Below are 57,671 nucleotides of genomic sequence, written 5' to 3' on the forward strand. Positions count from 1 at the left end.
AGTTCAGATGCAAGTTTTACACGCTGAGCTTCTCCTCCACTCAAAGTAAGCGCATTTTGTCCAAGCTGAATATAACCAAGCCCAACGCTTTTTAAAGTTTCAAGTTTTCTTGCAATATGCGGAATTCCAGAAAAGAAATCAGCGGCTTCTTCAATAGTCATGTCAAGAACATCGCTTATGGATTTTCCCTTGTAAAGAATATCCAAAGTTTCCTGATTGAATCTTTTTCCGTGGCAGACATCGCATGGAATAAAAACGTCAGGAAGAAAATTCATTTCAATTGTCAAAGTTCCAGCTCCCTGGCAAGCCTCGCATCTTCCGCCTTTTACATTGAAAGAAAAACGTCCGCTCTTGTAGCCCTTTGCCTTTGCTTCTGGAATACTTGCGTAAAGCTCGCGGATTTTATCGAACACGCCAATGTAAGTTACAGGATTGCTCCGCGGAGTTCTTCCAATTGGGCTTTGGTCTATGCTTATTACTTTGTCAATACTTTCCAAGCCTGAAATTTTCTTATAAGCTCCAACAGGAAGCTCGCTCTTCATAATTTTATTGCTGATTGCAGGAAACAAAACATCATTCAGCAAAGTTGACTTTCCGCTGCCAGAAACTCCCGTTATGCAAGTAAAAGTTCCAAGCGGAATTTCAACGCTTACATTTTTCAAGTTGTGCTCTGTAACATTTTGAATTTTTATAAAGTTTCCGTTTCCAGTTCTTCTTTGCTTTGGAATTTCCATTCTGATTTTTCCTGCAAGATACTGGCCAGTAAGGCTTTCTGGAATTTTCATAACTTCCTGCGGAGTTCCTGCCGCCATGATTTTTCCGCCGTGGACACCAGCTCCAGGACCAATGTCAACAAGATAATCCGCGGTAAGCAAAGTCTGCTCGTCATGCTCAACAACAATCACCGTGTTGCCAAGATTTCTAAGATACAAAAGAGAATCAATAAGCCGCTGATTATCCCGCTGATGCAGACCAATCGAAGGCTCGTCCAGAATATACATAACCCCGGTAAGACCTGAGCCAATCTGAGTTGAGAGCCTTATGCGCTGCGCCTCGCCTCCGCTTAAAGTTGCAGCCGAACGCTGAAGCGTAAGATATTCAAGACCAACATTTTTCAAGAACGAAAGGCGTGATTTTATTTCCTTTAAAATTTGCGCGGAAATCTTTTTTTCTGTTTCAGAAAGCTCTAATTTTTCAAAGAAGTCTATGGTTTCTGTAACAGAAAACTCGGTCAAGTCCCAGATATTTTTTCCGCCGACAGTAACGCCAAGAGATTCCGGGCGAAGACGTTTTCCATGGCAAGACGCACACTCTTTATGCGACATAAATTTTTCAAGAGATTCCCTTGCATTTTCTCCCCAAGCTTCATTGTAGCGGCGGCGCAAATCACCGAAAATTCCAAGCCAAGGACGATTGTAAGAACTTGTTCCCTCACCGCTTTGCTTTTTGTAAACCCACTTTATGTTTTTCTGCGCGTTTCCGTTCCACAAAAAATCAGTCTGCTTCTTTGTAAGATCCTTCAGCGGAGTTTCAAGAGTAAAGCCTGCTTCATTTGCAACAGCCTCGAACATCGCATGGTTCCAGGAACTTTCAGGATTGTAAGCCTGAATTCCGTACTCATTAAATGAAAGTGAAGAATCCGGCGCAATCAAATTTTTGTCGTATTCCATTTTTTCGCCAAGACCAGTACAGTCGGGGCAGGCTCCAAACGGATTGTTAAAAGAGAACATCCTAGGCTGAAGCTCTGGAATAGAAATTCCGCAGTCAGGACAGGCATTCTTCTGTGAAAAGAAAACTTCCTCTTCTATAAAATCCGCGGCAGAATCAACAGACTTTCCTTTTGCAGAAATCTCATGCACAACATTTTCATAAGCCTCATCAGTCTTATTTACGCGGCGCAAAACAATTATAACACCGTTTGAACTTTGAAGCGCAGTTTCAACTGAATCGGCAAGACGTTTTCTAATTTCAGGCTTTAAAACTATGCGGTCAACAACGATTTCAATTGTGTGCTTTTTCTGCTTGTCCAGTTTTATGGAATCTTCAAGCTCAACCATAAGCCCATCAATTCTAGCGCGCGCAAAGCCAGATTTTTTTGCGTCGTCAATAACTTTTTGATGCTCACCTTTTTTTCCGCGGATAACAGGAGAAAGAATTGTAAGTTTAGTTCCCTGCGACCAAGAAAGAATTGTTTCTATAATCTGGTCAACCGACTGTTCCTTGATTTCCCGACCGCAATTCGGACAGTGGGGTTTTCCAATTCTTGCATACAGAAGGCGGTAATAGTCATAGATTTCTGTTACAGTTCCAACCGTTGAACGCGGATTTTTATGGGTTGTCTTTTGCTCAATTGAAATCGCAGGAGAAAGCCCCGTAATCAAATCCACATCAGGCTTGTCCATTCTTCCAAGGAACTGCCTTGCATAGGAAGAAAGACTTTCCATATATCTGCGCTGGCCTTCAGCAAAAAGAGTATCAAATGCAAGTGATGATTTTCCGCTGCCAGAAAGTCCGCTTATGGCAACAAGTTTATTGCGCGGAATTTCAACACTGATATTCTTTAAGTTATGCTCGCGCGCACCTTGAATTACAATTTTCTCATCGTTGAATGCGTTCATAGCCCTTTATTATAGAAGAAAAGCAGACAAATGAAAATGCCTGCATAAGTTCAAGTCAAAGCTAATATTCAGTTCTAGTTATGTTTCTAAGCCACTTTTTGCTCTTATAGAACGAGAACACCCAGGGCCACTTTACAAATTCGTCTAGGCACATAAAAAAGTAAACCCATACAACAGGAAGCTTGAATACAAAAGCTGTAAGAATTCCAGCTGTAATTCCATAGCCCCACATATCGATTGTGTCGCATATTAGACCGAATTTTGTGCATCCGCCCGCGCGGAAGATACCGGCAATAAGAGTTGTGTTAACAGCAGTTCCCATAACATAGTAGACATTTATAAAAAGCATCTGCTTTAAATAATGCATTGCCAAAGTTGAAAGCGAAGCGTATTTTAGAACAAACGGAATTGAAATAAATATCAAAAGTCCGCCAAACGCCCCTGTAATAACTGTAACTTTAAGAAATTCCTTTGCACCTTTTTCAGCCTCGTCAATCTTATCCGCGCCAATCAAGTTTCCTACAATAATGCCGCCGACCGCAGCAACAGCATAGCAGAACACAGTGGCAAAGTTGCGCACAACACATACAATCGAATTCGCAGCCACAACATCAGAGCCAAGCCGCCCCATGATTGCAACGTAAGCAGAAAAAGCCGCGCCCCAGGAAACATCATTCAGCAAGGCAGGCAAAGACATCTTAAAAAAATCCTTGGCAAGAGAGCTGCTTTTTATAAACATATAGGAAAACTTAAGTTTTATGTCCTTACTCCGGGCCGAAACAATAAAGCACCCTGCAACACAAACAGCCTGAGAAATGCAAGTAGCAAGAGCAACTCCGCGGATTCCCATTTTTTCAATTCCAAAAAATCCAAAGATAAAAACCGCGTTAAGAATGATGTTCAGGAAAAATCCCACACCGTTAAAGAATGTTGCCACCGAAACATGATTCGCGCTTCTAAGCATAGAAAAGTAAGTATTTGAAACCGCCCACAAAAGATAGAACACCCAGATTATGCGAAGATATTCCGCGCCTTCTGAAATCAAAACCGGATCAGCCGTATAAACGCGCATAAGTTTTTCCGGGAACAACGATGCGCCAACAGAAAAGGCAACCGCAACAGCAAGCGAGCATTTAAGCGCAATCCCTTCAATTGCCTCAAGAGCCTTAAAATCTTTTTTACCAAAATACTGAGCCGCAAGAAGAATAGAGCCCGAGCTTATTCCCGAATAAAACATAAAGACAAGACCAGAGTACTGAGTTGCAAGAGAGCCTGCCGCAATAGCGTCCTGACCTACACTGTTAAGCATTATAACATCCACAGAGCCCATCATGGCGGCGAATATATTCTGCAGAATAATAGGAAAAAACATTTTAAGCGAATCTTTGTAAAATTGTTTGTTCATAATTTTCTCCTCTTTACGTTATTATCGGACTTGATTCGATAATCAGAAGCATATATATAACACTTGTTTTAATATAATGCAAGACACATAAATCAAACTGAGCAACAAAGCGCAAAATTGAGGAAAGGATTATCCAGTCAAACTGGATAATGACAAAAAGCTGGATAGTGGCGGAGAAAGTCAGATAATCGAAATGACAAGTAAAAAGTGGATAATGACAGAAAAACTAGATAATTGAAATGACAAAAAAATCTATTAGGGGATTGCCGTATCAAGCACGGAAATGACAAAAAAAAACAAGGGATGTCCTAAAAGAACCTTCTATGTCATTATCGGGCTTGACCCTGCGATGTTTCTGAAAGAAACTCGATTGATAATCTAGGATTGCCGTATCAAGTACGGCAATGACAAACTGCATATCACGACAACGACACTTAGACTTTATTAGACATCCCTGTTATGGTAAAATTTTTAGATTAGTCGGCAAACAATGGTGTTGAAAGATAGCGGTCTCCAGAATCTGGAAGAAGAGCCACAATAACTTTTCCTTTGTTTTCAGGGCGCTGGGCAAGAATCTTTGCAGCCTTTAGAGCAGCTCCGCTTGAAATTCCAACAAGAATTCCTTCTGACCGCGCAAAAGCTTTTCCTTCCGCAAAAGCGTCATCATTTTCTATGGCAATAATCTCGTCATAAATCTTTGTGTCAAGCGTTTCAGGAACAAATCCTGCGCCGATTCCCTGAATTTTATGAGAGCCGGCAGTTCCTTTTGAAAGAACAGGGCTTGAAGCAGGCTCAACAGCAACAACTTTTACAGCAGGATTCTTCGACTTTAGGAATTCACCTACGCCGGAAACAGTTCCACCAGTGCCTACGCCCGCAACGAAAATATCAACTTTTCCATCTGTCTGGCTCCAAATTTCAGGACCTGTAGTTTCACGGTGCGCTTTAGGATTTGCCGGATTTACAAACTGCCCGAGAATAACAGAGCCTGGAATTGACTCTTTAAGCTCTTCTGCCTTTGCAATAGCGCCTTTCATTCCTTTAGAACCTTCGGTAAGAACAAGCTCAGCCCCGTAAGCCTTTAAAAGATTGCGGCGTTCAACACTCATTGTTTCAGGCAAAGTCAAAATAGCCTTGTATCCTTTTGCGGCGGCAACAGCGGCAAGTCCGATTCCTGTGTTTCCAGAAGTAGGTTCAATTATAGAAGCTCCAGGCTTTAGAATGCCTTTTTTTTCTGCGTCTTCAATCATTGCAAGGGCTATTCTGTCTTTTACGCTTCCGGCCGGATTCAGATATTCCAGCTTTGCAAGCAGAGTTGCGTTTTCAATACCGCTAGCCTTTGAATAATTGTTGAGCTTTAGAATCGGTGTGTTTCCAATCAGTTCTACTACGCTTTCCTTAATGTCTGCCATATCCGGCCTCCTGCTAGTTTATATTCCTACTTAAAATATAGGTTTTATGCAATAATACTAACCTTTATTTCCTATCAAGTCAATAGGGTTTTATAATTTATTATTATTTTTTGCCACACGGATTGAATGAAGAGTCATTCCTGTGCCTCGACACAGGAATCTGTTGAATATAGAAGCTAATAAGATATTTATATTACCCAGTCGCTTACACTTTCAGGCTTTAAAAGGTCGGAAATTTTTACGCTGTATAGATAGTTGGAAATTATAGTGTCCAGTTTTTCCCACATGGGGAGCGTCTTGCATTCTGCGGAACGTGGACAGGTTTCAGCGTTTTCTTCAAGGCAAGTAACAGGGGCTAAAGTTCCTTCCGTAAGTTTTAGGATTTCTCCAACGGAATATTCGTCAGCATCTTTTGTAAGCCTGTAGCCGCCTTTTTTTCCGCGCAAGCCTTCTACAAGACCAGCCTTAACCAAAAGAGCCACAATGCTTTCAAGATATTTTAGCGACACATCCTGATTCTCAGCAATGACATTCAATGGAACAAACTCGTCCTTTCCGTGCGAACAAAGCTCTATTATAACACGAAGTGCATAACGCCCTCTTGTTGAAATCAGCATAAACCGTAACCTCTTTTTTATTTTCCTATCTTATCACAAGGATTTTTAATTTTCAATGCGATTTTTTTAAGGAAAGACATTCTTCCACCTCTTAAATTGCCCTTTAAATACTGCACTAAATGCCTCCTTATTAGTGCGCTCATCAACACCCATTTAGTGCAGTAATTGCCTCATTATTAGCGTACTAATCAACACCTTATTACTGTAGTAATTGCACTGATAGTATTAGGCAAAATTTGACAGCAAGACTGTCATTGCCGTGCTTGACACTGCAATCTTGCTAAAAAAACACAAGGAATTATCGGATCAAGCCTGACAATGACTAGAAATTTCAAGAAATCCTAAAATTCGACATTCGACCTAAAAAATGAAACTTAACGGCGTGAAATGTGTCTAACAAGGCATGGAAAACGGAATTAACACAGTCTCTGTATATGGAGATTCAATTTTAAAGGGCGCAGTTACAGGAACAGGAAGCGGGCACCTCTTTGACATAACAAAGAATGACAGCCTTTCACTTGCAGCTGCAAAACTAGGATTTAAGCTGAACAACCAAAGCGTATTCGGAAACATAATCACCAAAAGCTACAAGAGGTTTTTGCGTGATGCTGAGCGGAATGCGCTTGGCGACCTTGCAATAATAGAATCCGGCGGAAACGACTGCGACTATGACTGGGCGCAAGTATGCTCCGGGGAAAACACAAATCCACGTGTAGGCATAGACGAATTTATAAGCACGATAGACAAAATGGCAAAAACCTGCCGACAAAACGGAACAACGCCGCTCATTATGACAATGCCGCCTCTTGTTCCAGACCGATGGCTTTTGCACATTTGCCGAGGATATGACGAACAAAAAGTAAAGGCGTTTGTGAACTCGGACATTATGACGCTGTACCAAAACCACGAAACATACAATGCGCATCTTGTTAAATACAGTTTTCAAAACAACGTGCAGATTGTGGATATGAGGCTTGCATTTCTTGAGTCCAAAAAAGACAAAGAGCTTATGTGCCAGGACGGAATCCACCCAAACGAAGCCGGCTACAGATTCATGGCGGAAATCTGGGAAAAAGAGCTTCCAAAAATCAAAAACGAGTTTCCAAAATAGTGAAATTTAAGTTTTTTGTTAATTTAAGCTAATCACTGTTCATTTTCTTGACTTTTTGAAATTGTTGCTTTATCATTTATAAAACTAAAAGGAGAAACAAAAACTTTATGGCTTTGTTTTTCTGAAAAAACATTGGAGGCTCTTATGTTTAAGGGTAAATTGGCTGCTGCAGTAGCTGTTGTATCATTGGCACTTGCTTCTAGCGCATTTGCTACAAAGGTTGGACCTGGTCTTGGTTATGTTGTTTTCGGAGATCAGAACGGACCTGTTTATGACTTGCTTGCCGCAACAACAAACGGCACATTCTGTTCACAGGGATTCGCTATTACATTCGGAACTTCTGGATATAGCGGAGGACTTATCGGAATGGAAGAAACAGACAAGTTCATCGCAGACAACATGGATGCACTTGCAACAGACATCGCTATGGGCGAAGGCGAATATGTTGACACACTTTCAACAATGCTCAACGTTTCTGACAGTGTAGCTTTCAAAGCTGCTCTTCAGGCGAACTTTGACAACATCTTCTCTTCTTCAGACGTATCTGCAACTGAAGTAAGCGGAAAGATCTACTCACTTGTTGGCTAAGTTGGACTTTTCGTCTAAAAGAACAGGGTACGGCCGCAAAGTCGTACCCTGTTTGTTTTTACTCGCAGCTTCGTTTTTCCTGCCAGTATTTGCAGATGAAAACAGCCCCGCAAAAGGAACTGCGGACGCCGTTAACTTTTCAGGAAAACTAGAAGCAATTTCAAAGCTAGCCCCTACAGAGCCAGCTCCCGGCTACGAAAAAAAAGCACAGGAAGCTGTGGACAAAGCATTTTCCATGGAGCTTTATAACGCGCCATATTGGAAAACACTTCTTCATTACAAGCCTTCTCCATTCCACAAAAACAAAAGCCTTGTGGACGACCCGATGTTTTTCTGTGCAAAAAAAGGCAAGACAAATCCAAAGGCAGAGCTAGAAGGTACTATAAAAGCATTCTTTTCTCCTGCGCCCGGCAAAGATGAACGGCACGCAATTGAGCGTTTTCCTGGCAGATTTAAATGGATTTGCGACCAGCTGAATCTTTCAAAAGAGGATTTTCCTTATGATGGAGACGCATATTATCAGTCGATTGTGCGGAAAGTAAATCCCGGGGACGTTTACCTTATATTCCCGGCAGGCTTTCTAAAAAATCCGGCTTCAGTTTTCGGACATACATTTTTGCTCATGGAATCCAAAGAACAGTCGCGTCTTCTTGCAAGCTCTATAAACTATGGAGCTGTTACAAATATAACAGGCGGCGCGATGTACGCAATTCTAGGTCTTGTTGGAGGATTCCGGGGATATTTTGGATTCGTGCCTTACTATGAAAAAATCAAGCAGTACGCCAATATGGATATGCGCGATATATGGGAATACCGCTTAAACTTTTCAGAAGAAGAAAAAGACAGAATGCTGCGCCATGTTTTTGACCTTTCAGGTATTTACTCGCGTTACTTTTTTATAAGCGAAAACTGCTCATACAACCTTTTATTTCTTATAGAAGCCGCAAAGCCAGAAACAGACATAACGAATATTTTAAGCGGCGTTGTAGAGCCAATAGAAACTGTAAAGACCATCTGCGAAACAGGACTTGCAGATAAAACTGACTACAGACCTTCCGTGTACTCAAAACTGGAATTTCAAAAGACACAGCTTACACGGAAGCAAAACAAATATGTAAAAGACGTTTGTTACGGGAAAAAGACAGCACAGGACTTCCCATTCGGCGACTTGCCAAAAGAAAAACAGGCTGAAATTTGGGAACAGGCATCCGACTATCTTACTTCCCTCTTGAACAGCCGGAAAATTTCATCAGATGAATACAGACCGCGGTTTGTTTCAGTTCTTTCGGAGCGTAGAAAGCTAGGCAAGATAGAATCCAGCACAAAAATAACAGAGCCTCCGCATCCGGAAAAAGCACATGGCTCCAAAAAGATTTCCATTCACGGCGGAAAAGACATAGAAGGCGCATACACAGGCTTGGAATTTCGTCTTACAGCGCACGAACAGCTTGAAAATCCTGCAGGATACGCTTCAAATTCAGAACTTGTGTTCGGTGAAATTGACCTTAGAGTGCATCCGCAGGAAACAGACTTCTACTTAAAGAAAGCCTTGATTGCCTCGGTAATCTCGCTGCCGGTTTCAGACTTGTACTTTTTTAACAGTGCAATGAATATTGTTGTCGGACTTGACTCCAACCCGAATGAATATAAAGAAGAAGCTCTTGCATTCAGGCTAAAAGCAATGTTCGGAACAAGCATAAAGCCAGCTTATTGGATTCAGCCTTACTTTCTTGCAGGATTTGACGCTTATGCTTCTCCAAAGTATGAAAGGAAGCATTTTTATGCAGATCCGCTTATTGGCGCAGAAGTCGGCTTTATAACAACGGCAGGAATCTGGAAAAACAAGATTGCGGCAAGCGCGCTTCAGTCGCCGTTCGACAAAAAACATTTAAGAATTCAGGCTAGCGTAAACGAAGGCTTTAATATTGCCCAAAACATTTCGCTTAAAGGCGGCTACTCTTTCAATATGGACTGGGACGAGAGATGGCATGAGTTCACGGTTTCGTTCAACGCATATTTTTAAAGATTGTCAACCAAGTTTCTTTAGAAACATCGCAGTATTAAGCATGATAATGATATTGTGCTTATACTCGCAGGAGATTATCCGGTCAAGCCGGATAATGACATGACAATACGTCTGGTCAAGCTGGATAATGGCATGGCATAAATTCCTGCTTGCTTTTGGTCATTTCTGCGATTGCTTTTATATCTATTCCTCTGTTTGCTTTTGTTTGTGCTATTTATGTGCTTGCTTTTGGGTCATTCCCGTGCTTGACACGGGAATCTCATAATTCTAATGCCATACAGATTCCTGTGTCGTAGCACAGGAATGACATAACAATAATATTACCTGAGCAAATCAAGGAATGACATGACATAAGCTTTCCTGACAAATCAGAGGGAACGGCAAGAAGACTATTCTTCGTACTTTAGGATGTCTCCGGGCTGGCAGTGGAGTATGCGGCACAAGGCTTCAAGCGTGGAAAAGCGCACTGCCGTTACCCTGTTGTTTTTTATCTTGGAAAGGTTCACGTTGGTAATTCCCACTTTTTCCGCAAGGTCATTCAATGAAATCTTACGCTCAACCATTACGCGGTCAAGATGCAATACAATATTTCCCATAATACTCCGTCCTTAGATAAGCCCTTCGACTTCTTCTTCAAGCTTTATTCCGTAAGCAAAAATGCGCGAAAAGCAAATCATTGCAATTCCCATGGCGATTCCTACAATCTGAACGCTGGTTTCGCAAAAATCCGCGCCTATCGTAAGACGGGCAACAAGGCTAAGAACAAGTCCAGTCATAGGAATCATTATGCTGAAAATGCCTATTTCACGAACCATTCTAACAACGTCCTTTTGGAACGGAGTTTTTCCCTTGCTGAACCAAGTGCGCCCTTCGCAAGTTTTGATTATCAGATAAATGTTTCTAAAAATCATTGTCATGCAAAGCATTGTAAAGATTCCGGCGAAAGTAAAGATTCTGACTGCGCCAACAATAGGCTCTCCGTTTGGCGCTACAATCATAATCTGGAATCCATTTGTGGCGATTGTGCCGTTGTCAATGTTGGCAAGAAGGAATGCTCCAAGCATCTGGGGACGCGCAAAAGAAAGAATTGCGGCAACAACCATTAGAATGGAACACACAAAGAAAACAATTTCAAAAAACTTTGAAACGACCTTTGCAAGAATATTAAAATTTTTACTGGACATAAAAAAGCTCCTGTAGAATACTCTACAAGAGCTTTACTTGTTTGTCAACAATTTTTTATCGTATTATAACAACAATAAATTGTTTGTCGATAAATTTTTATTAAACTCTAAAGCGGTCAATCTGGTCTGCAATATTCGAAATAGAGCCTTTTACCTTTGAAGAAATCTCGCTTAAGGCGGCACCAGTTTCGTTTATTTTCTTTGCGCCAACCGCCATTTCATCCATGCTTTCCTTCATAACCATTGTGGCATCCTGAAGCCGTTTTACTTCCTCAAGAATCGCCTGATTTCCGGCTGACATTTCAGAAGAGGCGTTGCGAACTTCGGAAGAACTGTCGTTCATGGAATGAAGAGCCTCGTTTATCTGCTTAGAGCCTTCGGTCTGTTCTTCCATTGCCGACTTAATCTGAACAACAAGCTGGTCTGTATCCTTGATTTTCTTGGAAACATTTTCAAAAGCCGAACTTGATTCCGCGGAAGAAGCAACAACTTCATCGATAGATTCACGGATATTGTTAAGCTGGTCGCCGATTGTCTTTGACTGCGAAGTGGAAGTTTCTGAAAGCTTGCGGATTTCGTCTGCTACAACACTGAATCCTTTTCCGGCTTCGCCTGCGTGGGCTGCTTCGATTGCGGCGTTCATGGCAAGAAGGTTTGTCTGGCTTGCAATTGAAGAAATGGCGGCGTTTGCCTCCTGAAGCATTGCGGACTGCTTTTCAATTTTTTCTATCTGCTCGTTTACGACTTGCTGCTTAGAAAATCCGTTCTGCGCGTCAGACTGAAGCTCGCTGAATGAAGAAGCCATTTTGTCAACGGACTGATTTACAGAAGAAATGTTTCCAATCATCTGCTCAACGGCAGCGGAAGCCTGGCTTACACCTGCGGTCTGGTTTTCAATCATTCTTTCAAGCGAAGAAATATTTGAAGCGATTTCATTTACAGCCCCGGCGGTTTCTTCAACACTTGAGCTTTGGCTTACAATCTGGTTTCTTACACTGTCAATGTTTGCAAGAATCTGCGTGATTGCACTGGAAGTATTTTGAGTGCTTTCTTCAAGAACTTCTCCTGCACTAGAAAGCTCATTCTTAGAATTTTTTACATCGGAAATAATTTCCTGCAATTTGCCAACAAATTTATTGAATCCTTTTACAACAACGCCGATTTCGTTGTTGGAATTTATTTCAATTCTTTGTGTAAGGTCGGCGTTGCCTGAAGCGATTTTTGTTATTGCGTAGTCAAGTTTATTCAATGGCTTTATTGCGCGGTACATAAGGAAGCCTGCTATGCTTACAAGAAGAATCGCGCTTATAATAGAAAGCCAAGTCATCTGCCCCATCATTGAAGTAATTGAAGAATAGATTTCACTCTGAAGAACAAAAATTCCAATAGACCAATGTGTGCCTTGAATAGGCGTAAAACTTACAAATTCAAGAGCCTCAGAGAATCCTTTTATCCAGGCAGTTCCTGTTTTACCTGCAACCATTTGCTTTGCAAGCTCGCCCATGTCTTCATGGCCTTTTGAATATCCGGTAAGAAAGTTGCGTTTCATGACCCAATCTTTGTTTGGATGGGAAAGAACTGTTCCATCATCTGAAAGAATAACTGCATATCCAGTTTTTCCAACTTTTATTGAAGTTGCAACATCATCAAGGTGTTTTACATCAACTATACCTGCAAAAAGACCTATAGTTTTTCCATTATGAACAATGGCATGAGCAATATGAATAATAGTTTTTCCTGTTGTTTTGGAAACTAAAGGATCTGCAACAAATTTTGTTTTTCCTTCTTGCATAATAGCTTTGAAGTATGAACGGTCAGAAATATCTGCAGTGGGTCCTGTGTCAGTTGTGCAAATGCCATCTGGTCCCACAACCAGTACATAGTCAAAGAGTTCTGAACGCTCGCCTTCATGAGCAAGAAGCCATTTTTTTATTGCGTCAATGTTTCCTGTAGAAACGACATCCGCTCTTAGGTAATAATCTAATTCTGAAAAATAAACATTCATTTTTTCCTGAAATAGTTGCGAATAGGCAGATGCAATAACTGCATAATCTTCGGCAGTATCAGAAAGCACAGACTTTTTTGTGATTTTTCCTGTTACAATAATTTGCAGGAAGTTAAAAAATATAATTGAAAGTCCTACAAAAAGAACAAGCCTGAACACAAGGCTCTTGCGTTTTTCGGTATTTGATGAAGCATTTTCTCCCATAATAATAAATTCCTCCTTAAAAATAAAAACCAGAGAATGTTTCAAAAGCATCTTTTATGTCATTTTCGGGCTCGACCCGAAAATCTAAAAAAAATATATATTACAATCATTTAGAGATTGTCGTATCAAGTACGACAATGACATTTTAAACTTATTGAGTATTCTCCAATTCTTAACAATACACTTGGTTTAAATTATATAACAAAATCTTCATCTGTCAACTTTTTTTACAAGTACCCCCCCCCCGTCTAATATTTTTTAAGATTCCCGTGTCAAGCACGAGTATGACATATTTGCAAGTTTATTTTCCGTGATCAAGGACGCGGCGGTTCCAGTCTTTTGGAGGGTCTTCAATTATGCTCCAGTCAAAGTCAAGAATTCCATGCGGAGGAAAAAGAGGCTGTGGTGGCGGATGATTTTTTTTCAGATTTTCAGCAAGAATTTCTTCAAGAGATTTTCCATTTTCAAGCGTCAAATAAGGCTCGCCGAATGCGCAGATTGTTGAGTAAACAGACTCCTGAGGAACTTGAATTCCATTTAAATCATTTGAAGATTTTATTTTTAAAACTGAATTAAAAGTACAGTCAGCAGGAAAAGAAGAAATTTTTTTCACACTGCGGATTTTGGTTCTGCGCCCTGTAACGCAAGTAAAAATTTGCCCGGCTACAACAAGATGCTTTGGAACAGAATATTCACTTCCTGCGTCGGAAAAAAAAGCCTGGGCGGAACTGTCGTATTCCATGTCGGTTTTCCAGTAGCGAATCTGGTAAACTGCTGAATCCGTGGCAAAATAAGACAAAAGCTCCTTGCTTGAAACTGGCGGACTTATTAAAATTCCAGAAGCGTTTCCTGAATCTTTCCAAAATCCAGCGCGCCCTGCTTCCCCGCTCTGCCTTATGACAAATTTCAGAAAAAGCTTGTCGCCAATTACAGCAACTGGAACATTGTAAATTTCTTTTCTATTCGGATATTTTATTTCAAGATTCCAGGCGCCAGAAGGAATTCCGTTCGCATAAAGAATTCCGCCGTCATTCTGCAAAACGCCGTTTCCATCTGCCTGCGAAAAAAGCTCATCGGCAAGCGGAACATATTTTATGCTGATTTCCTGTGCAGGGCTTTTTGAAGTTGTGTTGTTTACGTCCCGCGGATTTTTTTCTGAATAAAGGCTGCTTTCTGCCGCGCGGTCATCGTACCAAGTGTAAAAAGTTCTAAGCACAGCTTGGGGAATTGCGCCGCCGTCATCAGAAACGTAGCCTGAATCAAAGACAAAGTAGCGGCTGGAATTTTTCCATACGCCTTTTAAAAGCTGAGGAACTTCTTCCTGTGAAAAAATTTTAACTGAGAAAAGTAAAAAAACAAATGCTAGAAGTTTTCTTTTAAAGACCATTTTTCCCCGATAACGTCTCTTATTGAGTATCGGAAAATTTGACGCTCATCAAAAGATTTTTGAATAAGAGAATCAATTTCCATGGAATCGTAAATTTTCTTTGCTTCTTCTATAGTGGCTCTCAAAACAGGATGCTTTGGGCTGAACAAAACGCAGCAGTCTTCATACGGAAGAATTGAAGTTTCGTAAGTTCCTATGAAATTCGCTGTGTCCATGATTTCCTCTTTGTCCAAGCCAATCAGCGGACGAACCAAAGGCTTTTCTGCAAAGCTTTCTGTAACCGCAAGATTTTCAATTGTCTGGCTTGCAACCTGCCCCAAACTTTCGCCTGTTATTATGCAGTCGCAGTTAATCCGCTCGGCAAGCATATTGGCGGCTTTCATCATGCAAAGACGGAGCATCAATGTTGAATAGGCTTCCGGCGCTTTTTGCTTTATTTTCATCTGAACTTCTGTAAATGAAATTACATTAAGGTGAGTGTCGTTTCCGTACTGCGCGATAATCTTTGCAAGGTCCTGAACTTTTTGCTGGGCTTCTTCCGAAGTGTATGGATAAGAATGAAAATAAACACATTCAACTTTCATTCCGCGTCGCATCATTCTGTAGCCTGCAACTGGACTGTCAATTCCGCCTGAAAGAAGCAAAAGACCTTTTCCGCTCACGCCAACTGGAAGACCACGGCAAGTTTTTTTCTGGGAACAGTAAACATAGCATTTTTCGCGCACTTCAATATTAATGGAAACGTCCGGCTTGTGAACATCAACATCAAGAGTTCCGTCATCAAAAAGAACTCCGGCAACTTCCGTGGCAATCTCGTAGGAATTAAGCGGAAAATCTTTGTCTTCACGGCGCGCTTCAATTTTAAAAGTTTTTGCTCCGTTTGATTTTGCAACTTTTCCTTCTTTTCTGACTGCAATTTTTATAGCTTCAAGATTTTTTTCAACAGCCTGAACTTTTGCCCAGCCGGTAATTCCAATCAAATGGTCAAGCGCATACTCAACTGCGCCGCAAGAATTTTTTGTGCAGTAAATGTAAAGCCGCCCGGAAAGAAGTTTTACTTTTGCCTCGACAGTCTCCAAAGCAAGCCGGATATTGCACAAAAGCTGTTTTTCAAAAATACGGATATTTCCGCCTTTAAGTGTAAGCTCGCCAAGCTTTCCAAGATAAGTTTCTGTATAAAAAGTTGTGTCGATTTCAGTTTTCATTTTTTAAGCCGTTAAAATCTTATTGTTACGCCAAAGTTAAAGAAAAGATTAAGTTTGTTTGTAAGTTGAGAAATCCAGGCATCTTTAAATCCGTCCACAATTGCTTTTGCCTCAGCTGAATCCAAATCGTATTTTTCTCCGTTCTTTGATTTGCGGAATCCAATGATGTCGCCAGTTCCGCCGCCGTTTCCGTCATCATCTTTTTCGTAAACTGGAATTATGTCTTCATTTCCACCTGGAAACATCTGGTTTGAAACTCCATAATTGTGAATGTATTCAAATGTGCAGCCGGCATTCAAGGAAACGCGCGTTCCTTTTTTTGTAGGCTTAAAATCGTACTTTACATTCAACGAAGACTGAAGCGTAAACTGAACGTGCTTTTGGTTCAGCCAGTTCATGGAATCCCAAGCGGAAGAAACGTGGTTGCCGGAATTTGAATTATTTGCGGCAAACATCGAATGAGTGTAAACCGAGCCGTCTGTTGAATAAACATTTTTGTCTGCGCAAAGATAAATCATGGCTTCTTCTGTGTCCAAAGTTTCGCAGACATTTCCGTGGCGTGAATAAGTTGTTCCCATTGACAAAGTGAGCTGCTTAAAAGGCTTTATGTCAACGGAAAATTTTACAGCGTCTGAGTTCGGTTCATACTGCGAGCCAATCAAAACACCGGCATTTGTACAGTTCTGATAGTTTATTGTTGAAGATGAAATTGAAGCCAAACTGTCGCTGTCATACTGCCAGTGGCTGTAAGTATACGGAAGCACAAAAGTGTAGTTAAAATCCAGCCGGTCAAGGAATGAATTTGCCGGAGTGTAGATAAGCCCGGTTTTTGCAGCAAGCCTGTACTTTGAATCGAAATTCAATTTAAAGAAATCTTCCGCCGGAAAATCATCGCACATAACGTCAGTTTCCCACAAAACCCCAGGAGCAGGCCTTATGTCGATTAAAAGTCCCATCGCAAGATTGTCGCTCGCACCTCCAACACCCTGAGCAACCATATAAGGAACCGGCAAAATGTAAGAAAGATCAAGGCGGTTTCCGTAGACTGCACTTTCATAGAATGAAACTTTCAAAAAATCAAAAGGCTCATATCCAATTGCATGGAACGCCATTATTTTATCTGGAGCCAAAGTTGAAAGGTCGCCGTCATAAGATGAAGTTGCGCCAATCATTGAAAGTTCCTGAACATAAGAAAGTTTGTCGTGCAAATATGTGAGCGAAAGGTTTCCTGAATGATAGCTTGTGTCGTTAAGCGAAAGTCCTTCATTTATAAATGCTGAATATCCGCTTCTGTAAATTCCGCCCTGAACAAAAAGATTTTTGTAGCCAAGCGCAATGATACTATTCACGTCAAGGTACATTTCAATCGGGCCGACTTCAGTGGCATCAAAAATAGAATCGTGGAATGAATTTGAATACTGCGGCATAAAGTCTATATCAGTCGCATTCGAAACCGCAAAGCCCGCTCCGTATCCAAGCGAAACAAAATCATCTTTAAACCCCAAGTCGCCTTTTATTGCAGGATAAAGCGCAAGCATTTTTGAAGTGCTAAAGGACTGCTTTTCGTTCTTTTCGTCCTTTTCTTCCATTTCATGCTTAATGAAAAAATCAGTTTCAAAAGTTATGTGGTAAGGCTTGCCGGTTACGCGCTCATAAATTTCAGTTGCAATTTCCTTGTCTTTTTCGCAGCCGGTTTCAATTACTTCCTGAAGAATCGACTTTACATTTGCAAGCGGATAAGGACGGATTGGAGGCACATTTGAAACAAGCCCGCGGTTTTCCCAAATTAATGCGTACTTATAAAATTCGTCTGACGGGTCAACAGAAACTTGAGAAAAACAAAAAGCTCCAGCAAAAGCAAAAACAGCGGCAAAAAAAAGTTTTCTTAACTTCATTAATATTTCCTTCAATTAATTACAAAATTTTTATATTCGCGGCAAAAGCAACTTCAAATCCATTTTCATTTCTGCCGCTTTCATTATTGTAATTTATAATAAACGTATATGACGGCTGAAACACAAAAGTTATATTTTCCTTAGGGCTGAAAGTTCCGCGCAAAGAAACAACATTCACATATTCGTTAGTTCCAGACGGCGTAGAAGCTTTCTGTCTTTTTTTTGCCTCATCGCTTCCTTGAGAATCAGAATCCGGGAAAATCCAGTTCTCGCGGTTTTTCTTGCCATCATCGCTGTCGTCAATTACGTATTCATTTCCTTCGTGCCAACCAAGATTCTTGAAAATTTTTGTGCCGGAATTTTTTCCGCAAGCCTTTAAAAGATAAGACGCGCCCAAAGACCATTTTGCAGGCTTTTCATATTCAATGCTCAGCTTGCCGGAAACAGTATCCGGACCAAAGGGAGTCCCAATCCATTCATAGAAAACATATTTTGTGTCGCCAAGATTTTCGCGGTAGTTGCGCACCATGCTCCAGTCAGGGCTTTCCTTTATGTACATATATGCGTCTGTGTAAGTTCCTTCAAGCCAAAAGTGAAAATATCCGTCATTGCAAGGAACAAAGGATTCGATTCCGCCTTGAAAAGCAAGTCCGTTCGGCGTTGTGTCGTCTTTAAAGTTTGAAGTTTCATATACAGTCTGAAACTGCGTCATTGCAAATTCGCCGTACAGCCTCAAAAATTTTACAGGCGTGTATGCAAGCTTTAAAGCAAGATAATCGCAAGTATTGCTTTCGTTGCTTCCGTAGTCGCGCCAAGCCGCAAATCCGTGGTAAATTGTCCAAGGATTCAAATAGCGAAGCTCCATCGGCGCAAAAACAAGCAAAGATTCCCTTGCGGTAAACTGAAGTTTCTTAAAAAAGCGGAAATTGATTTCGTGCGAGTAAAGATATTTGTCCACATTGAACTGATTTACATTCATGGAATACCTGAAATTCGGCGTGTAAAAGCCAAGTTCCAAATAGCTAGAGCCTGTAAAATATCTGCTTTGCACAATGCTTCCAGTCAGCGAGCGGGTAAAATCAGAGGCTCCTCTTCCAATCTGAAAAGTCAAAGCCGCGTTTTCTGTAAAATTATGGCTTGTGCTGAAATATCCTGTGTCCGGGAAATTTATGTCGATTTCATCAGCCGCAAGTGGAACGCTCAAAAAATTATCATTATCTTCTTTTGTGTTTTTATTCAGCGCGAGTTTTCCTTCAAACATCATTGTAAAATAATCCGCGCCTTCAATTTTTACAGGAATATAAAGGAAGTCGCCTTTATCATAGCGTCCGTAGTTCCACTCCAAATCATCGTTCTGCTTGTAATAGCCTTCCGCATTGAGTTCAACTTCAAAGCCAAGCTTTATAAAATCCGGCCCGAACTCAAAAGATTCCTGCGAACAATAATTTTTTATTCTGTCATACTGAAGTTTTCCGGCGGAACTCAAAGAGCTGTATTCGGCTTCATCAAGGAAAAAAAGAATTTCTCCAACACTCAAAGGCGATCGGTCTGTAAAATCAAGCCTGCCCTCTTCCATTGAAACAGCGGCAAGGGCGTCATAAATCCAGTGTCCGTTTTTTACAAGTTCATTTTTTCCGCGTGCAAAAGAAAAGAACGGCACGTAAAGCAAAACAATCCAAAGAAATTTTTTAAATGAACTTAAAATTTTCATAGAAACCAATTTTACTTGATTCTTGCAGAAAGTACAAGTATAGAGTAAAATCGATAGAATATGAAAATCGCGATGTTTACAGACGCATACTTTCCGCGCATAAACGGAGTTACAGTTTCAGTCCAGTCTTTTGCGGAAGGACTTTGCAAGCTTGGACACGAAGTCTGTGTTGTCTGCCTTGAATATACAGAAGAACAGCAAAAAAGTTCTTTTTTTGACGAAAAAACAAATGACGAGAAGTCGCCGTTTAAAATTTTAAGAGTTCCGTCTGCTTGGATTGCATTTTCAAAAGAAGACAGAATGATGCGGCTGGACAAATGGCATCTAGTAAAAAAATCCATGGACGAATTTCAGCCTGACGTAATCCATATTAATTCAGAATGGACAATCGGATATTTTGGAGCAATTTACTGCCGCCATCGCCATGTTCCTTTTGTATTCACATTCCACACGCTTTGGGAAGATTATCTTGCAAACTACATAAACTTTGTTCCTGCCCGCGGACTAAAAAAAATCGGAATGGAAGTCGTTCGCTTTTATTTAAAGAGAGCCGACGTGATTATCGCTCCGACAAAGCGGATTGCAGAAGTCGTGGAAAGATACGGAATAAAACGCCAAGTGAACATTCTTCCAACAGGAATTCCAGACAGCAAGCTTGAGTACGATGAAAAAAAATCAAATGAAGTTTACGCAACGCTTTTCAAAAAGTTTCCAGAATTAAAGGAAAGAAAAATCCTTCTTTTTGTAGGACGCATTGTAAAGGAAAAAAACCTTCCGTTTCTTTTTGATGTCTTGGAAAAAGTTCAGGAATCTCGGCCGGACACTGCGCTTTTGTTTGTGGGCGGCGGACCGTTTTTGAGCGAGCTGAAGGAATGCGTAAAATCGCGCGGACTTGAAAAATCAGTTTTCTTTACAGGATATATCAACGGAAACGATTTGATTTACTTTTACAAGATGGCTTCGGTCTTTACTTTTCCGAGCAAAACAGAAACACAGGGGCTTGTAACAGTTGAAGCTATGCTTTCCGGGCTGCCGGTTGTAGCAATCGGGGAAATGGGAACAGTGGACGTTATGCAGGGAGACAACGGCGGCTTTATGGTAAAAGATGACGTGGAGGAATTTTCCAAAAAGACGCTGGAACTTCTGCAGAATGAATCCCTTCACAAGGAAAAATCAAAGCAGGCCTTGGAATGGGGAAGCAAATGGAAAATTTCTTCTCTTACGCCCAAGCTGACCGAATGCTACCGAAAAGCAATCGACATCTGCAAAGAAAGGGAAAGCAAGTGACGGCGGAAGAAAAAAGCAAAGTCTACGATTTTCTAAAAACAGCCTCTTCTTGGAGCTACGGTTATCCGTCGCCGGATTTTAAGGAAACTCCCGTATTTGAAGACGACATAGAAATTCCAAAAGAGCAAGAAGAAATAAAAGCGCAAGAACCAGTTCAAGCCCAGCCGCAAATTTCACAAACTCCTCCAGAACAAGCTTCAACTGAAAAAGTTCCAGTTCAAGGCGTAACACTCGAATCAATTGCGGAAAAAATCGCTTCGTGCAAAAACTGCGTTCTATGCAAGGCAAGGACAAACACTGTTCCGGGCGAAGGAGTTGAAAATCCTTATGTAATGGTAATAGGCGAAGGTCCAGGCGAAGACGAAGACAAAACAGGACGACCTTTTGTTGGAAAAGCCGGTCAGCTTCTTGACAAAATGCTTGCGGCAATTTCTCTTGGACGCACAGCAAACTGCTACATTGCAAACATTGTAAAATGCCGCCCGCCAATGAACAGAACACCAATGCCAGACGAAGCCCACGCCTGCTCAGGGTATCTTCAGGCGCAGATTCACATTTTAAAGCCAAAGTACATTCTTGCAATGGGACGCACGGCAGTTCAGAATCTTTTGGACACACAGCAGGGAATAAATTCTCTCCGCGGAAAATGGCTTGAATACAGCCTTGGCGAAACAAAAATACCGCTGCTTGCAACTTACCATCCAAGCGCGCTTTTACGAAACGAAAGCCTCAAGCGTCCTGCCTGGGAAGATTTAAAAGTTTTCAAATCCCGCATCTTAAAAGAAATCCCGAACTACGCGGAAAAATTCTATGCAGAATGATTCTCCCGCCATGAATTCAGCGTACATCGACGTAATTCTGAACGTTCCGCTGAACCAGACTTTCACCTACAAAATACCGGAAGGCACACAGAACATTGAAAATCCGTTCGGGCTGCGTGTTGAAGTAAAATTCGGAAACAGAAAAACTTCAGGCTTTGTAGCCGCCGTCCACAAGACTCTGCCGCCAAACTGCGCTGTTTCAGAAGAAAAAATCCGCACAGCAATTCGCTACATAGACCAAATTCCGCTTTTGACAAAAGAGCTTTTGGAGCTTGCGGAATTTATGAGCGGCTACTATATTGCGTCAATCGGAGAATGCGTGTTTGCGATGATTCCTTCAGGCAAGCGCGAAACTGAAATTCCAGGACTTTCTTTTTCGGAAGATGAATCTGGATTTAAAAGAAAAGACCTGAGCGAAGAACAAAAAAACGCAGTGAACGGAATTCTTTCTTCAACTGAAAAATTCCACTACCTTTACGGAACAACAGGAAGCGGCAAAACAGAAGTATTTTTAAGCGCGGCGGAAAAAATCATGGAATCAGGCAAAGGCGTAATTTATCTTGTGCCGGAAATCGGACTTACGCCGCAAGTTGTAAAAGCTGTACAAAAAAGATTCGGAAGCACAGTCGCAGTTCTTCATTCCGCGCTCACGCCAAGCCAGCGTCTCGGAGAATGGAAGCGAATTCTAAGCCGGGAAGCACGCATTGTCGTAGGAGCAAGAAGCGCAGTTTTTGCCCCGGTCCCCCAGCTCGGACTTATAATAATTGACGAGGAGCACGACTCTTCATATAAATCAGGCTCTTCCCCGCGCTACCATGCACGGCAGATTGCAATGCTTAGGTGCAAAAAAAATTCCATTCCGCTTGTAATGGGAAGCGCGACACCTTCTGTTGAATCCTGGCATTCAATGCAAAACGGAACAATAATCAAGCACACACTCACAAAAAGACTTGCCGGAGGCGAAAAGCCGCAAATCAGCTGCGTAAACCTAAGCCTTGAAGCCGACAAGGAAAGCTGCATTTCAAAGCCGCTTCAAAATGAAATTCAGTCAGCCCTTTCAGAAAAAAAACAGACGATTCTATTTTTGAACCGAAGAGGATTCACGCATTTTTTTAGATGCTCAAGCTGCGGATATGAATTAAAGTGCAAAAACTGCTCTGTTTCCATGACATACCACAAAAGCGAAAACCGCCTAAGATGCCACTACTGCGGATATTCACTTCCGCCGCCACAGCAATGCCCGAAATGCGGCTCGCTTGACATAGGATATTCAGGATTCGGAACAGAATACATAGAAGCAGAAGTAAAGGCAAAGTTTCCAAATGCAAAAGTCGTGCGCATAGACACAGACTCGCTGCATCACAAAGGAGAATTGCAAGAAAAGCTTGATTCATTCAGAAAAGGCGAATACGACATTCTCCTTGGAACGCAGATGGTTGCAAAAGGCCTGAATTTTCCGAACCTAAAGCTTGCAGGAGTTGTTCTTGCAGATACCGCTCTCCATTTGCCGGATTTTCGTGCGCAGGAAAAGACATTCGCTCTTATAACTCAAGTTGCAGGAAGAGCCGGAAGATTTTTCCCCGGAGGAAAAGTTATCGTGCAAAGCTACAGCCCAGACCGCGACGCAATAAACTACGCTGTAAAAGGACTTACAGAAGAATTCTACAAGAATGAGCTTGAAGCGCGCCAAATTCTTAACTTTCCGCCCTTTTCACGGCTTTTGCGACTTGTGTTCCGCTCGCAGAAACCAGACGCAGCCCAGAATGCAGCCCAAAGCGCGTACAACATCCTTTGCAAGTGCCGTCCGCAGGGAGTTGATATTCTTGGACCTGCAGAATGCCCGCTTGAAATGGTAAACGGAAGCCACCGCCATCAGATTCTTCTGCGCGCAAAGCAAATCCGCCCGCTTCAGGAAATGGCGAAGAAACTTGTGTGGGGATTCAAGCCTCCAAAGGATGTCTATATAGAAACAGACACAGATCCTGTAAGTCTTCTATAAAGAAGACATTTGGAAGCCTGCCGAAGTCTCCCGGAACAATCAAAAGCCGCCAGATTAGCATTTTTCGCTAAAATGACGGCAGTTTTAGAAGTTCTTTGTACGATTTAGAATTCCTGCTTAACCTTGTCCACGTCTACACCGGCATCCTTTTCGCGGATTTCCACACGGCGGATTTTTCCGCTGATTGTCTTTGGAAGCTCGTGCACAAACTCAATTATTCTAGGACACTTGAAAAGCGCAGTCTCGTGCTTTACAAAGTCAAAAAGCTCATGCTCAAGCTCTTCGGAAGCCTCGTATCCCGGAGAAAGAACGATTGTAGCCTTTACAGCCTGTCCTCTTTTTTCATCAGGAACGCCTGTAACAGCGCATTCCATTACAGCCGGATGCTGCTGAAGAACAGACTCAACTTCAAACGGACTGATTCTGAATCCAGAAGACTTAATGATGTCGTCTTTTCTTCCAACGAACCAAACGTATCCATCCTCATCCATATAGACAGTGTCTCCCGTATGGTAAACACCTCCGTCAAAAGCATTCGCGGTAAGGGCAACATCGCGGTAGTATCCAGAAAGAAGTCCGAACGGATGTCCTTTGTCCAAGTGAATTACAAGCTCACCTACTTCACCTGCAGGAACTGGCTTTCCGCTGGCATTTACAACAGAAACGTCATAAACAGGAGACGGACGACCCATTGAGCCAGGACGAACAACAGCGTCAAGGAAGTTTCCGCAGATAATCGTGGATTCAGTCTGACCGTAGCCTTCATAGATTTTCTTTCCTGTCTGCTCTATAAACTTGTTGTAGACTTCGCCGTTGAGAGCTTCTCCCGCAGTTGCAAAGCGCACTACGCTGCTGATGTCGTACTTTGAAAGGTCTTGCCTGATAAGGTAGCGGTAAACAGTTGGAGGCGCGCAGAAAGTTGTAATTCCGTACTTTGCGATTTTCTGGAGCATCTTGTCCGGCTTAAAACTGTGCATATCGTAGACGAATACCGCGCTTCCGCAGATCCACTGGCCGTAGAGCTTGCCCCAGACAGCTTTTCCCCAGCCTGTTTCAGAAACAGCAAGGTGAAGTCCGTTGTCCTGAACGCCGTGCCAGTATTTTGCAGTTATAAGGTGTCCGATTGGATAAAGGAAGTTGTGCAGAACCATTTTTGGATAGCCTGAAGTTCCTGACGTAAAGTAAAGAAGCATCGGATCTTCGCTGTGGACGGCGGCATCTCCTACCGGGCGCGGAAATTCCGGGACGCACTTGTCAACTTCAGCATGGAAGTCAATCCAGCCCTCGCGTGAAGGTCCTACAGTTACAAGTTTTTTTACAGTCGGGGAATTCGGAAGAGCCTTTTCAATTTCAGACTGAACAGCCGGATTGTCATAGGAAATAATCATCTTGATTTCAGCGGCGTTTGTGCGGTACTCGATGTCTTTTTGAAGCAGCTGGTCTGTAGCCGGAACTGCAATCGCCCCGATTCTATGAAGTGCCATCATCACCCACCACCATTCGTAGCGGCGGCGCAAAATCATCATAACGGCATCGCCTTTTTTTATTCCCTGGGAAGCAAGAAAATATGCAGTCCGTTTTGAATCAGCTGAAATCTGCTCAAATGTCCAAGTATGTTCTTCACCGTCGTCATCGCACCACACAAGGGCTCTTTTTCCCGGCTCTGTAACAGTGTAGCGGTCTACAATGTCATAGGCAAAATTGAAATTTTCCGGAGCCTTCAAGCGGCAATGCGCCTTCAAGTCCTCGTAGGAAGTAAACTCTCTGTCTTCAACTAAAAAATCATGATAAAGTGCCATATATTCCTCTTAAAAACAGTGTGGTTAAAAGTTTTTCTGACATTTTAATACAAAATGTCATTCATTTCAAGCGAAATACTTCCACCTAAAATGAACTTCAAATCACTATAGACTTAGACACCCGGATTTTCAGAAAGTTGCAAATATATAGAAAATTTTATATATTTACTGCATTATGTTTGACAAATTATTAACAATTATTTTCGGTTCGGCAAATGACCGCGCTGTAAAAGCACTTAAGCCTGTTGTTGCGCAGATTGAAGCTAGAGAAAGCTGGGCACAGGCATTTTCTGACGAGCAGTTTCCTGAACAGACAAAAATCCTAAAAGAGCGTCTTGCAAAGGGCGAGACTCTCGATGATATTCTTGTGGACGCATTCGCATTGGCAAGAGAAGCGGCAAAAAGGGTTCTTGGAGAGCGCGCTTATCCATGCCAGCTCATGGGTTCTCTTGTGCTTCATTCAGGCAGAATAACAGAAATGAAGACTGGTGAAGGTAAAACTCTCATGTGCGTTTGCGCCGCCTACTTGAATTCTCTTAGCGGAAAAGGCGTTCACATCGTTACTGTAAACGATTACCTTGCAGAGCGCGACAGCCAGTGGATGGGACGCATTTACAGATTCCTAGGCCAGACTGTAGGCTGCATTTTAAGCAATATGGACAACGACGCAAGAAAAGCCGCTTACAACTGCGACTTGACTTACGGAACAAACAACGAATTCGGATTCGACTATTTGCGCGACAACATGCAGATTGATGCTTCCCGCAAAGTTCAGCGCGGATTCAACTTCTGTATTGTGGACGAAATCGACTCCATTCTTATCGATGAAGCAAGAACTCCGCTCATTATTTCAGGACAAGGCGAAGACGACACTTTCAAATTCCACGAAGTTGACAAATACATTGGAATGTTCACGGAAGTCAAAAAAGATCCAAAGACAAACGACTATCCGGACGAAGTTGAAATGACTCCAGAACAGAGAGCAGCTCTCGAAGGCGACTACAAGCTGGACGAAAAAAGCAAGCGCGTTTCATTTACAGACAAGGGAATGAACAAAATCAACGACATTCTTCTTTCCCACAATCTTATTGAGCCGGGAACAACTGTTTTTGACGAGCAGAATTTTGAATTCGTTCATTATTTTACACAGGCATTGAGGGCTCACACGCTTTATCACCCTGATGTTGACTACGTTGTAAAAGACGGACAAGTTCAGATTGTTGATGAATTCACAGGACGCATTCTTGAAGGAAGACGATACGGAGACGGACTTCATCAGGCAATAGAAGCAAAAGAGCATTTAAAGATTGCCCAGCGCAACAGAACTCTTGCGACAATCACGTTCCAAAATTTCTTCAGAATGTACGACAAGCTTTCTGGAATGACAGGAACCGCCGCAACAGAAGCCGTGGAATTCGACAAAATCTACAATCTTGATGTTGTTGTAATTCCAACAAACAAGCCAGTTGCCCGCATTGATGAAGATGATGAAGTTTACTTGAACGAAAGCGACAAATGGATTGCAATTTCAAAAGAAGTTGAAGAAGCGCACAAAAAAGGACAGCCAGTTTTAATCGGAACTGTTTCCGTAGAAAAATCAGAGCATCTTTCGGCAATTCTCACAAGAAAAGGAATCCGCCACGAAGTTCTTAACGCAAAAAACCATGCGCGTGAAGCTTTGATTATAGCCGAAGCTGGAGCAAAAGGAGCTGTAACAGTCGCAACAAACATGGCAGGACGCGGTACAGACATCAAGCTCGGCGGAAGTCCTGAAACCAGAGCAAGAAAAAAGGTCGGAACAGAAGCTTCTCAGGAGCAGTTTGACGAAGCTCTCAAAATTGAAAAAGAGCAATGGAAAAAAGACTACGAGGAAGTGAAAAATCTTGGCGGACTTTACGTAATCGGTTCTGAACGCCATGAAAGCCGCCGTATTGACAATCAGCTTCGCGGACGTTCTGGACGTCAGGGAGATCCAGGAAGAAGCAAATTCTACATTTCAATGGACGATGATCTTATGAGACTGTTTGGCGGCGAAAAGATGAAAGCCATTATGAGCAGAATCGGAATGCAGCCAGGCGAGCCAATAAATCACCCGATGCTTAACCGCTCAATTGAAAAAGCCCAGAAAAAAGTAGAAGAAAGAAACTTTGAAATAAGAAAAAATCTTCTTGACTACGACGATGTTTTGAATCAGCAGAGAAAATTTATTTACGACCAGCGTGACGAAATTCTTGTAGACGAAGACTTGAGCGGCAGAGTTATGAATAATGCAAAAGAAACTGTCTCTGAGATTTTCGAAGAATTCAAGCATGAAAGAAATCCATCGCAAAGCGCGCTTGCAGACAAAATCTACAACACATTCGGCCAGCAGCTTTCTTACGATCAGCTTACAGAAGAAGGTGTTGATGCTGCTCTTCAAAATGACTTGACACAAAAGGAAATGCTTGCCGGAAAACAAAGCCTGAATATGTTTATCCGCTATCAGTATATTCAGATGATTGACAAAAAATGGCTTGATCAGCTTGAATTCCTTGACGGATTAAGAGAAGCCGTTCACTTGCGTTCTTACGGAAGCAAAAATCCGCTCACAGAATATAAAATTGACGGATTCAATCAGTTTGATGAAATGCTTGACAGCATAAGAGATTCTGTAACAAGCAGAGTTTTCAAAGTAAAAGTTCAAGTCGGCTCACAGCCTCAACGCCAGCAGCAGCCTCGCCAAATGAATGCCCAGCATCAGGAAGCGCAGTCAATGGCAAGAAGCGCGCAGCAGGCAGCCCAGAATTCAGCAATGAAAAGCGGAAGACAAGGACAGAGTGTAACAGTAACTAGATCAGTTCCAAAAGTAGGCAGAAATGATCCATGCCCTTGCGGAAGCGGGAAAAAATACAAAAACTGCTGTGGAAGAAATTCCTAAGTAATATTCAAACTAAAAAAATGAAGGACTTGGTTCTGCAAAACAGTTCCAAGTCCTTTTTTGTTTGCTTTAGAATAAAAAAGCTAGAGTATGTAACGCTCCAGATTCTGGTTTTGAATTACGCCGTTCAGTTTTTCATCAACATATTTGCTGTCAATTGTTATTGTTTCTCCTGCATGGCGGTCAGCATCAAAGCTCAATTCTTCAAGAACAGTTTCCATTATAGTGTGAAGACGGCGCGCGCCTATATTTTCACTGTGAGAATTTACATCTTCTGCAATAAAACTCATGCGGTCAATAGCTTCGTCTGCAAACTTTAAAGTTACGCCTTCAGTGGCAAGAAGCGCTTCATACTGCTTTACAAGGGCATTTTTTGGCTCGGTAAGAATGCGTTTAAAATCTTCTTTTTTGAGCGGCTCCAGTTCAACGCGAAGAGGAAATCTGCCTTGAAGTTCTGGAATAAGATCGCTAGGGGCAGACACGCTGAACGCTCCAGCTCCAATAAACAAAATATGCGTTGTGTTTACCACGCCCCATTTTGTATTCACGTCGCTTCCTTCAACAATAGGAAGAATATCACGCTGAACACCTTCCCTGCTGACTGCCTGACGATCGCCTTCGCCGCCATGAGTCGCAATCTTGTCTATTTCATCTATAAAAATAATTCCGCTTTGCTCTACCCTTTTTTTTGCCTCATCAGCAGCCTTGTCGCTGTCCGTATTCCGCTCAAGAGTATCCGCCATAAGAATCTGCCGCGCTTCCCGAACAGTCACATTGCGCCGCTTTGACCTTCCGCCTGAAAGAAGCTCCTGAAGCCCGTTTATGCTTTCCTCAAGGTCTTCTGGGTTGCTTGCTCCCATCATGTTCATGCTGAACGAAGGCTGACGGTGAACGGTTATTTCCACGATGCGGTCTTCAAGTTTTCCTTCACGGAGCATTGTCCTGAATTTCTCACGTGTAGAAGCCATGTCCTCGCGGGCTGAAGTTTCTTCTTCGTTTTCTTCCTGCGGCTCTTCCTGAACAGGATTTTCTTTTGGAATATCAACTTGAATCAAACTTCCCTGAATCGGGCTTGATTCTCCAAATATATTTCCAAGCACATGGACATCTCTTTTTGGTGAGGAATCCTTGCGCTTCTTCTTGCCAGAACTTCCAGGCAAAAGCAAATCAAGCAGCTGGTCTTCCACCATGGGAATGCATTTTTCACGCAGTTTTTCCTGCATTTCAGCTTTTACCATATTGTAGCCAACCGCCATAAGATCGCGGACCATGCTTTCAACATCGCGGCCCACATAGCCAACTTCAGTGTATTTTGTAGCTTCCACTTTCAAGAACGGCGCTCCGCAAAGTTTTGCAAGTCGGCGTGCAATTTCGGTTTTTCCGACTCCAGTTGGTCCCATCATCAAAATGTTCTTAGGCGCAACTTCGTCCCGGATTTCTTCTGGAAGCTTTATTCTGCGCTGGCGGTTTCGCAAAGCAACTGCGACAAAACGTTTTGCCTTTTGCTGCCCGATTATGTAATTGTCAAGTTTTTCAACAATCTGCGCTGGAGTAAGTCCGTCTGGAATTCCTGCTGAATTCGACTGCGCCTTGATTTCTTCAGTCATATTAAAGCTCCTCAACTACAACGTTGCTGTTAGTATAAATGCATATTTGTCCTGCGATTGCAAGCGACTTTTGGGCAATTTCTTTTGCGGAAAGCTGAGAAGATTCCATATAAGCCATTGCAGCCGCATAAGCATAGTTTCCTCCAGAACCGATTGCAAGAATGTCGTTTTCAGGCTCGATGACATCTCCGCTTCCTGAAATCAAAAGAATTTTATTTGAATCAGCCACAAGTAAAAGCGCTTCAAGTTTGCTCATTGAGCGTTCTGTGCGCCAAAGTTTTGCAAGTTCAACTGCGGCTCTTGTAAGGTCTCCGTTAAATGTCTTTAGTTTTTCTTCAAACTTGTCAAAAAGAGTAAAAGCGTCTGCGGTTGCTCCGGCAAATCCTGTAAGAACTTTGCCATCATAAATGCGACGCACTTTTTTTGCATTGCCCTTCATCACTGTGTTTCCCATAGTAACTTGACCGTCTCCAGCCATGGCAACTTTTCCGTTTCTCCTTACAGCAATTACAGTGGTGCTGCGGATTTTATTTTCATTTTCCATAATTTGTATTCTCCTTAGCAGACAGTTTCTATTTCAGTCTTTTTTTCCTGAATGCGGAAACGCCTGGCTGTATACTTTTTTTAAACGTTCCAAAGTTACATGAGTATAACGCTGGGTTGTGCTTATGCTCGAATGCCCAAGAAGCTCCTGAACAATTCTTATGTCCGCGCCGGAATTAAGCATTCCCGTAGCAAATGTGTGCCTAAAAGCATGAGGCGAAACATGGCTGCCAGTTCCTTCAATTCCTGTGTAGCGGCTTACGATATACCAAATTCCATGAGCCGAAAGCGCAGTTCCTTTTTGGCTTAAAAAAATTCTGCTTACTTCGCCAGCGCATCCTTTTTCAGCCTGCGGAAATCTTGCGTTTCTTTCCTTTAGATAAAGCATAAGAGCGTTTCTTGCGTCCTGCTCAAAATAAACACGGCGATCTTTTTTTCCTTTTCCAGTAACAACCGCGCTTCTAAAATCACTTGTGAAATCCTGAAACTTCAACGAAGCAAGCTCGCTCACACGGCATCCAGAAGAATACATCATTTCAAAAATCGCCTTGTCCCTTGATGCCCACAAAAGCTCTTTTTTTTCAGGCTGACGGCAAACATTGTCAATTTCAGTCTGAGACATAAAGCGCGGAAGTGTTTTTGACTGACGAAGACATTTTAACTCGTAAGAAACGTTTTTAGAAATATAACCAAATTTCTTTAAATATGCAAACAATCCTCTGACTGCGGAAATAATTCTATTTATAGAAGCCACTGAATATTTTTTGCGGCTCAATTCTCCAACAAAAAGCCTCAAGTCTTCCAGCGTAAGTTCTTCTGGCAATTTTTCGTTTCCAAAGAATTCGCAAAAATGAGCCAAATCCTGCTGGTAAGACAAAACTGTATTTTCTGACAAACCTCGGACGCTTCCAAGGTAAACCAAAAATTCTTCGGAGCATTCAAAGAGAGTTTCAGGCATTTTGGGATTCTTTTGACTCTTTATCAGCTTTGTTCGCCTTTGCAAATTCTCCAGCCGCTTCTGCTGCAACAGCCTCATCCGCAGAATGGAGATAGTCGCAGTCAGGATTTATGCAGCTTTTATACGAGCCGTTTTTCTTGTCGTATTTTTCAACAAGAAACCAGCCGCACTTAGGGCAATAAACGTCAATCGGCTTAAAATGCGAAATAAATGTGCATTCAGGATAATTTGTGCATCCGTAGAATTCTTTTCCGCGGCCTTTTGTTTTTCTTGCGACAATATGCCCATCACAGCCTTTGCGCGGACATTTTGCAAGCGGAACACTTTTTGTATTGTGGCACTCAGGAAATCCAGAACAAGCAAGAAAATATCCGAAGCGTCCAAGTTTTTTTACCATTGGCTTTCCGCACTTCTCGCAAATTTCATCAGTAGGCTCATCAAGAGTTCCTTTTAAGCTTTCCTGATTTTCCATGACTTCTTCAACGCGATTTTTAAACGGTCCAAAGAAATCCGCAATCATATTGTTCCAGACAAGCTCATTCTGCTCCACTTTGTCAAGATCATTTTCAACTTCCGAAGTAAACTGCTCATTTATAACATCAGGAAATGATTCAACAAGAATCTTGCAGATAATTTTTCCGAGCATCGTGGGAACAAGCTGCTTGTTATTTCGTGTTACATAATAGCGGTCAAGCAAAACTGAAATTATAGGCGCATAAGTTGACGGGCGGCCGATTCCTTTTTCCTCCAAAGTTTTTACCATTGAAGCGTCAGTGTAGCGGGCCGGTCCTTGAGTAAAATGCTGCTCAGGATAAAATTTTCCGCTTGAAAGAATTTCACCAATCTTAAGCGAAGGAAGACTTCCCGTTACATCTTCTTTTGAAGAAAGCGTCTTTATAACGTTATAAAAACCTTTGTGGCTTAGCTTGCTTGCACTCACACGGAACAAAGCGTCTCCAGCCTGAATGTCAACGCTGGTTGTCTTTGATTTTGCATTGTTCATCTGGCTCGAAACAAAACGTTCCCAAATAATTGAGTACAAACGAAGTTCTTCACGAGTCAAATATTCCTTTACACTGTCTGGAGTATACTTTACATAAGTCGGACGGATTGCTTCATGAGCATCCTGCGCGCTTTTTCCAACTGCATATTCAATTTTTTCAGCAGGAAGATCCTCCGGGAAATTTTTTCCAATCCAGTCTCTTACATCGTTTATAGCAGTCTGGCTTATGCGGACAGAATCGGTACGCATATAGGTAATAAGTCCAACGCGAGTGCTTCCAATCTGCACACCTTCATAAAGACGCTGGGCAATCTGCATTGTTTTTCTTGAAGTAAAGCTGAGCCTGTTTGCCGCTGCCTGCTGAAGCTTTGAAGTTGTAAAAGGCGGCTTAGGTCGTACTGTCTTTTCAGTTTCCTTTATATCTAAAACTTTACACTCGCTGTTTTGAATTTCCTTTATAATGTCATTAACAGCATTTTCATTTTTCAGTTCAGGCTTTGTTCCTTTGTACTGGACAAGCTGAGCCGTAAATTTATTTTTTCCCTTTGCAAAATCCACATCAAGAGACCAATATTCTTCAGGAATAAAATCTTCAACTTCTTTTTCACGCTCGCAAATAAGGCGCAACGCAACAGACTGAACACGACCGGCGCTAAGTCCATTTTTTACTTTTTTCCAAAGAAGCGGACTCAAATTGTAGCCAACAAGCCTGTCAAGAACACGGCGGGCTTTTTGCGCATTTACTTTTGCTTCGTCTATTTCACGCGGATTTTTTACAGATTCCTTTATTGCAACTGGAGTAATTTCGTTAAACACAATGCGCTGTATAGAAGCATTTGTTTTTTCCTTGAGCGCATTATTCAAATGCCAAGCAATCGCTTCACCTTCGCGGTCATTATCCGATGCAAGCAAAACACCAGAAGAATTCTTTGCATCTTTTTGCAGTTCCTTTAGAAGCTTTGCGCGCCCGCGGACAGTTATATATTCCGGCTGAAAATTATTGTTTACATCGATTGCGATGCGGCTTTTAGGCAAATCAATAAGATGTCCCATAGAAGCCTTTACCGTGTAGCCAGTTCCAAGATAATGCTCAATTGTCTTTGCTTTCGCAGGAGACTCAACAATAATCAGAGTGTTCTTTTTTGTCTCTTTTTTCGATGTTTTTTTAGCAGTTTTTTCAGCCATAATCCACCTGTCAGCATGAATCAAAAAATTCAAGCTGTCCTTTATTTTTACAGACTTTAAATCCCGGAGCATTTTTTCTGACCGCGACAAAATCCGCATAGTTTTCTATAACTGGAGCTCCTTCCTCAATAAATTTTTCAGAAGTACGGACATTTTTCTTTCCGACGCATCCATTTTTTTCAGCCTCATTGCAGAATCCAGCCGAATGAAAAACAACATCGCGGTTGTAATCAAGGGCAAAATCAGCAGTAATAAGAGCGCCACTTCCAGCAGGAGCATGAACAACGACAGTGCATGAAGACAATGCCGCCACAAGCCTGTTCCGCTGAACAAATCTCCAAGGCTCAGCAGGAATGCCGGGAACATACTCACTTGCAATAAAACCGCCGCTTTTTACAATCTGCTGAGCAAGGCTTCTGTTTCCATACGGAACAACAGTATCTATTCCGCACGGAAGAATCGCCGCAGTTGACTGCAAAATTCCGCTGGCAAGAGCGCCTTTATGAGCAAAACTGTCAATTCCGTTTGCAAGCCCGGAAATAACAGTCTGGCCACAAAAAGCAGCTTCCTTTGCAAAGCCAAAAGCCGCACGCGCAGTTTTTTCGCAAACACGTCTTGTTCCCACAACAGAAACACAAGGCTTTTTCAAGGCTTCTAAAGTTCCGCGGTAAAAAAATGCGTAAGGCGGATCTGGAATAGTTCTAAGCATGGCAGGAAATTCCGATTCATAATAAAAAACAGAATTTATTCCTTTTGATTCTGCAAGGCTAAAACTTTTTTCAGCTAAAGCCCTGCACGCTTTTCCATTCCAAACCGCCCTTCCCAAACTTCTGCCTATAATAGTAGAAAGCTCTTCTATAGACAGTAACGCAAGATTATCCATGCTGTCAATATTTTTCTTTAAAAGAATTTTTTCTTTGGCAGAAAGGAATGTTATTGATGAAATTGCAATGTCTAAAATATTCACAAGAAAAAGATATAAAAATTTGTTATAAAATGCAAATTTTATTTATACTGAAGCTCAAGACACTTCTTTTTGTTTTCCTGCGCAGCCTGAACTTTTTCTGCATTGGGTTTTAGCTCAATAATTTTGTCGTAAAGTTCAATCGCCTTGTCAAACTGATATGTTAGATAATATGCGCCTGCAAGAGCAAACATTGCATTTGTATCTCTAGTCTGAACAGAAAGGAATTTTTCAAGATAAGGAATCGCCTTGTCGCCCTGCCCGAATTCAAAAACATAAAGAATTCCAAGTCCGTACAAAACACGGTAATAATTCGGGTCGATTTTCAATGCCTGAAGATAAGAATTTTCAGCAAGACGAAGATAATTCATTTTTTTTATTGCGCCGCTAGAAGAAGTTCCATTCGCCTCAAAATCAAGGCTGGCATTAGCCATGTGGCCTGCACAGCTTCCTACGTAATAATAAAGATTCGCGTTGTCTGGATAATAAGACAGAGCCTTTTGGAAACACTCCAATGCTTTTCCGTACATCTGCTGATCAATATAACGAGTTCCAAGAATTTTATACCAAATTCCAATCTGGCCTTCTGTAAGAGCCAAATCCATTGCGCGGGCATCGTATTTTTTTATAGCTTCCTCAAGTTCTTCTTTTGTCGTAGGATTTGAAACGCCCTCTTCAATTCGCTGCATCCGTTTTACAGAATTATAAGAAGGAGAACAGGAAATCGCCGCAAAAGAAATCAAAAGCGCAAACGAAATTTTGATAATTTTTTTCATACAAATCCTCCGTTGTTTTATTCAGTTTTATGTCCGGGAAAAAAATCCCTGTGGCTTTCTTCAAGCCTTGAATCCTCTATGTGCGTATAAATCTGCGTTGTGGACAAATCCGAATGTCCCAAAAGCTCCTGCACAGATCTTAAATCCGCCCCGCCCGAAAGCAAATGAGTTGCAAAGGAATGGCGCAAAGTGTGGACTTTAGCTTCAATTCCAGTTTTCTTTCCCATCAATTTGAAATTTTTCCAAATTCCTTTTCTTGAAATAGGATTTCCTTTAGAATTTACAAAAACTTCGGGAATAATTCTACTTCCAACAAATCCGGGACGAATTTCAAAAATCCATTTTTTAAGCCAAAACGCCGCATCCTCGCCAAACGGAACAAGCCGCTCCTTGCTGCCTTTTCCGCGCACAAGAATCAGATTCTCGTCAAAATGAACATTCGAAATCAAAAGTGAACAAGCCTCGCTTATCCGAAGTCCGCAGCTGTAAATAACTTCATACAACGCGCGGTCTCTTATTCCAAGCGGCTTTTCCACATCGATTGAAGCCAAAAGACTGTCAACTTGCTCAACTTCCAAAACTTTTGGCAAAGCTCTTGAAACTTTCGGCTTTCCGATTTCATGCGCAAAATTTTCAATCCAAATTTTTTTTCGGACTAAAAACGAACCAAAAATTCTAAGCGCAGACAAATCTTTTGCAAGAGTAATTTCTTTTCTTCCGGAAGTTTTTCTAAAAGCCGCATAATAAAGCAAAGTCTGAACTGAAACTTTTTCTAGCGGCGTTTCATTTTTTTCCAGATAATCAAGAAATTCCTGAACGCAAATCAAATAAGTTTCCGCCGTCAGTTTTCCGTGATTTTCCACAAAAAGAAGATCACTGTAAAATTCCTGAAGCAGAGATTTTCTTTCCATAAATCAAAGCTGCGTCAAATCTATGGAGCGCGAAAGTCCGTTCAGGCGTTTTCTATAAATTGCCGGCTGATTTATGTCGTTCGGATCAATTTTTATTCCCGCAGGAAGCTTGTGCCCGGAAAACGGTCTTTTTTCATCTGTAGAATTTTTTTCTTCAGGCTGATTTTCAACAAGAGAGACAGTTTCCCGCTCGCCAAGAGATTCCGCCGGAGCAAATGAAGTTTCATCATTTTCTTTTGAAGCGGAATTTTCAACTGAAGAATTTTTAAAATCAATAGAACTAAAATGCTCTGAAGGCTTTGCTGGCTTTGAGTCCGATTCAGTTTTTCCGCCCAAGGCACGGATGAACTCGCCATAGTCAGCAACAGAATCATCCTTTTCGTCTTCTTCCAAAGGAACAGAAGTTGCAAAATCTTCATTGCCGCTAAAATCGGTTGCAATTACAGTAACGGAAACTTCGTCGTCTTCCATTGCGGAATTTTCTGAAAGTCCAAAAATTATTTCCGCTTCTTTGCTTGCTGAATGCTTGATTAAATTCACAATATCCTGAGTTTCTTCCAAATCCAAATTTCCATTGCTCGTTATGTTAATGAGAATTTTTCTTGCGCCGTCAATCTGGCGGTTTTCAAGCAGAGGATTTGCAATTGCGCCTTCAACAGCTTCGTTGACTCTGTTTTCGCCCTTGCCTTTTCCAACTCCAAGAATTGAATCGCCTGAACCGTACATTATTTTTCTTACATCGGCAAAATCAAGATTTATGTCTCCAGGCTGAGTAATGAGTTCTGTAATTCCCTTTACGCCAGCGCACAAAAGTCCGTCCGCAAATTTGAACTGCTCTCTAAAAGTCATGCGGTGGTCAACATTTTCAACGGCTTTAAAAATCAAATCATTCGGAAGAACAATCAGGCTATCTACATTCTGCCGGAGTTTTTCAAGTCCTTCCATAGCGTTGTCCATGCGGACTTTTCCTTCAAATTCAAAAGGAGTTGTAACAACAGCAATCGTAAGAATTCCAGCATTGTGAGAAAGCTCCGCAACAACAGGCGCAGAACCAGTTCCAGTTCCTCCGCCCATTCCGGCAGTTATTATAACCATGTTTGCGCCGGAAATAATTCTTGAAATACGCTCAGCATCTTCTTTTGCAGCATTTTCACCGACAGCAGGATTTCCGCCCGCCCCAAGTCCGCCTGTTATTTTCTGCCCAATTGGAACTCTTAGCTGCGCAGTTGATTTATGCAAAGCCTGCTTATCTGTATTTAAAACAATAAACTGAACACCGGAAACTCCGTCTTCAATCATGCGCTGAACCGCACTGGATCCGCCGCCGCCACAGCCAATAATTTTTATAACAGTAGGATTTATATCACCAAGCTCATCATCAAAATTCAACGGCTCGTCATTTGCAACATTTGAAACTGGCTGCAAAACAGAACCATTCAGCGGCGCATTCATTTTTTGAGAAGACGTGTCTTCAACATTTGTAAATTCCATAATTTCCTCCCGACCCGCGCATTCTGTTTCTTAATCCCCATTAAAAGCAGAGCGCATCCAAAAATATTTAATTTATCAGTTTATCTTTTTTAGCAAGTTTTTAAACCAGCTGGACTTTGAATCCTGCTTTTGCTTTTTTGAAACTTTGCGGGAAACTGCCGCAGAAGAATCATCATTTTTATTCGCAAGAACCAGTCCAACAGCAGTTGCAAAATCCGCATTTCTATAAGAATCATCAGTTCCGCCAAAATCCGCGCAGCATCCGATTCTAACAGCCGTAGTTTTCCAAACTTCCTGCGCAAGAGTTTCAATTCCAGGCATAAGAGCGCCACCGCCAGTAAGAACAATTGTTCCCCTAAGTTCCGTAAGACCAGAGCGTCTGACAACTTCCTTTTTTGCGGAAACAAGAATTTCTTCAACACGCGCCGTTATAATTTCACTTAAAGCGGCTTTGTTTGTAAGTTCAGGCGGAAGTCCACCAACACCAGGAATTATAACTTCCTCATTTTCTTCGCCTTCATTAAGCCAGCAAGTGCCGTATTTTATTTTTAATTCTTCAGCTACAGAAAAAGGAACGCCCATTACTTCAGAAATATCATTTGTAACTCGGTTTCCGCCAGCCGGAATTGAAGTTGTAAAAACCGGAGCGTCTTTGTTCAGAACAATTACATCCGTAGAACCGCCGCCCAAATCAATTAGAATAGAACCAAGGTCGCGCTCGTCTTCTCTCAAAGTCGCATAGGCTGCAGCCAAAGTTTTCAGCGTAATTCTTCTAAGCTGATATTCTGCGCGCATTATGCATTCATTTATATTCGCATAGGCTGAAGTTGAAACTTTTAAAAGCAAAGTTTTTACTTCAAGGCGCACACCTTTTATTCCAATCGGATTCGCATATTCGCGTCCGTCAACAAGATATTCCTGCGGAAGAATGTGAAGAAGAATTTCGTTCAGCGGAATTGAAACAGCCTGGGCGCAATCCAATGCACGGCTCTTTGCTTCCATTTTGATTTCAACTTCACGGTTGCCGCCTTTAGGATCTGCGCCGACAACGCCAGTAGAAGGAAGACTTGTAACTTGAGAACCGCCAATCGAAGTATAAACTTCAACAACTGTTGTTCCTGCGCTGATTTCGGCAGTTTCAATTGTTTCTTTTATTACATTTTTTGTTGCATCAATATTGACGATTATTCCGTTTCTAACTCCCTGAGACGGCTTTTTTGAAATTCCTATTATTTCAATTTCGTCATTTGCATTTACTTCTGCAATAACTGTCCTGATCCAGCAAGTGCCAATGTCAAGACCAACAATCGTCCGAGCCAAAATATTCCTCACTCAACGGCATCTGTATGAAAGCGAATCGTATCGCAAATCAACTTCCACAACATCCGGTTCAATAGAATTTACAACGTCAAGAACAACCATCATGTACTTCAGCGCGTCTTCAGTCAAAGAGCGGTCGGTAAGAACTCTAACCTTTGCCTGCGTAGGATAAAGAACAAGCTCGTAGTTTCCATACTCTTTAGGCACAACCTGAATTTCTGAAATCGCGGCAAAATATTTCTGAGGCAAACTTCTTATCGCTGAAATTTGCTCCATAAGCACACGGTACTTTGCCGGAAGCCTCATTCCTTCCTGAAGATTTTCAATAGGAAGCCCTGAAATAAGAGGAATAGAACTGTCCTGCAAAATGGAATCTGACTGTATGCTGAATAGTACACAATTTTCGTCAATTTGAACAGACTTTGACACGCCATTTACAGAAAGAATAGTTTTTGCAACAGGAGCTCTTTCTTTTACTGAAATAAAAATTTTATCTGGAAAACGCTTGTCAACGGAAACTCTTTCAATATAAGAAACGTTGCTCAAAATTGAAGCCGCACGGTCTGTGTCAAATCCTGTCCAAGACGAATTTGAAAGCGGCGCAAGTCGTTCCGCAATATCTTTTCGCGCAAAAGAATCCAAGCCTGAATAAATTATAGCCGGATGTCCAAAGCAAGGAAGAACAAAAGCATAGATAATTCCTTCAACAAAAAGAAAAAATCCAAGCACAAAAACAACAATTTTGAGAACAATATATTTTTTTTCACTTGTTTTCTGGTCTGCTTTTTCAGAAGTTTTTACAGCTTCAAAAGAACCAAAAAATTCGTCAAAATCAGAAATCGCCGCATCACTCATATTCAACTACAACTCCCCCGATTGTTTCAATATTATCAAATTTATTTTTCAAAGTTTGCCCTGATTCTTTATCGGCATCGCAGTGGGAAGCGTTTATAATAAATCCGCACATGCAAAGCGTTATTATAAGGGACGAGCCTCCTGAAGAAAAAAAAGGCAAAGGAATTCCAGTTGTAGGAGAAGCTCCGCAGACAACGGCGCAGTTAAAAATCGACTGGCAAAAAATGCAAAGCGTGCACCCAAACGAACCGTAAGCCGCAAACCTATCCGGGCAGTTAAGCGCAATCTTAAATCCACGGCAGGCAAAAACTATAAGCAAAATAAAATAAGACGTTACGCCAAAAAGTCCCATCATTGTAGCCCAGCCTGCAAATATATAGTCAGTCTGAATTTCTGGAATCGAAGAAATTTTTTCAAGCCCGTCGCCAATTCCAGTTCCCCAAATTCCTCCTGCGCCAATCGCCCTTTCAGATGCTGAAGTTTGGTAGCCTGCCGTAAGCCTGAATTTTTCAGGAAAAAGATACGCAAGAATTCTCATTAATCGATATTCTTCCATGGAAACCAAAATCACTGCGGCGGGAATTGCAAGAATAGAAAACGGAATAAGCCATTTTAAAGACGCGCCAGACAAAATGAACATCGCCACGCCAAGTGCAAAAACAAAAATTCCAGTAGATAAATTTCTCTGGCAAAAAATCACAACAACAAAAAGCAAAAGAGCAACAACAGGATAAATAAATTCTCTGGAGCTTTCCTCGTATTCAGAAGAATGGGCATCAAACATGTGCGCCAAGTACATTACAATTGCAAACTTTACAAATTCCGACGGCTGAAAAGAAAATAAATGCGGAATCACAATCCATCTTGAAGCGCCTTTTCTTTCGCTTCCAATTCCAGGAAGAAACGCAAGAATGCAAAGAACAAAAGAAATCACGGCAAACATAAAAACAAATTTTCGAATTCTCTTTACTGGAACAACTGCAAAAAAAATCAATCCGGCAAAACCCACTACAGAAGAAACAATCTGCCTATTTAAAAAATAATTTTTATTTCCAAAGAACCGCTCGCCAACTCCAGGAGAACAAACGTAAAGTGTAAAAATTCCAAGTCCCCACAAAAGCAAAGTGCAGACAATAAAAACTGAATCACTTTTTCTATAATTTGACACAGGACGGTCGGGAAAAAATCTGTACTCTCCCATAATCACTCGTCTCCGCCAAGCAAAATTTTTGAAATCCGCTCAAGTCCCATTCCTCTTGAACCTTTTATAAATACAATTGAATTTGAACTTCCGCGCAAAACATTTTTTATTTCCAAAGCAGCATTTTCCATTGCATCTTGAGAATTTCCTGCAATAAAAATAATATTTTTTTCAGAAGAATTTTTTATCTTTTCAAAAGCAGATTTCATTTCTGTTCCAATAAAAATCACAAGGTCAGCGTCAGAATTTGATGCAAGAACTCCAGTTTTTTCATGTGCGGATTTTGAATCAGAGCCAAGCTCAAGCATATCGCCAAGAACAAAAATTTTTTTTGCGCCCGCCTCTTTTTTTACAGAGCCTATAAATTCAATAGCTTTTTCCATTGAATCAGGATTTGCATTGTAGCAGTCCTGCATAATAAAAAAATTTTTTCCGTCAAGAATTTCAGAGCGTCCGGACAACGGCTTTAAACTTGAAATTCCATCTGAAATTTGCCGGGAAGAAAGTCCAAGCACTTGAGCAAGAGCAATCGCGCCCAAAGCATTTTTGTAGTTGTATTTTCCTGGAAGCGGCAAAACTGTTTCAATTCCGTCTATGCTGAATTTTGTTCCTTTCAATCCCAAGTCGCAAATATATTTTACAGAGTCAGTGTCGTTTCCGTAGAACACAACTTTTCCATCAATTTCATTTTTTAGAAAATCAGAAAAATCATCGTCAATCGGAATTACGCCAGTTCCAAATCCGCCGAAATAACTGAAAATTTTTGCTTTCTCTTTCGCAATGTTTTCACGGCTTCCAAGAATTCCAATATGCGCCGTGCCTATATTTGTTACAATGGCAAAACGAGGTTTAAGAACAGAAGCGATTTCTCCGATTTCATTTTCACGGTTCATGCCCATTTCAAAAACTCCGCACTCATGCTCGGCTTTTATATTAAACACGGAAAGCGGAAGTCCTGTCTCGCTGTTTAAATTTCCTTTGTTATAAACAACATTGTATTTTTGCGAAAGTATTGAAACTAGAATTTCCTTTGTTGTGGTTTTTCCGCTTGAGCCTGTAACGCCAATTTTTATAAGATGCGGAAATTTTTCCACATAACGGGCAGCGGCTTTCTGCAAAGCTTCAAGAGTATTTTCTACAGCAATAAAAATTACAGAAGGATTTTTTTCATGAAGCTGAACAAAATAATTTCCGTTACCTTCAAAATTTTTCATGCGGATAAAAACTGCGCTTGCACCTTTTTCAATTGCCTGAGGAATATAAGAATGCCCGTCCTGATTTTCACCAATGAGCGGAACAAAAAGAGTATCTTTTTCAACTAAGCGGCTGTCTGTCTGAACAGACTTTATGCAGAGCGGACCGTTTCCAAAAACGTGCACGCCATAAACAGCCTCAAGTATTTCTTCCAGCGACAAAAGCGAATCATTTTCGTTCATTTTTTCTCATCTCCACGCGCACAATTTCTTCAGTTTCAGCTTTTCTCATGCCCAAATCATTTTCAGCAATAGTTTCAATTCTGTCTGAACTCGAAAGCACGCTTATGTCCGTTATAAGTTTTTTATTTTCTTCTATAAGTTTTTCCTGTTTTTTTTCAAGCTCCGAAACTTCTTTTTTTAGCTCGCGGTATTTGCTTGACTGAATTCCATTTAAAATCAAAAGCCCAGGAATTCCCAAAGCAAACACAACAAGGCAAAAATTTTTCAGCAAAGTTTTTATTTTCATTACAAAGCCTCCACTCCATAAAGCCGAAGCTTGTCTGCATCCCGAAGTTTTCGCACAACACGGAGTTTTGCGCTTCTGGAAGGAGAATTCGTTTTGATTTCTTCTTCGGAAGGCTCAACAGGTTTTCTTGTTAAAATTTCCGCGCATGGAGTTCCGCCGCAAACACATTCTGGAAATTCCGGCGGACAAACACATTGCTTTCCAAGATTGCGAAAATAATTTTTTACAATTCTGTCTTCAAGAGAATGGAATGTTATAACGCCCATTTTTCCGCCCGGAGCAAGAACATTGAACGCAGCGTGAATTGCTTCCGGCAGCCTTTTTAGCTCGCTGTTTACAAGAATTCTTAAAGCCTGAAACGTTCTTGTCGCAGGATGAATATTTCCGTATTTATATTTTGAAGGAACGGCATTGAAAATTATATCGGCAAGAGTTTTTGTTGAAACAATTTTCTGAGACTTTCTTGCAGAAACAATCGCGCTTGCAATCCGCCTTGAATATTTTTCATCTGAATAAAGATAAATCATATTTGCAAGCTCAGCTTCAGGCATTTCGTTGACGATGTCGGCGGCGCTTTCTTTTGTGTTTGGATTCAGCCTCATGTCAAGCTCTTCATCATGACGAAACGAAAATCCTCTGCCGCTTTTTTCATAATGAAAAACGCTGATTCCCAAATCAAACAAAATCAAATCAGGCTTTCTTTCTTCAGAATAATTGCAGTAAAAATCGTTGAACCAGCCGTTGTAAAACTTCATCCGCTCCCCGAATTCCGCAAGCCTTTCTTTCGCCCTAGCCTGAATAACGCTGTCAGCATCAAGCCCAAGAATTTTTAAAGTTGGAAATTTTTTTAAAAAATTAAACGAATGTCCGCCCTCTCCCAAAGTGGAATCAATCATAAAAGCGTCTTTTTCAAACGGTTCGCCCGTTGGAGAAAGAAATTTGAGACATTCATTTAGCAATACAGGAGTATGAACAATTTCCACTTTTTTCCAGCCTGATTTTTTGAGCGGCAAAACTCACATCAAAATATCACCCATAGTTTCCGCAGCCTTAAGGAACGAATCTTCAGTTTCATCAAGGTAAGCTCTGTACTTTTCAGAATCCCAAAGCTCCATGTACTTGTTGATTCCAAGAATCGTACATTCACCTTTAAGTCCTGCGTAATCTCTAAGCGTCTGGGGAATAGAAAGACGGCCGGATTTATCAAAGTCCAATTTTTGTGCAGGCGCAATAAAGCGTCGCATAACAAGGCGTTTCTGATCATTGAACAAAGACGCCGAGTCCACAATTTTTTTATTAAGAGAAGTCCATTCATCAATGGAGAAAATCATAAGACAGCGGTCGAGCCCCTGAGTTACAACAAGACTTTCCTGCTGCAAAACAGAGCGCAACTTCGCCGGAAACTGAATTCTTCCTTTGTCATCCAGCGTGTTGTTGTACTCGCCAAAAAGCATTTCCATGCCACTATCCACCACTTTACCCCACTATTTCCCACTTATTAAATATTTTATCAAAAAAAAACGTAATGTCAATGCAAAAACTCTCCGATAACCTGATTTTTATAGCTGAAAATTCAGCCGGACTTTAAAACTGTATAGTTGAGAATCTTTTTTATATCTGCTAAAAATCCGCAGGCTGCAAGAAAATGATAAACACACTGAATGAAACAAGCCTTCACAAGTCGCTAAAAGCCATTTACAGAATCCAATGCGACGGAAAATCGGAAGTAAAAGTCGGCGCGTACATTGCAGACATTCTTTGTCCTGACGACGGAATCATAGAAATTCAAACTGGAACACTTGGAAAATTGCTCAATAAAACTGAATTCTTTTTATCCGAAAAACGAAAAATAAAAATTGTCTATCCGCTTGCAACCATAAAATACATAGAAACAAAAGACGCCGCTACAGGAAAAATCACAAGGCGAAAAAGCCCTTTAAAAAAGAACATATATTCAGTTTTCAAGGAAATAACAGCTCTTGTTCCCGTTCTGCTCGAAAAAAAATTCACGCTGGAAGTAATCGAAGCTGAAATAACAGAAGAACGCACAAAAACGGAAGAGCCGGTCCAGTCAAAAAACAAAAGGCGAAGATTCAAAAGAAACTGGCAAAAAACAGGAAAGCGGCTTGAGCAGACAGGAAAAATTTTTACTCTGCACGGAAAATCATCTTATAAGAAACTGCTTCCAAAAAATCTTCCTGCCACATTTACTTCAAAAGATTTTTTTGAGCTTTTAAAGAAAGATGTTCCGCTTGTAAAAAGAAGCGATGCAAACCTTATGCTTTGGGTTCTTTCAAAAATAGAAATTATAAATACAGCCGGAAAAAAAGGAAACGCCAAAATTTATTCTATGCAGACAAAGTGCTGTGAAAATGCGTTATAGCTCCAGCAAGTGCGTCCGCGGCATGATCTGGACGAGGCGGCGACTTTAAATTCAACAGAAGCTGAACATACCGAGCAACCGTATCTTTATCTGCGCTTTTTGTTCCTGTAACTGCGCTTTTTATCTGATTCGGAGCATACATAAAAATGGGAATTGCCTGCTGAACAAGGCACAAACTCACAACGCCTTTTGCTTCCGCCACTGCAAGCGCGCTAGTTGTATTGCGGGCAAAAAACAAAGTTTCCATTTCAGCTTCTGTAGGACGAAACTCATTTAAAATCGCCAAAAGCTTATTGTAAATATAAAGCAAACGCACTTCATGCGAATCATTGCTTGAAGTTTCTATAACTCCATAACTTACAAGAGAAATTCTGGAATTTTCACAGTCAATTATCCCGAACCCAGTATGCGCCAGCCCGGGATCTATGCCAATAATCCGGCGTTTTTTCATCTATGCTGAAAAAAAAACAAGGCACTTGGACGAAACAAAATTCCGCACCAAATGCCTGCATAAAAACTAAAAAGTCAAAACTTAAGCTTCAGGATCGAAGTCTTCTGGATATTCAACAGTTGAATAAACGTTCTGAACATCATCATTTTCTTCGAGCTTGTCCAAAAGCTTCTGAACTTTCTTTGCAGTTTCAGCATCAACCGCTGTATAGTTAAACGGAACCATAGAAACAGCAGCAGAAAGTGTTTCCCATTCTTTAGCCTGAAGAGCTTCAAGAACTGCGTCAAATGAAGCTGGATCTGTTGTTACAGTAATAACTCCGTCTTCATTTACAACATCTTCTGCGCCAGCTTCAACAGCAACGCTCATAACATCGTCTTCACTTACTTTTTCTGCATCGTATTCGATAACGCCTTTGCGCTCAAACATACGGCTTGTAGAACCAGTTGTTCCAAGGTTTCCGCCGTTTTTATTGAAAATATTGCGAACATCAGCAGCTGCGCGGTTCTTGTTGTCTGTAAGAACATCTACGAGAACTGCAACTCCGCCTGGAGCATATCCTTCATAAACAAGCTCTTCATAAGAAACTGCGCCAAGTTCGCCAGTTCCTTTCTTTATAGCACGCTCAATGTTGTCTTTTGGCATAGAAGCAGCTTTTGCCTTGAGCATAGCAGTTCTAAGGCGAGGGTTAGAATCAGGATCTCCTCCACCCATTTTTGCTGCAATAGAAATTTCCTTTATGAATTTTGTGAAAAGCGCTCCACGTTTTGCATCAGCAATACCCTTTGCGTGTTTAATGGTTGACCATTTACTGTGTCCTGACATACGGAACTCCTATAAATAATAACGAATAAGTATAATATAGTACCATAAAACAAATAAATACGTCAATAACGAAACCTGTTATTGGCTGTTCAATGTATTTTTGATATGTTCAGGAAGCGGAATTTCAAAAGTCTGCATTTTACCGTCAACAGGCAAAGAAAGTTTTACAGACGCAAGATGAAGTTTCTTAATTCCGATTTTTCTTGCAAGCTTATTCTTTTTAAAATCTCCATGCTTGTCGTCTCCTGCAATCGGACAAGAAGCCTTTGCAAGCTGAATTCTTATCTGGTGCATACGGCCTGTTCCCAAAGCAAGCTTCAAAAAACTAAGCTCAAGATCTTCTTTCGTCTCTGGAAGTTTTACATTCCAAACCGATTCAACTTTGAAAAAAGTTTTTGCATTTTGAGTTCTTCCGTGGGCTTCAACAGTTCCTTCCAAAACGCCTGAATAGCATTTTTTTCCGTTCACAATAGGAATTCCAAAGCAAACCGCAACATATTCTTTTTTTACTTTTCCGCCTGAAATCAAGTTTGTCCACTTTGCAGCAGCCTGCGCGTTTTTTGCAACAACAAGAATGCCGGAAGTTTCTTTGTCCAGACGATGAACAAGAAAAATTTTGTATCCAAGCTGAATGGAAAGCTCTTCATCAAGCGGATGAGCAATTCCGGATCCGCCCTGAACAGAAACGCCAGCTTCCTTATTCACAAGAAGAATTTCATCGTTTTCAAAAATTATAGAAAAAGTTTTCATTTGCCGAAAATAAAAATAGAAAGAGTTTCAATAGCAAAAAACTTTTGAAACCAGCTCAATATTTAGAGTTCTATCTTAATTGAGGTTTGTAAAAATGACAAGCATTGCAAAAAAAACGGCCGCTCTTGCAGTTCTGCTTTTTATTTCAATAGAAATTTTTGCGCACAGAGTTTCATTTGAAGGATTTTCAAATTCAGTCTTTATTGATTTGCCTGAAGAATTTGCGCTCGTTCAGTCTCAAGGCGAAGATTCATTTCTTCTGCAAAGCAAAATTGCGCCGGTAAATTCCATAGTTAAAATTTACAAAAAGGAAAAATTCACTTCAGCGCAAGAAGCACTTGAAAGCACAATCAAAAAACTAAACCTCAAAACTCTTGAATCAAAAACTGCGCAATGGAGAAATAACGAAGCCTGCATTGCGGCGTTCAAGGGAAAAATTTCCGGAGTAGAAACACAAGGCTACGCGGCAGCTTCTGTAATTCCAGAAAACAAAAGCATTGCGGTTCTCGTTTCCTGGTGCGGCGCGGAATATTTTAAAAACACGGATTTTCTCATTGAAAGTTTTATCGATTCGCTTTGTGTTGATTCAGAAAGCTGTTTTTCACCGGGACTTTTTACATCGCTGTATCATCCTGCTTCCGGCAAGGAACAGCCGCTGAATCTCTTCATAGACAAAAAGAAAATTTCCACACAAATCGATTCGCTTGACTGCAAAAATTCAGAATATCTTATTGAGCGCGAATACAAAGTTCTTCAAATGTACATGAACAGTCCGCTTTGGAAAGAAGCTTGGCAACGTTACTACAGAATGATTTTTAAAGATTCGTGCAAGCGGCTTCAAAAAGTTTCATTTGACATTTACGGAGCTCTTGCGCCTGACTGCAAGGACGAAACTGATTTTGCGCAAAAACTTTTGTCATGGACTCAAGAATTCAAATACGAAAGAGAAAAAACTGCAAGCGACTTTGCTTCTCTTCCGTCTATAATTTCTGGCGGCGGAAGCGACTGCGACTCAAGATCCATGCTGATTGCAGTAATTCTTCAAAGTATGAACATAGATTCCATAATTTTTGTAAGCAGCGAATTTCATCACGCAGTTGCAGGACTTGTTTCGTCCCACCCAGGATTCGGCTTTTCAGTTGAAAGCAAAACCTATCTTACAGGAGAAACAACAGTGCCGGGATTAACTTGGGGAATTATTGACAAAAACCAAAGCGATTTTTCAAAATGGATTTCCGTAATGCTTCCATGAGCATTTTAAGCGCAAGGAAGCAATGCGGTTTTATTTTATAAGAAGATTGTAAGCATCCATAGGAGATTCCGAATTAAGAAGAGCTTCCCTCAAAGATGCGTCCTTTAGTTTTGCGCTAAAGAATGAAAGTGTCTTTAAATAATAGCTGTGCTGATTGTACGCCGCCGCAATCATAAAAAGAATTCTTACAGGAATTTCATCAACAGGCTGAAAACCAATTATGTCGCATTTTGAAATTCCTACGGACATAACAAGGTCAGTAACACTTGAAAGGCGCACATGGGGAATCGCAAGACCTCTGCCAATAGAAGTTGACATAAGCTCTTCCCGCTTGAGAATTTCAGCTTCTAGTTCTTTTGCGTCTTTTACCTGAGGCGCCGTAGCAAGATTCTGCGCAAGGCGGACAAGAGAATCATGCTTTGTCTGATGATTCATAAAAACAATCCGCTCTGGAGAAAGTATATTTTTTACCTGAACAACAATTTCAGAATCATTTGACTTTCCGCTAGAAGAAAGCCGCTCGTTTACCCATTTTTCAATTTCAGATTTTTTAAATCTCCAGACAGTTCCAATTTTTCCGCTTGGAATTTCGCCTTTCTGAGCCCAGTCATATACAGTACGCTCGCTTACACGAAGATATTTTGCAACTTCTTCAATTGTAAGAATATCATCTTCCATAGATTATGGCCTCTTATTTTTATTAAATTTCAACAATTGTATATATTGCGTCATTTTGCAATCTTTACGCTTTTTTGTCAATATTCGCAGAAACAAAACAACAATGTAAAAATTTAGGCTTTATTTTCTTTCCATGGAAAAAAGAAACCTTTTAATGTTCTTGGCCCCAAAAGTTTCCTGTCTTTAGCAAGCAAATCGCTCCAAGGCACATTCTTGCGTTCCTTCGCAGAAAGTCCCGGATTTACTTCAATCCAATCGTATTTATAAAGAAGAATACGAAGCGCATTTGTATTGGTAATCACAATTCCTGTCATTCCCGGATAAAGTCCAAAAGTAAAAACCGTAAGCAAAAGATTCAGCAAGTTGACAAAAGAAAGCGCAAACGTAAAACCAATATTGTCGAAAAAAATTATGTACGATTTTTTTAGGCACTTTTTAAATCCATTGTTCATAAGGCTTCTTACAGGCAAAAACCACTGGAGCGCAAAGAAAGTTGTGACTAAAAACCAAAATATCAAAACCATAAAAACAAACCAAACGTAGCTTCCGCTTGATTTCCACATTCTGAAATAAAAAGGCAAACTCACAGCCGCAATACAAATCAATGCGCCGGCAAACAGTCCGAACAATGCGCCGCTTTTAAATGAAGCCAAGAATTCCTTAAAAAAATCACTGTATCTTGGAGCATTAAAATTTGAAATTTTAGCGGCATTTTTTCCAGCGGCAAATCCCGTGGAGCAAATCAAAATGCAGCAAACCATCACAGAAGCAAAAATCAACGCCGTCCTAAATTCACCAGAAAAAGGCGAACTATAGGCAAACATAAAAATCAGATATGAAACAAAAAGCGCAATCAGTGAAAAAAAATTGCAGACAACAACATAAAAAAGATTGTCCCAGACATCGCATAAATTCTTTTTAAAGAAAAATCCAAACATGGAAAAAATAGTAATATAATTGCTGACAATTTGCAACGCTGATGATAAAATTAGAAAAATATGAAATACAATGTCAATTCTGTAATTTCGCTTATCTCAAGAATCCACATGCAAACCGCAGAATTTACAAACAAAATGCTTTCAAGCCACAATTTTGTTTCTTCCCACGGATTTATACTTTTTCTTTTATCTGAAAACGCAGAAATGTCCATGGGTGAAATTGCAAAGAAAATAAACAGAGACAAAAGCACCACAACAGTTTTAATTAGAAAATTGATTGATGAAAAACTCGTAAAGTCCGCGTCAAGCAGCAAAGACAGCCGGAAAAAAATAATTTCATTAACAGCTGAAGGAAAAAAATACAACAACTTTACAAGCGAAATTTCAAGCAAACTTCTTTCAATTTGCTATAAAAACTTTTCCGCGGAAGAAAAAGAAACGCTTCTAAATCTCTTAGAAAAAATGAGCGCAAACCTCGAAACAGAAGAAGCTAAAGCATGACACATGTATTCTTCATAAAAATACACAACACAAAAAGAAACCGTCCAATAAGTTCCAAATGTCATTGTCGTACTTGATACGACAATCTCTAAATGATTACAATACATACATTTAGATTTTCGGGTCAAGCCCGAAAATGACATAAACGATACTTACGGAACAGCCCCTTTTCTATTCAAGACAAATTTTATAGTTCTATTTTAAAGCCGCGCTTATGCGTTCCAGTACTTTTTTGCGGTCCAAAGGTTTTACAATATAGTTTTTTGCACCGCTAAGAAGAGATTTTTTTACAAGCTCTTCTTTTCCAAGCGCACTGACCATTACAACCTTGGCATTTTTGTCAAAAGCAATAATCTGCTCAAGAGCTGTAATTCCGTCCATGCGAGGCATTGTTATATCCATTGTTACCAAGTCAACATTTGGACAAAGCTCTTTATATTTGTCAACGCCTTCTTTTCCGTCCTGAGCTGTAGCAACGATTTCATAACCATCACTAGAAAGAATCTGAGTGAGCTGTTTTGCAACAAACATAGAATCGTCTACAACTAGCACGCGGTACTTTGTGCCGTCAAGTTTTTCACCTTCAGGCGGACGCTCATTAATAGATGGAAAATCCTGTTTTGTTTTCATTCTAAACTCCTTATATTATGTGCGCTCGCGGATTGCGACGTTAACTTCAATTTTGCCATAGTCAGTAATAAGAGGAACAATGAGAGCTTCTACATTGTCTGTTGTTCCGCCCAATGCCGCTATTTCCATTTTTTCACCTGCAAACAAGGCAGGAGGTGTAAGGTCAAATTTAAAACCAAGATCATGCAGTTTTGTAACAGACTGAGCCGTAATCAAATTTGCAAGCTCACTGATAGTAGCCTTTGCTAAGTCGTCAAAAGCCGGCAATTTTTCCTCATTCATCTTGGAAGCAATGTTCAATGCAGTTTCAAAAGTCATGTCGAAAAGGACACGGCCTTCAACATCTCCTGCAAGACCAACAAGAGCCGCAACACCCATTACAGGCATAGCAGTTGACTTTAAATACAAGTCGCCTCTTTTTACTTCTGCCCCGCCCAAAACTTCTTTCAACACACGGTAAGAAGTTTCAACAAATGGATTAATATACTCTACTCTCATTAATAACCCCCTGAAAAAAACATATTTTCTAGCCTATTTTTTATATACTGAAATATTTTCCGGCGCATTTACCTTGTTCCAACCTGGAATCTGAATATTTTCATTGTCTCCAACTATGATAACGCCATTGCCTTTAGTTTTTTCACTAAACTCAGACAAAAGAGTATTCCTTGAAGCATCAGGCAAGAACGCAAGCAAATCTCTCGCAAACACAATATCTATAGGAGGAAGATTATTTGTGTTTACGCAGTCATGGTATTCAAACATTATAGAATCTTTTATGTCCTTGTTAAACGCATACTCGCCGCTTACAGTCCGCACGGTATAAGGCTGATACCAACTGTTGCTAGCTTCATCCGAAAGCGTCATAAGAGGAGCATTTGAAACGCTAAGCAAATCAATATCATGGCCATAAATTCTAATTTTTGCAGACGGATATTTTTTTCTCAATATGCACGCCAAAGAATAAGATTCGTAGCCTTTTCCGCAGCCCGGATTCCAAACAACAATATTTTTTGCGCTGTTGTCTGGAAGCATTTTTTCCACAGCATCCGCATATTCTTCTGTCCACCAGTTTCCTGTGCATTTTGAATAGAACGGATTCAAGAACAAATCCGCATCGGTTTCATTTTGAAGCTGAGTTTTTCCTTCGCCGCGCTCATTGCTCCATTCTGCATATCTTTTTTCAGTCCAATCTTTTGTAATTTCACTTACGTAGAATTTTTTGAAATTTTTAAGCGAATCAGCTATGAAATTTAAATCCTGAACTGAATTCTTTTCTTTTTCAGCAGGCTTTTCTGTTTCAGGAACAGACTTTTCAGGAGAAGCAGCAGATTCTGCAAGTTCAGCTTCCTGCCTTAATTTCGCCTGATTCTGGGCAGTTTCTGCAAGCTCTTTTTCTTCTTCCGGAGTTCTGTGGCCAAAAATTCTGTCAATGTCCAAAAGAACATAAAGATTATTTTCGGATTCAACAACGCCGTAAATGTACTTTATGTTTATATCGCCAAACAAAGGATGCGGTGGCTGAATAGAACTTTTTTGAATTCCAACAACCTTGTCAATTTCGTCAACTACAATTCCAAATGTCTGCTCGCCAACTGAAACAATCAGCAAATTTTCAAGGTAATCGTCATCATGCTCTTGAACTTCACTGTTGAAAAAAAGGCGCAAGTCAATAATCGGAATAATATCGCCGCGCAAATTGTAGACACCGCGGACAAAAGGAAGCGCATTCGGAACATAAGTAAAACGTCCGGCTTTTGCAATTTCCTTTACTTTCATAATATCAATGGCATAATCTTTTCCAGACAAAGAAAAAGTAACCATTTTGAAATCTACAACAGTAATCTTGTTTTTTTCTTCTGCAAGCTGTTCCGAAGACAAGCCTTCAGCTCTGTCCATTGTATTTGCAAGCACACTAAGTCTTTCTTGAATTGTCGCCATACACTAACCTCTTGCCGCAGCTGATTTTATAGCTTCCGCTTCACGTACTTGCTGTGCATCAAGCTCCTGCTTTACACCAAGCTCAAGAAGCTGGTTCACATCAATAATAAGAGAAACTGAACCATCTCCAAGCACTGTCGCGCCAGCAATTCCAGGAGAAGAAGTAAACTGATCCTGAAGCGGTTTTATTACAACATCCTCTTCGCCAATAAGAGCGTCAACCATAACGCCGATTTTCTTTTCCTGAGAACCAACAATAACAATAAAGCAATATTCATCATTGTCTGTCTTGCGGATATTAAAGAGTCGTCCAAGACGCAGAATCGAAATAACTTCATTGCGCACATTCAAAACTTCATAGTTGTCAATTGTATTTATTGTGTCAAGTTTTACACGCTGGCTTTCAATAACATTGGCAACAGGAATAGAGTAAACTTCTTTTCCAACACGAACCAAAAGTCCCTGAATAATTGCAAGTGTAAGCGGAAGTCTTATAGAAAACTTCGAGCCTTTTCCTCTTTCGCTTGTAACATTGATTGTTCCTTTTAGTTTTTCAACCATTGTCTTTACAACATCAAGACCTACACCACGCCCAGAAACACTGCTGATTTTGTCGCTTGTAGAAAATCCCGGAAGGAAAATAAGATTATAGGCATCTTGATTTGAAAGAATTTTATTAGGACTTATAAGACCTTTCTTGATTGCCTTTTCTCTGACTTTATCAACTTCAATTCCAGTACCGTCATCAATTATATCAATGACAATCATGTTGCCTTCATTTGCAGCGCGCAAAGTCAAAGTTCCAGTTTCGTCTTTTCCGCTTGCCTTTCTTTGCTCCGGCGGCTCAATTCCGTGGTCAACAGAATTTCTTACACAGTGCATGATCGGATCCAGCAAATCATCAACAACAGTTTTATCAAGTTCTGTATCTTCACCTTCAATAACAAGGTTGACTTTTCTGCCCAAATCACGGCTCAAATCACGGACAACGCGCGGAAATCTGTTGAAAATAGTTCCAATAGGAACCATTCGGATTTTCATAACGCCTTCCTGAAGCTCGCCTGTAATGCGTCCAAGATTCTGCGTTGTAGAACGGTATTTTGTAGAAGAAGACTTGAATTCATTTTCAAAAGCATCGAACCATGAGGACATAGAACCAAATTCTTCTGTCATCTTCTGCATAATTTCTTTCATTTGAACGCCATTTTGAAGCTCTTCAATATACTTTGGCATACATTCCATAAGACGGCGATGCTTTTCTTTGAAAGAAAGATTCAAATTCTGAAGTTTTACCTGCAAGTCCGCCATGTGGAGTCCGTTCTGGTTAAACGCGGCTTTTGTAATAACAGTTTCAGAAACAAGATTCATAAGATTGTCAACACGCTTTGAATCAACTCTTAAAATTGAAGACTGATTTACAGCATGGCCAGCAGCAGGCTTTTTTGCAGGCTGCGCATTATTCTGTGCAGGCTCAGTTTTATTTTCTTCTGCCGGCGAAGCAACTGGAGTTCCCGCAGCTTTAGGCTGTTCTTCAGCAGCAGGCGCAGAATCTTTAACTTTTTCCGGCGCAGGAGTCTGAACTGAAGGAGACGCAACAGCAGAAGAAGCACCAGAAACTGTCTGGGCATCAACAGCAAGAGTTACATCATCCAAGAAAGCCGCATCTTCAAGAGCAGAGCCTTCATTTGCAGAAGAAACATAGTAAACAACTTGCGGATGGAACTCATCCTCGTAAAGCTCTTCAAAATCAGGAACAGTCTTTAAAACAGTTCCGCAGTTCTTTAGAGCCGCAAAAACCTGAATTCCGCCAACGCTGTTCATTGGATTTGATTCATCAAAAGTAACATTCACAGACCAAAGCTTCTGGCCTTCTGGAACTGCATTTTTAAGTTCTGTATATTCGTCATCAGATAACGGCGGAACAGGCGGCATTCCATTGGAAGGCTGAACCGCTGGCTTTGGCTCACTGACAGCCGGTTTTTCAGCAGGAGCAGCACCAAGCATTCCAGACGGAAGTTTTACGTGCGCGCTCTTCTTTGGAGCTTTTGCCGGTATAAATGAATTGATTTTCTGGACAATAGGAGTTATATCTTCCTGATAAACAGAACCATTGCTTCTTGCATCAAGCATAGCTTTTATAGTATCTATAGAAGACAATAAAACATCTACAATAGGCTCAGAAACTGCAACAAGACCGCCTCTAAGCGCATCAAGCAAATCTTCCACATCATGACAGAATGTTGCAAGTTCATTCATTTCCACAGTAGCCGAACCGCCTTTCAACGTATGCGCCGCTCGGAAAATTTCATCTATGGCATCATGATTTGAAGGATCATTCTCTATTACAAGAATGTTGCTTTCAAGAGTCTCTACCTGCTGTTCAGCTTCCGAAAAAAAATCCTTCAGAAGCTCTTCATTATTGGCATCAAGATAATCACTCATAGAATATATTTTAATCGAATATAATAAAAAATCAAGTAAAGTTTAATCTTTTTTATTGGAACATCTTAAAAAATCCAAATGTTAAGTTTTTTTCTATTCTTCCGAAAATCAAAGGACGGAAGATTTTTTCTTTATTTCTTGCACTGAAATTTTCCGCACGGAGGACTAATTGAAACGAATTCTTTGCGCAGCCGCCATTTCAATTTCAGCAGCTTTAAATTTATTTGCATTCGAAAGTCCGTATTTTAACGGATACACAGGATTTCTTGCCGGAATCCAAAATGAATACGACTCTGAAAAATTTGATCCGGCTTTTACAGGAGAAACTTTTTTTGCAGGCCAGATTGACTTTGGCGGAAAACTTTTCCTAAGAGGCGAATTCTACGCCAAGGCAAACGACATATTTGAATACGACTCTTTGAACGGAGACACTCCAAATTCATATCTTAGAGTGGAAGAAGTTTCAGCAACATACACAGTCAATTCGGCGCACGCCTCTCATTACATAAGCCTTTACTACGGAAATTTTGAACCGGTCGGCTCAGATTTGTTTCTTCAGCGGCAGTTCGGAATAAAGCCAATCCGCTCTTCATTTACAGAAAGTTTCCGCGGACTTGCAGGTGCCAGTTACTACCCTCTTTATGCGCAGGGAATCGGCTACACATTTCATCCGGAAGGAACTTTTGCGGCGGGAATAAATCTTTACAAAAACAAAGCTGCAGAAGATGAAAATCAGGATGACGTTCTGAACCTTGACTTGAGGCTCGCATCTCTTGTTGGAATTTCAACAATTGATTTTTCAGCCGGGCTTGCACTTCCTTCCGAAGTAAACAGCGAAGATAATGACGCGCTTGTGTACATAAAAGAGCTTCAGCTTCACGGCGGACTGAATTTTCTTATAGGAAACAGAAACACAACTTCTCTTTTGCTTCAGGGCGGCGTAAACAAATATATTTTAAGAAAAGGCAACAGCGATTCTGATTCAGACAAACTGGAAATAAAAGATGTCTGGGCATTTATTGAGCCAAGAGCGCAGGGCAAATATATTTCTATTGATACTTCTGGATTTATTTTTCCGGCGGAAGCTGCAGAAGATATGATTTTCCTTAGAAATATAATAAGAAGATACCCTGGAACTGAAAATGTTTTTGGAATGAATTTAAATATCCACACAGACAGGCTTTACGCAGGAGCAACAAGACTTTCTGTTGGAGCTCACACAACTTTTGCAGTTTCGCGGATTGATCCAGACGGAGATGACGAGCAAGAAAACAGCCTTTGCATTTCGCCTTATGCAGGAATAGAAATTCTTGGAGGAACATTAAATGCATCACTTTCTGTAAATTTGCTGGATCTTAAAAGTGATCCGGAAAAAAGCTATTCAGCTACAATCGGATTCAAAACAAAATTCTAAAAGCTAAGAAATTTCCTCCAAGGAGTAGCCTATGCCGCGCGCAGTTCTTATCCGTGCGTTGACATTGAGCTGATCCATTTTTTTTCTGATAAAGGAAATATAAACTTCAACGTTGTTATATTCAGCCGCACTGTTTCCGCCCCAAATCTTTTCTATAATAAGCTCTTTTTTTACAATCTGATGCGGAAACTCAAATAAAAGCGTAAGAATCAAAAGTTCCTTTAAAGAAATTTTCATAGATTCGCCACTGGAATTTTGAATTTCGCATGAATTTTTATCCAGCAGAAAATTTCCCATTGAAACTGTGCTCGACTTGAATTCACCTTTTCGTCTTGTAAGAGCTTTTATCCTTGCAAGAAATTCTTCAAATGAAAAAGGCCGTCTTATATAATCGTCCGCGCCTGAATCAAGGCCTTCAACAATTTCATCAACAGAAGGATTTTCGGACATAAGAAGAACCGGAACAAAATTTTTTTTCTCACGGAGAATTTTTACCGCCTCAAGTCCGCCTATTTTCGGAAGAGCAGTTTCAATGACAAGCGCGTCATAAATTTCAGAAGAGGCATATTCAATAATTTCTGTTCCCGTGTAAACTGTGTCAGTTCCAAAATGATTTTTTTGCAAGAACTCAGCCAAGGCCTGTGAATTTCTTACATTGTCATCGGCAAGTAAAATTCGCATAAAGTTTATTATAAGACAAATTTTCAGTAAACAAAAGGGCAAATATAGTCTGAATATC

The 57,671-nt window shown here is 40.8% G+C and carries 48 protein-coding genes (1 of these 48 only partly in view); 11 read left to right on the forward strand and 37 right to left on the reverse strand.

Features of this window, described 5'->3' with window-relative positions:
• The 4 genes from uvrA to Q0N70_RS00285 form a co-directional block, all read right to left on the reverse strand.
• Positions 1-2,618, reverse strand: partial view of an excinuclease ABC subunit UvrA gene (gene uvrA, locus Q0N70_RS00270; protein ID WP_294012048.1) — the 5' portion only. Its footprint begins 322 nt before the window's first position; only the first 2,618 of its 2,940 coding nucleotides appear in the window; the start codon lies at positions 2,616-2,618; its stop codon lies beyond the left edge, outside the window.
• A 61-nt stretch (positions 2,619-2,679) separates the two neighbouring features.
• Positions 2,680-4,023, reverse strand: a complete 1,344-nt coding sequence (locus Q0N70_RS00275) for an MATE family efflux transporter (protein WP_294012051.1) — start codon at positions 4,021-4,023, stop codon at positions 2,680-2,682.
• A gap of 476 nt (positions 4,024-4,499) precedes the next feature.
• Positions 4,500-5,435 (reverse strand): cysteine synthase A, encoded by a 936-nt coding sequence (cysK, locus tag Q0N70_RS00280; protein ID WP_294012054.1) that lies wholly within the window; start codon positions 5,433-5,435, stop codon positions 4,500-4,502.
• A gap of 188 nt (positions 5,436-5,623) precedes the next feature.
• Positions 5,624-6,052 (reverse strand): Rrf2 family transcriptional regulator, encoded by a 429-nt coding sequence (locus Q0N70_RS00285; protein ID WP_013701753.1) that lies wholly within the window; start codon positions 6,050-6,052, stop codon positions 5,624-5,626.
• A gap of 403 nt (positions 6,053-6,455) precedes the next feature.
• On the opposite strand from Q0N70_RS00285, the gene Q0N70_RS00290 reads away from it, so the two are divergent.
• The 3 genes from Q0N70_RS00290 to Q0N70_RS00300 all read left to right on the forward strand — a co-directional run bounded on the left by Q0N70_RS00290 (position 6,456) and on the right by Q0N70_RS00300 (position 9,774).
• Entirely contained in the window at positions 6,456-7,163 is a 708-nt protein-coding gene (locus Q0N70_RS00290) for an SGNH/GDSL hydrolase family protein (RefSeq protein ID WP_013701754.1), read from the forward strand.
• A gap of 144 nt (positions 7,164-7,307) precedes the next feature.
• Positions 7,308-7,751, forward strand: a complete 444-nt coding sequence (locus Q0N70_RS00295) for a DUF3015 family protein (RefSeq protein ID WP_013701755.1) — start codon at positions 7,308-7,310, stop codon at positions 7,749-7,751.
• Positions 7,752-7,803: 52 nt separating this feature from the next.
• On the forward strand, positions 7,804-9,774 hold the full coding sequence (locus Q0N70_RS00300) for a DUF4105 domain-containing protein (RefSeq protein WP_294012061.1): 1,971 nt from the start codon (positions 7,804-7,806) through the stop codon (positions 9,772-9,774).
• A gap of 392 nt (positions 9,775-10,166) precedes the next feature.
• Here the strand turns inward: Q0N70_RS00300 and Q0N70_RS00305 are convergent, their stop codons facing one another.
• The 7 genes from Q0N70_RS00305 to Q0N70_RS00335 form a co-directional block, all read right to left on the reverse strand.
• A complete protein-coding gene (locus Q0N70_RS00305) occupies positions 10,167-10,373 on the reverse strand; it encodes a helix-turn-helix transcriptional regulator (protein WP_294012063.1) in 207 nt (68 codons plus the stop codon).
• 12 nt (positions 10,374-10,385) lie between these two features.
• Positions 10,386-10,961 carry a hypothetical protein gene (locus Q0N70_RS00310; RefSeq protein ID WP_294012066.1) on the reverse strand — a complete coding sequence of 192 codons (576 nt, stop codon included), beginning with the start codon at positions 10,959-10,961 and terminating at the stop codon, positions 10,386-10,388.
• Positions 10,962-11,061: 100 nt separating this feature from the next.
• Positions 11,062-13,170, reverse strand: a complete 2,109-nt coding sequence (locus Q0N70_RS00315; RefSeq protein WP_294012069.1) for a methyl-accepting chemotaxis protein — start codon at positions 13,168-13,170, stop codon at positions 11,062-11,064.
• 301 nt (positions 13,171-13,471) lie between these two features.
• The gene (locus Q0N70_RS00320) at positions 13,472-14,557 is read right to left on the reverse strand and encodes a hypothetical protein (protein ID WP_294012072.1); all 1,086 of its coding nucleotides are present in this window, start codon (positions 14,555-14,557) and stop codon (positions 13,472-13,474) included.
• A complete protein-coding gene (gene thiI / locus Q0N70_RS00325) occupies positions 14,533-15,762 on the reverse strand; it encodes a tRNA uracil 4-sulfurtransferase ThiI (RefSeq protein ID WP_294012075.1) in 1,230 nt (409 codons plus the stop codon). The genes Q0N70_RS00320 and thiI overlap by 25 nt, the downstream gene beginning before the upstream one ends.
• 11 nt (positions 15,763-15,773) lie before the next feature.
• Positions 15,774-17,657: a hypothetical protein gene (locus tag Q0N70_RS00330; protein ID WP_294012078.1), complete on the reverse strand. Its 1,884-nt coding sequence runs from the start codon at positions 17,655-17,657 to the stop codon at positions 15,774-15,776.
• A 19-nt stretch (positions 17,658-17,676) separates the two neighbouring features.
• The gene (locus Q0N70_RS00335; RefSeq protein ID WP_294012081.1) at positions 17,677-19,368 is read right to left on the reverse strand and encodes a hypothetical protein; all 1,692 of its coding nucleotides are present in this window, start codon (positions 19,366-19,368) and stop codon (positions 17,677-17,679) included.
• A gap of 60 nt (positions 19,369-19,428) precedes the next feature.
• Here Q0N70_RS00335 and Q0N70_RS00340 point away from each other — a divergent pair, with 60 nt between their 5' ends.
• The 3 genes from Q0N70_RS00340 to priA are packed head-to-tail and all read left to right on the forward strand — an operon-like array spanning position 19,429 to position 23,475.
• A complete protein-coding gene (locus Q0N70_RS00340) occupies positions 19,429-20,655 on the forward strand; it encodes a glycosyltransferase (protein ID WP_294012084.1) in 1,227 nt (408 codons plus the stop codon).
• A complete protein-coding gene (locus Q0N70_RS00345; RefSeq protein ID WP_294012087.1) occupies positions 20,652-21,476 on the forward strand; it encodes a uracil-DNA glycosylase in 825 nt (274 codons plus the stop codon). Before Q0N70_RS00340 ends, Q0N70_RS00345 begins: the two co-directional genes overlap by 4 nt.
• Positions 21,466-23,475 carry a primosomal protein N' gene (gene priA / locus Q0N70_RS00350; RefSeq protein ID WP_294012090.1) on the forward strand — a complete coding sequence of 670 codons (2,010 nt, stop codon included), beginning with the start codon at positions 21,466-21,468 and terminating at the stop codon, positions 23,473-23,475. Before Q0N70_RS00345 ends, priA begins: the two co-directional genes overlap by 11 nt.
• A gap of 104 nt (positions 23,476-23,579) precedes the next feature.
• Here the strand turns inward: priA and Q0N70_RS00355 are convergent, their stop codons facing one another.
• Positions 23,580-25,274, reverse strand: coding sequence for an AMP-binding protein (locus Q0N70_RS00355; protein ID WP_294012093.1), 1,695 nt, complete (start codon positions 25,272-25,274; stop codon positions 23,580-23,582).
• 175 nt (positions 25,275-25,449) lie between these two features.
• Between Q0N70_RS00355 and secA the strand changes: the two genes are divergently transcribed.
• The gene (secA, locus tag Q0N70_RS00360; protein ID WP_294012096.1) at positions 25,450-28,191 is read left to right on the forward strand and encodes a preprotein translocase subunit SecA; all 2,742 of its coding nucleotides are present in this window, start codon (positions 25,450-25,452) and stop codon (positions 28,189-28,191) included.
• 83 nt (positions 28,192-28,274) lie between these two features.
• Here secA and hslU read toward each other — a convergent pair whose 3' ends face one another.
• From hslU to mraZ, 15 genes are all read right to left on the reverse strand, one after another.
• Positions 28,275-29,798, reverse strand: a complete 1,524-nt coding sequence (gene hslU / locus Q0N70_RS00365; RefSeq protein WP_273353493.1) for an ATP-dependent protease ATPase subunit HslU — start codon at positions 29,796-29,798, stop codon at positions 28,275-28,277.
• Between the two features lies 1 nt (position 29,799).
• Complete coding sequence (hslV, locus tag Q0N70_RS00370; RefSeq protein ID WP_273353491.1) at positions 29,800-30,342, reverse strand: ATP-dependent protease subunit HslV; 543 nt, start codon at positions 30,340-30,342, stop codon at positions 29,800-29,802.
• Positions 30,343-30,375: 33 nt separating this feature from the next.
• Positions 30,376-31,299: a tyrosine-type recombinase/integrase gene (locus Q0N70_RS00375; RefSeq protein ID WP_294012104.1), complete on the reverse strand. Its 924-nt coding sequence runs from the start codon at positions 31,297-31,299 to the stop codon at positions 30,376-30,378.
• Positions 31,292-33,487 (reverse strand): type I DNA topoisomerase, encoded by a 2,196-nt coding sequence (gene topA / locus Q0N70_RS00380; protein ID WP_294012750.1) that lies wholly within the window; start codon positions 33,485-33,487, stop codon positions 31,292-31,294. Before topA ends, Q0N70_RS00375 begins: the two co-directional genes overlap by 8 nt.
• A gap of 10 nt (positions 33,488-33,497) precedes the next feature.
• Entirely contained in the window at positions 33,498-34,454 is a 957-nt protein-coding gene (locus tag Q0N70_RS00385) for a DNA-processing protein DprA (protein ID WP_294012107.1), read from the reverse strand.
• Positions 34,455-34,492: 38 nt separating this feature from the next.
• Positions 34,493-35,227: a tetratricopeptide repeat protein gene (locus Q0N70_RS00390; protein ID WP_294012110.1), complete on the reverse strand. Its 735-nt coding sequence runs from the start codon at positions 35,225-35,227 to the stop codon at positions 34,493-34,495.
• 17 nt (positions 35,228-35,244) lie between these two features.
• A complete protein-coding gene (locus Q0N70_RS00395) occupies positions 35,245-36,138 on the reverse strand; it encodes a tyrosine-type recombinase/integrase (protein WP_294012113.1) in 894 nt (297 codons plus the stop codon).
• 3 nt (positions 36,139-36,141) lie between these two features.
• On the reverse strand, positions 36,142-37,629 hold the full coding sequence (ftsZ, locus tag Q0N70_RS00400) for a cell division protein FtsZ (protein WP_294012116.1): 1,488 nt from the start codon (positions 37,627-37,629) through the stop codon (positions 36,142-36,144).
• 75 nt (positions 37,630-37,704) lie between these two features.
• A complete protein-coding gene (gene ftsA, locus Q0N70_RS00405; RefSeq protein ID WP_294012119.1) occupies positions 37,705-38,949 on the reverse strand; it encodes a cell division protein FtsA in 1,245 nt (414 codons plus the stop codon).
• Between the two features lie 12 nt (positions 38,950-38,961).
• Entirely contained in the window at positions 38,962-39,804 is an 843-nt protein-coding gene (locus tag Q0N70_RS00410) for an FtsQ-type POTRA domain-containing protein (RefSeq protein ID WP_294012122.1), read from the reverse strand.
• Entirely contained in the window at positions 39,797-41,005 is a 1,209-nt protein-coding gene (locus Q0N70_RS00415; protein WP_294012125.1) for an FtsW/RodA/SpoVE family cell cycle protein, read from the reverse strand. Before Q0N70_RS00415 ends, Q0N70_RS00410 begins: the two co-directional genes overlap by 8 nt.
• 2 nt (positions 41,006-41,007) lie before the next feature.
• On the reverse strand, positions 41,008-42,441 hold the full coding sequence (gene murF, locus Q0N70_RS00420) for a UDP-N-acetylmuramoyl-tripeptide--D-alanyl-D-alanine ligase (protein WP_294012128.1): 1,434 nt from the start codon (positions 42,439-42,441) through the stop codon (positions 41,008-41,010).
• Positions 42,428-42,727: a cell division protein FtsL gene (gene ftsL, locus Q0N70_RS00425; protein WP_294012131.1), complete on the reverse strand. Its 300-nt coding sequence runs from the start codon at positions 42,725-42,727 to the stop codon at positions 42,428-42,430. The genes murF and ftsL overlap by 14 nt, the downstream gene beginning before the upstream one ends.
• Entirely contained in the window at positions 42,727-43,710 is a 984-nt protein-coding gene (rsmH, locus tag Q0N70_RS00430; RefSeq protein WP_294012134.1) for a 16S rRNA (cytosine(1402)-N(4))-methyltransferase RsmH, read from the reverse strand. Before rsmH ends, ftsL begins: the two co-directional genes overlap by 1 nt.
• A 33-nt stretch (positions 43,711-43,743) precedes the next feature.
• On the reverse strand, positions 43,744-44,187 hold the full coding sequence (gene mraZ / locus Q0N70_RS00435) for a division/cell wall cluster transcriptional repressor MraZ (RefSeq protein ID WP_294012137.1): 444 nt from the start codon (positions 44,185-44,187) through the stop codon (positions 43,744-43,746).
• 185 nt (positions 44,188-44,372) lie between these two features.
• On the opposite strand from mraZ, the gene Q0N70_RS00440 reads away from it, so the two are divergent.
• Positions 44,373-45,110: a hypothetical protein gene (locus tag Q0N70_RS00440; RefSeq protein WP_294012140.1), complete on the forward strand. Its 738-nt coding sequence runs from the start codon at positions 44,373-44,375 to the stop codon at positions 45,108-45,110.
• On the opposite strand, the gene ruvC is transcribed toward Q0N70_RS00440, so the two are convergent.
• The 3 genes from ruvC to Q0N70_RS00455 all read right to left on the reverse strand — a co-directional run bounded on the left by ruvC (position 45,076) and on the right by Q0N70_RS00455 (position 47,136).
• A complete protein-coding gene (gene ruvC / locus Q0N70_RS00445) occupies positions 45,076-45,561 on the reverse strand; it encodes a crossover junction endodeoxyribonuclease RuvC (RefSeq protein ID WP_294012143.1) in 486 nt (161 codons plus the stop codon). The genes Q0N70_RS00440 and ruvC overlap by 35 nt on opposite strands.
• Before the next feature lie 81 nt (positions 45,562-45,642).
• A complete protein-coding gene (locus Q0N70_RS00450; RefSeq protein WP_288567500.1) occupies positions 45,643-46,386 on the reverse strand; it encodes a YebC/PmpR family DNA-binding transcriptional regulator in 744 nt (247 codons plus the stop codon).
• 78 nt (positions 46,387-46,464) lie between these two features.
• A complete protein-coding gene (locus Q0N70_RS00455; protein ID WP_294012149.1) occupies positions 46,465-47,136 on the reverse strand; it encodes an RluA family pseudouridine synthase in 672 nt (223 codons plus the stop codon).
• A 94-nt stretch (positions 47,137-47,230) separates the two neighbouring features.
• On the opposite strand from Q0N70_RS00455, the gene Q0N70_RS00460 reads away from it, so the two are divergent.
• Positions 47,231-48,388, forward strand: a complete 1,158-nt coding sequence (locus tag Q0N70_RS00460) for a hypothetical protein (protein ID WP_294012154.1) — start codon at positions 47,231-47,233, stop codon at positions 48,386-48,388.
• Between the two features lie 30 nt (positions 48,389-48,418).
• On the opposite strand, the gene Q0N70_RS00465 is transcribed toward Q0N70_RS00460, so the two are convergent.
• Positions 48,419-49,066 carry a PTS sugar transporter subunit IIA gene (locus tag Q0N70_RS00465; RefSeq protein ID WP_294012157.1) on the reverse strand — a complete coding sequence of 216 codons (648 nt, stop codon included), beginning with the start codon at positions 49,064-49,066 and terminating at the stop codon, positions 48,419-48,421.
• A 113-nt stretch (positions 49,067-49,179) separates the two neighbouring features.
• A complete protein-coding gene (locus Q0N70_RS00470; protein ID WP_294012160.1) occupies positions 49,180-50,004 on the reverse strand; it encodes a hypothetical protein in 825 nt (274 codons plus the stop codon).
• Positions 50,005-50,064: 60 nt separating this feature from the next.
• On the opposite strand from Q0N70_RS00470, the gene Q0N70_RS00475 reads away from it, so the two are divergent.
• A complete protein-coding gene (locus Q0N70_RS00475; RefSeq protein ID WP_294012164.1) occupies positions 50,065-50,505 on the forward strand; it encodes a MarR family transcriptional regulator in 441 nt (146 codons plus the stop codon).
• Positions 50,506-50,700: 195 nt separating this feature from the next.
• On the opposite strand, the gene Q0N70_RS00480 is transcribed toward Q0N70_RS00475, so the two are convergent.
• Genes Q0N70_RS00480 through Q0N70_RS00495 form a run of 4 tightly spaced genes read right to left on the reverse strand, consistent with a single transcriptional unit; the run spans position 50,701 to position 55,518 of the window.
• Entirely contained in the window at positions 50,701-51,135 is a 435-nt protein-coding gene (locus tag Q0N70_RS00480; RefSeq protein ID WP_013701791.1) for a response regulator, read from the reverse strand.
• Positions 51,136-51,150: 15 nt separating this feature from the next.
• The gene (locus Q0N70_RS00485; protein WP_013701792.1) at positions 51,151-51,633 is read right to left on the reverse strand and encodes a chemotaxis protein CheX; all 483 of its coding nucleotides are present in this window, start codon (positions 51,631-51,633) and stop codon (positions 51,151-51,153) included.
• 33 nt (positions 51,634-51,666) lie between these two features.
• The gene (locus tag Q0N70_RS00490; protein WP_294012170.1) at positions 51,667-53,076 is read right to left on the reverse strand and encodes a CheR family methyltransferase; all 1,410 of its coding nucleotides are present in this window, start codon (positions 53,074-53,076) and stop codon (positions 51,667-51,669) included.
• Positions 53,077-53,079: 3 nt separating this feature from the next.
• Positions 53,080-55,518, reverse strand: a complete 2,439-nt coding sequence (locus Q0N70_RS00495) for a chemotaxis protein CheA (protein ID WP_294012173.1) — start codon at positions 55,516-55,518, stop codon at positions 53,080-53,082.
• Between the two features lie 169 nt (positions 55,519-55,687).
• Here Q0N70_RS00495 and Q0N70_RS00500 point away from each other — a divergent pair, with 169 nt between their 5' ends.
• Positions 55,688-56,932, forward strand: coding sequence for a hypothetical protein (locus tag Q0N70_RS00500; protein ID WP_294012176.1), 1,245 nt, complete (start codon positions 55,688-55,690; stop codon positions 56,930-56,932).
• 3 nt (positions 56,933-56,935) lie between these two features.
• Here Q0N70_RS00500 and Q0N70_RS00505 read toward each other — a convergent pair whose 3' ends face one another.
• Positions 56,936-57,613: a response regulator transcription factor gene (locus tag Q0N70_RS00505; RefSeq protein WP_294012179.1), complete on the reverse strand. Its 678-nt coding sequence runs from the start codon at positions 57,611-57,613 to the stop codon at positions 56,936-56,938.
• Positions 57,614-57,671: the final 58 nt, after the last annotated feature.

It is taken from the genome of uncultured Treponema sp. (assembly GCF_945873775.1).
Taxonomy (GTDB): Bacteria; Spirochaetota; Spirochaetia; order Treponematales; family Treponemataceae; genus Treponema_D.

Excerpts from the sequence above, each read along its gene's own strand:
- Q0N70_RS00275 (WP_294012051.1), bottom strand. The coding sequence starts at position 4,023 with ATGAACAAACAATTTTACAAAGATTCGCTTAAAATGTTTTTTCCTATT.
- cysK (WP_294012054.1), bottom strand. The coding sequence starts at position 5,435 with ATGGCAGACATTAAGGAAAGCGTAGTAGAACTGATTGGAAACACACCG.
- Q0N70_RS00285 (WP_013701753.1), bottom strand. The coding sequence starts at position 6,052 with ATGCTGATTTCAACAAGAGGGCGTTATGCACTTCGTGTTATAATAGAG.
- Q0N70_RS00290 (WP_013701754.1), top strand. The coding sequence starts at position 6,456 with ATGGAAAACGGAATTAACACAGTCTCTGTATATGGAGATTCAATTTTA.
- Q0N70_RS00295 (WP_013701755.1), top strand. The coding sequence starts at position 7,308 with ATGTTTAAGGGTAAATTGGCTGCTGCAGTAGCTGTTGTATCATTGGCA.
- Q0N70_RS00305 (WP_294012063.1), bottom strand. The coding sequence starts at position 10,373 with ATGGGAAATATTGTATTGCATCTTGACCGCGTAATGGTTGAGCGTAAG.
- Q0N70_RS00310 (WP_294012066.1), bottom strand. The coding sequence starts at position 10,961 with ATGTCCAGTAAAAATTTTAATATTCTTGCAAAGGTCGTTTCAAAGTTT.
- Q0N70_RS00315 (WP_294012069.1), bottom strand. The coding sequence starts at position 13,170 with ATGGGAGAAAATGCTTCATCAAATACCGAAAAACGCAAGAGCCTTGTG.
- Q0N70_RS00320 (WP_294012072.1), bottom strand. The coding sequence starts at position 14,557 with ATGGTCTTTAAAAGAAAACTTCTAGCATTTGTTTTTTTACTTTTCTCA.
- thiI (WP_294012075.1), bottom strand. The coding sequence starts at position 15,762 with ATGAAAACTGAAATCGACACAACTTTTTATACAGAAACTTATCTTGGA.
- Q0N70_RS00330 (WP_294012078.1), bottom strand. The coding sequence starts at position 17,657 with ATGAAGTTAAGAAAACTTTTTTTTGCCGCTGTTTTTGCTTTTGCTGGA.
- Q0N70_RS00335 (WP_294012081.1), bottom strand. The coding sequence starts at position 19,368 with ATGAAAATTTTAAGTTCATTTAAAAAATTTCTTTGGATTGTTTTGCTT.
- Q0N70_RS00340 (WP_294012084.1), top strand. The coding sequence starts at position 19,429 with ATGAAAATCGCGATGTTTACAGACGCATACTTTCCGCGCATAAACGGA.
- priA (WP_294012090.1), top strand. The coding sequence starts at position 21,466 with ATGCAGAATGATTCTCCCGCCATGAATTCAGCGTACATCGACGTAATT.
- Q0N70_RS00355 (WP_294012093.1), bottom strand. The coding sequence starts at position 25,274 with ATGGCACTTTATCATGATTTTTTAGTTGAAGACAGAGAGTTTACTTCC.
- secA (WP_294012096.1), top strand. The coding sequence starts at position 25,450 with ATGTTTGACAAATTATTAACAATTATTTTCGGTTCGGCAAATGACCGC.
- hslU (WP_273353493.1), bottom strand. The coding sequence starts at position 29,798 with ATGACTGAAGAAATCAAGGCGCAGTCGAATTCAGCAGGAATTCCAGAC.
- hslV (WP_273353491.1), bottom strand. The coding sequence starts at position 30,342 with ATGGAAAATGAAAATAAAATCCGCAGCACCACTGTAATTGCTGTAAGG.
- Q0N70_RS00375 (WP_294012104.1), bottom strand. The coding sequence starts at position 31,299 with ATGCCTGAAACTCTCTTTGAATGCTCCGAAGAATTTTTGGTTTACCTT.
- topA (WP_294012750.1), bottom strand. The coding sequence starts at position 33,487 with ATGGCTGAAAAAACTGCTAAAAAAACATCGAAAAAAGAGACAAAAAAG.
- Q0N70_RS00390 (WP_294012110.1), bottom strand. The coding sequence starts at position 35,227 with ATGAAAAAAATTATCAAAATTTCGTTTGCGCTTTTGATTTCTTTTGCG.
- Q0N70_RS00395 (WP_294012113.1), bottom strand. The coding sequence starts at position 36,138 with ATGGAAAGAAAATCTCTGCTTCAGGAATTTTACAGTGATCTTCTTTTT.
- ftsZ (WP_294012116.1), bottom strand. The coding sequence starts at position 37,629 with ATGGAATTTACAAATGTTGAAGACACGTCTTCTCAAAAAATGAATGCG.
- Q0N70_RS00410 (WP_294012122.1), bottom strand. The coding sequence starts at position 39,804 with ATGAGTGATGCGGCGATTTCTGATTTTGACGAATTTTTTGGTTCTTTT.
- Q0N70_RS00415 (WP_294012125.1), bottom strand. The coding sequence starts at position 41,005 with ATGGGAGAGTACAGATTTTTTCCCGACCGTCCTGTGTCAAATTATAGA.
- murF (WP_294012128.1), bottom strand. The coding sequence starts at position 42,441 with ATGAACGAAAATGATTCGCTTTTGTCGCTGGAAGAAATACTTGAGGCT.
- ftsL (WP_294012131.1), bottom strand. The coding sequence starts at position 42,727 with ATGAAAATAAAAACTTTGCTGAAAAATTTTTGCCTTGTTGTGTTTGCT.
- mraZ (WP_294012137.1), bottom strand. The coding sequence starts at position 44,187 with ATGGAAATGCTTTTTGGCGAGTACAACAACACGCTGGATGACAAAGGA.
- Q0N70_RS00440 (WP_294012140.1), top strand. The coding sequence starts at position 44,373 with ATGATAAACACACTGAATGAAACAAGCCTTCACAAGTCGCTAAAAGCC.
- ruvC (WP_294012143.1), bottom strand. The coding sequence starts at position 45,561 with ATGAAAAAACGCCGGATTATTGGCATAGATCCCGGGCTGGCGCATACT.
- Q0N70_RS00450 (WP_288567500.1), bottom strand. The coding sequence starts at position 46,386 with ATGTCAGGACACAGTAAATGGTCAACCATTAAACACGCAAAGGGTATT.
- Q0N70_RS00455 (WP_294012149.1), bottom strand. The coding sequence starts at position 47,136 with ATGAAAACTTTTTCTATAATTTTTGAAAACGATGAAATTCTTCTTGTG.
- Q0N70_RS00460 (WP_294012154.1), top strand. The coding sequence starts at position 47,231 with ATGACAAGCATTGCAAAAAAAACGGCCGCTCTTGCAGTTCTGCTTTTT.
- Q0N70_RS00465 (WP_294012157.1), bottom strand. The coding sequence starts at position 49,066 with ATGGAAGATGATATTCTTACAATTGAAGAAGTTGCAAAATATCTTCGT.
- Q0N70_RS00470 (WP_294012160.1), bottom strand. The coding sequence starts at position 50,004 with ATGTTTGGATTTTTCTTTAAAAAGAATTTATGCGATGTCTGGGACAAT.
- Q0N70_RS00475 (WP_294012164.1), top strand. The coding sequence starts at position 50,065 with ATGAAATACAATGTCAATTCTGTAATTTCGCTTATCTCAAGAATCCAC.
- Q0N70_RS00480 (WP_013701791.1), bottom strand. The coding sequence starts at position 51,135 with ATGAAAACAAAACAGGATTTTCCATCTATTAATGAGCGTCCGCCTGAA.
- Q0N70_RS00485 (WP_013701792.1), bottom strand. The coding sequence starts at position 51,633 with ATGAGAGTAGAGTATATTAATCCATTTGTTGAAACTTCTTACCGTGTG.
- Q0N70_RS00490 (WP_294012170.1), bottom strand. The coding sequence starts at position 53,076 with ATGGCGACAATTCAAGAAAGACTTAGTGTGCTTGCAAATACAATGGAC.
- Q0N70_RS00495 (WP_294012173.1), bottom strand. The coding sequence starts at position 55,518 with ATGAGTGATTATCTTGATGCCAATAATGAAGAGCTTCTGAAGGATTTT.
- Q0N70_RS00505 (WP_294012179.1), bottom strand. The coding sequence starts at position 57,613 with ATGCGAATTTTACTTGCCGATGACAATGTAAGAAATTCACAGGCCTTG.